53 protein-coding genes and 1 riboswitch (2 of these 54 only partly in view) are annotated in these 57,671 nt (G+C 50.2%); of the genes, 2 read left to right on the top strand and 51 right to left on the bottom strand.

What is annotated here, in order from left to right; genetic code table 11:
- From SLIP_RS04355 to SLIP_RS04165, 39 genes are all read right to left on the bottom strand, one after another.
- Positions 1 to 1,359 carry the 5' portion of a sigma 54-interacting transcriptional regulator gene (locus tag SLIP_RS04355; protein WP_013175065.1) on the bottom strand. The gene continues 834 nt to the left of window position 1, outside the view, so 1,359 of the gene's 2,193 nt are visible here — the first part of the coding sequence; it begins with the start codon at positions 1,357 to 1,359; the stop codon falls past the left edge of the window.
- 238 nt (positions 1,360 to 1,597) lie between these two features.
- Positions 1,598 to 2,956 carry a butyryl-CoA:acetate CoA-transferase gene (locus SLIP_RS04350; RefSeq protein WP_013175064.1) on the bottom strand — a complete coding sequence of 453 codons (1,359 nt, stop codon included), beginning with the start codon at positions 2,954 to 2,956 and terminating at the stop codon, positions 1,598 to 1,600.
- Between the two features lie 704 nt (positions 2,957 to 3,660).
- Positions 3,661 to 5,493 carry an acyl-CoA dehydrogenase family protein gene (locus SLIP_RS04345; protein ID WP_013175063.1) on the bottom strand — a complete coding sequence of 611 codons (1,833 nt, stop codon included), beginning with the start codon at positions 5,491 to 5,493 and terminating at the stop codon, positions 3,661 to 3,663.
- 96 nt (positions 5,494 to 5,589) lie between these two features.
- Positions 5,590 to 6,774 carry an acetyl-CoA C-acetyltransferase gene (locus tag SLIP_RS04340; protein ID WP_013175062.1) on the bottom strand — a complete coding sequence of 395 codons (1,185 nt, stop codon included), beginning with the start codon at positions 6,772 to 6,774 and terminating at the stop codon, positions 5,590 to 5,592.
- 1,139 nt (positions 6,775 to 7,913) lie between these two features.
- On the bottom strand, positions 7,914 to 10,007 hold the full coding sequence (locus SLIP_RS04335; RefSeq protein WP_013175061.1) for a sigma 54-interacting transcriptional regulator: 2,094 nt from the start codon (positions 10,005 to 10,007) through the stop codon (positions 7,914 to 7,916).
- 129 nt (positions 10,008 to 10,136) lie between these two features.
- Complete coding sequence (locus SLIP_RS04330) at positions 10,137 to 10,415, bottom strand: ferredoxin family protein (protein WP_148216511.1); 279 nt, start codon at positions 10,413 to 10,415, stop codon at positions 10,137 to 10,139.
- Entirely contained in the window at positions 10,412 to 11,707 is a 1,296-nt protein-coding gene (locus SLIP_RS04325) for an FAD-dependent oxidoreductase (RefSeq protein WP_013175059.1), read from the bottom strand. Before SLIP_RS04325 ends, SLIP_RS04330 begins: the two co-directional genes overlap by 4 nt.
- Positions 11,708 to 11,720: 13 nt before the next feature.
- Positions 11,721 to 12,680 carry an electron transfer flavoprotein subunit alpha/FixB family protein gene (locus SLIP_RS04320; protein ID WP_013175058.1) on the bottom strand — a complete coding sequence of 320 codons (960 nt, stop codon included), beginning with the start codon at positions 12,678 to 12,680 and terminating at the stop codon, positions 11,721 to 11,723.
- 14 nt (positions 12,681 to 12,694) lie between these two features.
- Positions 12,695 to 13,459, bottom strand: coding sequence for an electron transfer flavoprotein subunit beta/FixA family protein (locus SLIP_RS04315; RefSeq protein ID WP_041432717.1), 765 nt, complete (start codon positions 13,457 to 13,459; stop codon positions 12,695 to 12,697).
- Between the two features lie 296 nt (positions 13,460 to 13,755).
- Positions 13,756 to 14,895, bottom strand: a complete 1,140-nt coding sequence (locus SLIP_RS04310) for an acyl-CoA dehydrogenase (protein WP_013175056.1) — start codon at positions 14,893 to 14,895, stop codon at positions 13,756 to 13,758.
- A 128-nt stretch (positions 14,896 to 15,023) separates the two neighbouring features.
- Positions 15,024 to 15,449 carry a MarR family winged helix-turn-helix transcriptional regulator gene (locus SLIP_RS04305; protein ID WP_013175055.1) on the bottom strand — a complete coding sequence of 142 codons (426 nt, stop codon included), beginning with the start codon at positions 15,447 to 15,449 and terminating at the stop codon, positions 15,024 to 15,026.
- 45 nt (positions 15,450 to 15,494) lie between these two features.
- Positions 15,495 to 15,956 carry a 6,7-dimethyl-8-ribityllumazine synthase gene (gene ribH, locus SLIP_RS04300; RefSeq protein ID WP_013175054.1) on the bottom strand — a complete coding sequence of 154 codons (462 nt, stop codon included), beginning with the start codon at positions 15,954 to 15,956 and terminating at the stop codon, positions 15,495 to 15,497.
- Between the two features lie 43 nt (positions 15,957 to 15,999).
- A complete protein-coding gene (locus SLIP_RS04295; protein WP_013175053.1) occupies positions 16,000 to 17,196 on the bottom strand; it encodes a bifunctional 3,4-dihydroxy-2-butanone-4-phosphate synthase/GTP cyclohydrolase II in 1,197 nt (398 codons plus the stop codon).
- Between the two features lie 24 nt (positions 17,197 to 17,220).
- Entirely contained in the window at positions 17,221 to 17,874 is a 654-nt protein-coding gene (locus tag SLIP_RS04290; protein ID WP_041432714.1) for a riboflavin synthase, read from the bottom strand.
- Between the two features lie 47 nt (positions 17,875 to 17,921).
- Positions 17,922 to 19,016, bottom strand: coding sequence for a bifunctional diaminohydroxyphosphoribosylaminopyrimidine deaminase/5-amino-6-(5-phosphoribosylamino)uracil reductase RibD (gene ribD, locus SLIP_RS04285; RefSeq protein WP_013175051.1), 1,095 nt, complete (start codon positions 19,014 to 19,016; stop codon positions 17,922 to 17,924).
- Positions 19,017 to 19,137: 121 nt separating this feature from the next.
- Positions 19,138 to 19,268, bottom strand: a riboswitch (FMN riboswitch).
- Positions 19,269 to 19,540: 272 nt separating this feature from the next.
- Complete coding sequence (gene rpe, locus SLIP_RS04280; RefSeq protein WP_013175050.1) at positions 19,541 to 20,197, bottom strand: ribulose-phosphate 3-epimerase; 657 nt, start codon at positions 20,195 to 20,197, stop codon at positions 19,541 to 19,543.
- On the bottom strand, positions 20,194 to 21,075 hold the full coding sequence (gene rsgA / locus SLIP_RS04275) for a ribosome small subunit-dependent GTPase A (protein WP_013175049.1): 882 nt from the start codon (positions 21,073 to 21,075) through the stop codon (positions 20,194 to 20,196). Before rsgA ends, rpe begins: the two co-directional genes overlap by 4 nt.
- A gap of 106 nt (positions 21,076 to 21,181) precedes the next feature.
- Positions 21,182 to 23,023, bottom strand: a complete 1,842-nt coding sequence (locus SLIP_RS04270; RefSeq protein ID WP_013175048.1) for a protein kinase domain-containing protein — start codon at positions 23,021 to 23,023, stop codon at positions 21,182 to 21,184.
- Between the two features lie 21 nt (positions 23,024 to 23,044).
- On the bottom strand, positions 23,045 to 23,782 hold the full coding sequence (locus SLIP_RS04265; RefSeq protein ID WP_083761953.1) for a Stp1/IreP family PP2C-type Ser/Thr phosphatase: 738 nt from the start codon (positions 23,780 to 23,782) through the stop codon (positions 23,045 to 23,047).
- Complete coding sequence (rlmN, locus tag SLIP_RS04260) at positions 23,775 to 24,890, bottom strand: dual-specificity RNA methyltransferase RlmN (RefSeq protein WP_013175046.1); 1,116 nt, start codon at positions 24,888 to 24,890, stop codon at positions 23,775 to 23,777. The genes SLIP_RS04265 and rlmN overlap by 8 nt, the downstream gene beginning before the upstream one ends.
- Positions 24,887 to 26,269, bottom strand: coding sequence for a 16S rRNA (cytosine(967)-C(5))-methyltransferase RsmB (gene rsmB, locus SLIP_RS04255; protein WP_013175045.1), 1,383 nt, complete (start codon positions 26,267 to 26,269; stop codon positions 24,887 to 24,889). Before rsmB ends, rlmN begins: the two co-directional genes overlap by 4 nt.
- 4 nt (positions 26,270 to 26,273) lie before the next feature.
- A complete protein-coding gene (locus SLIP_RS04250) occupies positions 26,274 to 26,963 on the bottom strand; it encodes a zinc metallopeptidase (protein ID WP_013175044.1) in 690 nt (229 codons plus the stop codon).
- A gap of 16 nt (positions 26,964 to 26,979) precedes the next feature.
- Positions 26,980 to 27,729, bottom strand: a complete 750-nt coding sequence (locus tag SLIP_RS04245) for a DUF116 domain-containing protein (protein WP_013175043.1) — start codon at positions 27,727 to 27,729, stop codon at positions 26,980 to 26,982.
- Positions 27,730 to 27,761: 32 nt separating this feature from the next.
- Positions 27,762 to 28,709, bottom strand: a complete 948-nt coding sequence (gene fmt / locus SLIP_RS04240; protein ID WP_013175042.1) for a methionyl-tRNA formyltransferase — start codon at positions 28,707 to 28,709, stop codon at positions 27,762 to 27,764.
- 3 nt (positions 28,710 to 28,712) lie between these two features.
- Positions 28,713 to 29,174 (bottom strand): peptide deformylase, encoded by a 462-nt coding sequence (def, locus tag SLIP_RS04235; RefSeq protein WP_013175041.1) that lies wholly within the window; start codon positions 29,172 to 29,174, stop codon positions 28,713 to 28,715.
- Between the two features lie 34 nt (positions 29,175 to 29,208).
- Entirely contained in the window at positions 29,209 to 31,605 is a 2,397-nt protein-coding gene (priA, locus tag SLIP_RS04230) for a primosomal protein N' (protein WP_013175040.1), read from the bottom strand.
- Between the two features lie 129 nt (positions 31,606 to 31,734).
- Complete coding sequence (gene metK / locus SLIP_RS04225; protein WP_013175039.1) at positions 31,735 to 32,919, bottom strand: methionine adenosyltransferase; 1,185 nt, start codon at positions 32,917 to 32,919, stop codon at positions 31,735 to 31,737.
- A 49-nt stretch (positions 32,920 to 32,968) separates the two neighbouring features.
- Positions 32,969 to 34,159 carry a bifunctional phosphopantothenoylcysteine decarboxylase/phosphopantothenate--cysteine ligase CoaBC gene (gene coaBC / locus SLIP_RS04220; RefSeq protein ID WP_013175038.1) on the bottom strand — a complete coding sequence of 397 codons (1,191 nt, stop codon included), beginning with the start codon at positions 34,157 to 34,159 and terminating at the stop codon, positions 32,969 to 32,971.
- Positions 34,160 to 34,177: 18 nt separating this feature from the next.
- Positions 34,178 to 34,375 carry a DNA-directed RNA polymerase subunit omega gene (gene rpoZ, locus SLIP_RS04215; RefSeq protein WP_013175037.1) on the bottom strand — a complete coding sequence of 66 codons (198 nt, stop codon included), beginning with the start codon at positions 34,373 to 34,375 and terminating at the stop codon, positions 34,178 to 34,180.
- Entirely contained in the window at positions 34,353 to 34,985 is a 633-nt protein-coding gene (gmk, locus tag SLIP_RS04210; RefSeq protein ID WP_013175036.1) for a guanylate kinase, read from the bottom strand. Before gmk ends, rpoZ begins: the two co-directional genes overlap by 23 nt.
- Before the next feature lie 2 nt (positions 34,986 to 34,987).
- Positions 34,988 to 35,254, bottom strand: a complete 267-nt coding sequence (gene remA / locus SLIP_RS04205; protein WP_041432709.1) for an extracellular matrix/biofilm regulator RemA — start codon at positions 35,252 to 35,254, stop codon at positions 34,988 to 34,990.
- 35 nt (positions 35,255 to 35,289) lie between these two features.
- On the bottom strand, positions 35,290 to 36,171 hold the full coding sequence (locus SLIP_RS04200; protein WP_013175034.1) for a YicC/YloC family endoribonuclease: 882 nt from the start codon (positions 36,169 to 36,171) through the stop codon (positions 35,290 to 35,292).
- A 42-nt stretch (positions 36,172 to 36,213) separates the two neighbouring features.
- Positions 36,214 to 37,386 carry an LL-diaminopimelate aminotransferase gene (locus SLIP_RS04195; RefSeq protein WP_013175033.1) on the bottom strand — a complete coding sequence of 391 codons (1,173 nt, stop codon included), beginning with the start codon at positions 37,384 to 37,386 and terminating at the stop codon, positions 36,214 to 36,216.
- Between the two features lie 14 nt (positions 37,387 to 37,400).
- Entirely contained in the window at positions 37,401 to 38,249 is an 849-nt protein-coding gene (gene dapF / locus SLIP_RS04190; RefSeq protein WP_013175032.1) for a diaminopimelate epimerase, read from the bottom strand.
- A 32-nt stretch (positions 38,250 to 38,281) separates the two neighbouring features.
- On the bottom strand, positions 38,282 to 40,996 hold the full coding sequence (locus tag SLIP_RS04185) for a cation-translocating P-type ATPase (RefSeq protein WP_013175031.1): 2,715 nt from the start codon (positions 40,994 to 40,996) through the stop codon (positions 38,282 to 38,284).
- 396 nt (positions 40,997 to 41,392) lie between these two features.
- Complete coding sequence (locus SLIP_RS04180) at positions 41,393 to 41,791, bottom strand: hypothetical protein (RefSeq protein WP_013175030.1); 399 nt, start codon at positions 41,789 to 41,791, stop codon at positions 41,393 to 41,395.
- Positions 41,792 to 41,924: 133 nt separating this feature from the next.
- Positions 41,925 to 42,272, bottom strand: coding sequence for a TOBE domain-containing protein (locus SLIP_RS04175; protein ID WP_013175029.1), 348 nt, complete (start codon positions 42,270 to 42,272; stop codon positions 41,925 to 41,927).
- A gap of 193 nt (positions 42,273 to 42,465) precedes the next feature.
- On the bottom strand, positions 42,466 to 44,145 hold the full coding sequence (locus SLIP_RS04170; RefSeq protein ID WP_013175028.1) for an FAD-dependent oxidoreductase: 1,680 nt from the start codon (positions 44,143 to 44,145) through the stop codon (positions 42,466 to 42,468).
- Between the two features lie 14 nt (positions 44,146 to 44,159).
- Positions 44,160 to 44,591, bottom strand: coding sequence for a hypothetical protein (locus SLIP_RS04165; RefSeq protein ID WP_013175027.1), 432 nt, complete (start codon positions 44,589 to 44,591; stop codon positions 44,160 to 44,162).
- 256 nt (positions 44,592 to 44,847) lie between these two features.
- On the opposite strand from SLIP_RS04165, the gene SLIP_RS04160 reads away from it, so the two are divergent.
- On the top strand, positions 44,848 to 46,656 hold the full coding sequence (locus SLIP_RS04160) for an Rqc2 family fibronectin-binding protein (RefSeq protein WP_013175026.1): 1,809 nt from the start codon (positions 44,848 to 44,850) through the stop codon (positions 46,654 to 46,656).
- A 234-nt stretch (positions 46,657 to 46,890) separates the two neighbouring features.
- Here SLIP_RS04160 and pyrE read toward each other — a convergent pair whose 3' ends face one another.
- The 12 genes from pyrE to SLIP_RS04100 form a co-directional block, all read right to left on the bottom strand.
- Positions 46,891 to 47,466 (bottom strand): orotate phosphoribosyltransferase, encoded by a 576-nt coding sequence (pyrE, locus tag SLIP_RS04155; RefSeq protein ID WP_013175025.1) that lies wholly within the window; start codon positions 47,464 to 47,466, stop codon positions 46,891 to 46,893.
- A complete protein-coding gene (pyrF, locus tag SLIP_RS04150) occupies positions 47,463 to 48,185 on the bottom strand; it encodes an orotidine-5'-phosphate decarboxylase (protein WP_013175024.1) in 723 nt (240 codons plus the stop codon). Before pyrF ends, pyrE begins: the two co-directional genes overlap by 4 nt.
- Before the next feature lie 35 nt (positions 48,186 to 48,220).
- A complete protein-coding gene (locus tag SLIP_RS04145; protein WP_013175023.1) occupies positions 48,221 to 49,159 on the bottom strand; it encodes a dihydroorotate dehydrogenase in 939 nt (312 codons plus the stop codon).
- Positions 49,152 to 49,943: a dihydroorotate dehydrogenase electron transfer subunit gene (locus tag SLIP_RS04140; protein WP_013175022.1), complete on the bottom strand. Its 792-nt coding sequence runs from the start codon at positions 49,941 to 49,943 to the stop codon at positions 49,152 to 49,154. The genes SLIP_RS04145 and SLIP_RS04140 overlap by 8 nt, the downstream gene beginning before the upstream one ends.
- An 85-nt stretch (positions 49,944 to 50,028) precedes the next feature.
- Complete coding sequence (locus tag SLIP_RS04135; protein ID WP_013175021.1) at positions 50,029 to 51,318, bottom strand: dihydroorotase; 1,290 nt, start codon at positions 51,316 to 51,318, stop codon at positions 50,029 to 50,031.
- Complete coding sequence (locus tag SLIP_RS04130; protein WP_013175020.1) at positions 51,302 to 52,243, bottom strand: aspartate carbamoyltransferase catalytic subunit; 942 nt, start codon at positions 52,241 to 52,243, stop codon at positions 51,302 to 51,304. Before SLIP_RS04130 ends, SLIP_RS04135 begins: the two co-directional genes overlap by 17 nt.
- Positions 52,244 to 52,379: 136 nt before the next feature.
- The gene (pyrR, locus tag SLIP_RS04125) at positions 52,380 to 52,931 is read right to left on the bottom strand and encodes a bifunctional pyr operon transcriptional regulator/uracil phosphoribosyltransferase PyrR (RefSeq protein WP_013175019.1); all 552 of its coding nucleotides are present in this window, start codon (positions 52,929 to 52,931) and stop codon (positions 52,380 to 52,382) included.
- Between the two features lie 170 nt (positions 52,932 to 53,101).
- A complete protein-coding gene (locus SLIP_RS04120; RefSeq protein WP_013175018.1) occupies positions 53,102 to 54,019 on the bottom strand; it encodes an RluA family pseudouridine synthase in 918 nt (305 codons plus the stop codon).
- Between the two features lie 18 nt (positions 54,020 to 54,037).
- Positions 54,038 to 54,505, bottom strand: coding sequence for a signal peptidase II (gene lspA, locus SLIP_RS04115; RefSeq protein ID WP_273698969.1), 468 nt, complete (start codon positions 54,503 to 54,505; stop codon positions 54,038 to 54,040).
- Positions 54,506 to 54,550: 45 nt separating this feature from the next.
- Positions 54,551 to 55,759 (bottom strand): glycosyltransferase family 4 protein, encoded by a 1,209-nt coding sequence (locus tag SLIP_RS04110; protein WP_013175016.1) that lies wholly within the window; start codon positions 55,757 to 55,759, stop codon positions 54,551 to 54,553.
- A 37-nt stretch (positions 55,760 to 55,796) separates the two neighbouring features.
- A complete protein-coding gene (locus SLIP_RS04105; protein ID WP_013175015.1) occupies positions 55,797 to 56,264 on the bottom strand; it encodes a TraR/DksA C4-type zinc finger protein in 468 nt (155 codons plus the stop codon).
- Between the two features lie 17 nt (positions 56,265 to 56,281).
- Entirely contained in the window at positions 56,282 to 56,617 is a 336-nt protein-coding gene (locus SLIP_RS04100) for a DUF5665 domain-containing protein (RefSeq protein ID WP_013175014.1), read from the bottom strand.
- Positions 56,618 to 56,883: 266 nt separating this feature from the next.
- Between SLIP_RS04100 and SLIP_RS04095 the strand changes: the two genes are divergently transcribed.
- Positions 56,884 to 57,671, top strand: partial view of a DUF169 domain-containing protein gene (locus SLIP_RS04095; RefSeq protein ID WP_013175013.1) — the 5' portion only. 4 nt of this gene lie beyond the right edge of the window; the window shows 788 of its 792 coding nt (coding positions 1–788); its start codon is at positions 56,884 to 56,886; the stop codon falls past the right edge of the window.

The following is a 57,671-nucleotide window of genomic DNA, read 5'->3' as shown; positions in this document are numbered from 1 at the left end:
GTGAATAGTCTCCGCGATTAACTCTTTGCCGACCCCGGATTCCCCTTGTATCAGTATCGTGGAATCTACTTGAGCCAGCCGTACCACCAACTCCATGAGGTTCTCCATCTTCGCAGAACTGATAACCATGTGCTGCCACTCCGCATATTTCATACGCAGTTGCTGTAATTGGGTAGCATAGTGTTTCGACAACCCCTGCATCCGCTCCAGCTTATCCCGCAGTTCCGTAAGCTCAGTGATATCCCGGCAGTTGGTCAAAACCCGTACAACTTCTCCCTTTTGGTTGAATATTGGGTTACCTGTAACCAAGATTATTTTCCCAGCACCGGTTTTCTCCAGCAAGGTAACGGGTTCCCGTTTCTCAATAGCCAGCAAAGTGACTGAATCGGAAAAGTAACCCGTGTCCACCAGTTCCCTCATGTTTTTGCCCAGCATTTCTTCCCCTTTGAGGCCAGTAGTCCTTTCCAAAGCCTTGTTTAACCTAACCACAACCCCGTTCCCGTCGGTAACGAAAAGCCCGTCATAGGAAGACTCGAAGATGGCGTCTAGTTCCGCGTTTAACTCTTTGGTGTACTCCAATTCTCGTGATATCTCTTCCAGTTCCGTGATATCCTGAAAAACCGCAACCGCCCCTATGATTTCCCCGTCTTTGATAATCGGTGCGTGGTTCGAAATCAAGGTCTTGTTGTTGATGTTCACCCTCACCGCGTACCTGGCTTCACCGGTTTTCAGGGTTTCCAGTATCTTGGTGGTGGGAAAACAGGCTTTGGCGTTTTTGCCCAGAACCGCCTCTGCCGATTTCCCCAAGAGCCTTTCGGCAGCCCGGTTGAATACCCTGATGTCCCCACGGCGATCCACAGACAGTATCCCGTTGTGAACCGAATCGAGTATGGTCACCAACTCGCTGCCTACCTTTTGCAACTGCTCCAGGAACACCTTGGTGGTATCAGTCCGGGTAAACATACCTACGACTTTCTTACCTTCGACAATAGGCAGCCTTCCGAACTGGGCTTTTTGGATGGCAACCTCGCCCCCCATAAACCCGTGTAAGGGGTCGATGACCTTGGTCCCCGATATCTCTTCCGGTCCTTGATAGAAATCGTCGATGTCGTCCTCTGGCCCTGCGGTTATTATGTTGTCCTTAGTCATCAAGTCTCTTACCGGTGTATCGAGATCCCTTCCTTCGGCCACTACCCGCATTATATGGCTTTTGGTAAAAAGCCCGATGAGCTCACCCCACTCGTTTACTACTGGAGCACCGTCGATACGTCTTCCTAAGAAAATCGAGGCGACCTCTCTAACCGTCTGGTCAGGGCTCAAAGTCAGCGGATTAGGGGTCATAACTTCTTTAAACTTCATAGCTCTCCCTCACCCCATCCAGTTTCATCTTGTTTTCCCCATTAACTTATTCTATAACACAAGCAGCTCTAATTCGATAGCAACATCGCCCCTATCAGTTCACGAATCATAAACTTACAGCGGGGTTTCTCCAACCCCGCTGTTACGGAGATTCCTCAAATATCAGCACCTTCTCTAAAATGCAACCGGAACCTGTAAAACCACAAAACTTTCTCCAGCCTGTCCAGACCTTCGAATTCTAAGCCACAACCGTTTGCGAACCCCGCTTGTTGCTTCTCCTCCAGATCTTCATTTTTTCAGCTTCGGCAATCAGCTGGTCCCGGAAGTCAGGATGAGCGATGTTGATTATAGCTTCAGCTCTTTCCCAGGTACTCAATCCCTTTAGGTTAGCCATTCCATATTCGGTAACAATTATGTGCGTCGCCGTACGAGGGTCGGTAACAATGCTTCCCGGAGTCAAAGTAGGAACTATTCTGGATTTAAGTTCTCCTTTCTTACCATAGGTTGAGGATAAACAGATGAAACTCTTCCCTCCTCGGGAATCATACGCCCCCTGCACGAAATCAAGCTGTCCCCCGGTGCCGCTTATGTGTCGAATACCTGAAGACTCCGAACAAACCTGCCCGAATAAGTCTATCTCAATCGCGTTGTTTATGGAAATAAAGTTGTCCAGCTTGGCTACCTGAGAGGGATGATTGGTATAATCTACGGGATAGCTGGCTACTCCGGGATTATCGTTCACGAACTCGTACAGTTTATTCGTACCTGCTCCAAAAGCAAAAGCCTGCCGGAAGCGATCAATGGATTTTCTGGCTCCCGTTATTTTCCCAGCATTGTAAATATCAACGAACGCGTCGACGTACATCTCGGTGTGTACCCCGAGATCCTTCAAGTCGGACTCGGCTATCATCGTCCCGACCGCATTTGGCATCCAGCCTGTCCCCAGCTGCAGACAAGCTCCGTCGCCAATCTGGCTCACTATTAATTCTGCTACTCTTTTGTCCACTTCCGTAGGTGGAGCCGACGGAAGCTGAGCCAGAGGAGGATTGGGTCCTTCTACAATGTAGTCTACCTTAGATATGTGAATCTCGCTCTCGTACCCCCCCAAACACCTCGGCATGTTTTCGTTGACTTCAACGATGATGATCTTGGCTCGCTCGCAGACTGCCATCATGTGCGATGTTTGCGGTCCAAAATTGAAGTAACCGTGCCTGTCCATAGGGGCTACTTGGAACATCGCCACATCTACATCTTTAACGTGGTTACGATAGTACCGGGGTAGTTCATTGTACTTGATGGGGCCGTAATATCCACAACCCATCTCGTAGATTTTGCGATCAACTCCCATAAAATGCCAGCTCATCCACGTGAAATGGTCTCCCGGGTTTTCAATCTTGAATATTTCTGGCATCCACAGGGTTACTCCGCCTCTGACTTTTACGTCGGTAAGCTCCTCGGCCCGGGCGGCTAGGGCTTTGTCCAGTTCATATGCATGTCCGACGCACCAGCCGTAATCAACCCAGTCCCCCGATTTTACAACCTTGACTGCCTGCTCTGCTGTGACTAGCTTGCTTCTGTACTCATCCATCAACCCCACTACAAAACACCCTCCTTCTCTCATTTATCTTTTTATTTTGGTGCCTAATAAAAAAAGGCCGCCGCTCTATGATACAGGCAACTTGTACGGGTACTTGGTTATCATTCTTCCTATGACACCTGCTACTCTTACCTCTACTAGAGAATCCTATTGCCCCTTACACCCCTGCACCATAGAGCAGCATGGCGAGGGAGTCGATCTCTTTCTCTAGGTCGATGCGCTGTTATACTCGTATCCCAATGACTACATATAAGCAACTACCGTGCCATGTGACCCCTCCTTAATGATAAACGCCCGCCACACCGCGGTTTACCCGGACCTTTCTAGCTTCAATTCACCGCAAATCGTATCTCTTTAAGTCATAGAAAACACTTAACAGCTTGTTTGTGATGCACTTTATCATCATGTCATCCCCCACGTCTGATGCCATCGCGCATCTCGCAGACCTGCGCTCTCACCGTCAAAACAATATATTCCGCGCCGCGGGGCGATTGACGCCTATTTATGTCGCTCTTCAGTATCTTGCTGCCACCGACAAAGTAAATCGGTAGATGTCGCTCTGCATCTTATGATGCGCTGTTGCAACTGCTCTACACAAAAGAAGGCGAGGTCTATAGACCCCGCCGACGTTTCAGTAGTTATATTTTCCCTGGTCTAATCGTACCTTAAAACACGAGCTTGCTTCGACCCCCTGGCTATCACGTTTACATATATGCCTCTTCTGGCAGATCGATAGCGCTGGTGTCCGCTGCCTTCATGGCCTTGTCGATACCAAACACGTTAGGTACAACGTTCATAACATAGAACTTGGCGCTTGCGATCTTGCCCTTGTAGAAATTGGCATCGTAATGGTCTTCGCCTAGTTCAGCCAGTTTCTTGGCTGCTAACAAACCCTGGTCGAGCAGAAGCTGGCCGCACTTAACCATGGCAGTCGCGTGCAGTATGCGAGTTGCGAATAACGGTGTTAGTTCGGGACGGGTAGCTTTCCAGGACTCGTTAGTCGCTAAGATTTGTTTGTAGGTGGCAAACGCCTCTTCCATCATCGCGAATTCGTTAGCAAACTCCGGCGTCTTCTTCTGGGCTATGAATTCACCAATAGCGTCGACCCACTTCCTAAACGGTTCTCCCTTCTTCATGGAGAACTTGCGGCCGGTAAGGTCATTGGCCTGGATGAAGTTAGTTCCTTCCCATATAGCGTAGATCTTGCAGTCACGTGCCAGTGAAGCCGGAGCGTACTCTTCCATATAGCCGTAACCGCCGTGACACTGGATAGCTTCCGCAGTCAATAACCAAGCCATATCGGAGGAGTATGCTTTGCACAGCGGGTTCTGAATCATGAAGACGTCGTCAGCCCACTCCCGCTCTGCTGGGTCAGGGGAATCGTGAATCAGGTCGACATGGAAATAGGTCGAGTAGATGAGAGCTCTAATCGCTTCCATACAGGACTTCTGATACATGAGCATGCGCCTGACGTCCTCGTGCTCGATTATACGTACAGCCGGCCCTTTCGGGTTTTTGAAGGACGGGCTCTGCACGCGAATTTTGGTGTAGTCTAGAGCTGCATAGTATGCCGATGTGATGGTTCCAAGAGCGAACAACCCGGTGTTCAGGCGCTCTTCGTTCATCATCTGGAACATGTAGGACAGGCCTTTGCCGCGCCCTCCTACCGGCTCCTCGCCTACTAGATAGCCGTAGCAGTTATCGTTCTCGCCAAACGCCAGGGTACAGGTAGAGGATCCATGGAGCCCCATCTTGTGCTCGATGCCGACGGTGGTTACGTCGTTCCAGCCCCCCACGTTCCCGTTCTCATCTACCCAGAACTTAGGAACAATAAACAACGAAATACCGGCGGTGCCAGGCAGAGCATCCGGGGTCTTAGCCAAAACCATGTGAATTATATTCTTGCTCAGATCGTGGTCCCCCGAAGTAATGAAGCACTTCTGTCCCTTAATCTTGTAGATCCCTTTCTTGTCCGTAGGGAATGCGCGGGTAGCAACCGCGTTCAGGTCAGAACCAGCCTGGGGCTCGGTCAGACACATGGTTCCAGCCCATTCGCCCGTATACATTTTAGGCAGGAAAAGGTTCTTCAGAAACTCTGAACAGTTATATTGAATAATGGTGGTCGCCCCTTGGGTCAGGCACCAAAACATGACGATAGCCGGCGACGCAGCCGTCTGCATCTCCAGGATGGGGGCGTACCAGCTGAGCGGCATGCGCCCTTCCGCGGAACGGTCTCCAAACTGTGGGCCCAACCCGGCTTCCATCACCGTATTATAGACTTTCTTGAAGGACTCTGGACTCACAACCGCCTGCTCGTTGCCGCCGACAAACTTCATTCCAATCTCATCTGCGTCCTTGTTGGCCGGGCACATTACATCGCGGCAGACCTTGTAGTTGACGTCGAGGATAGAATCAAAATCGTCAACTCCGTAGTAGTCTTTGTAGGCATCCATGGACAGCAGCCTTTCCGTCTCCAGCCATTCTTTAATAACAAACTTAATATCGCGCGTCTGGAGCAAATAGTTATTATGAGGCACAACAATTCCCTCCTTACTATTTATGTCTGACTATGTCTTCCCGCCAATATCATTGGCTTTCAGACCGTCATCCAGTCTCTGTACAGGACTGACCCACTATAAACTCTCGACAATAAGCGTGGTCCCTTGTCCACCACCGATACACAAGGTTGCCAGTCCCCGCTTCGCGTTCCTCTTTTGCATTTCATAGAGCAGAGTTACGAGTATACGACAACCAGAAGCTCCGATCGGATGACCCAGGGCTATTGCCCCTCCGTTTACGTTAACCTTGTCCATCATCTTGTCCCAGCCCATATCGCGTGCCACCGCTATGGATTGGGCAGCAAATGCTTCGTTGGCTTCAATCAGATCTATATCGTCTAAGGTTAATCCGGCTTTGGCTAATGCTTTCTTAGTAGCAGGTACAGGTCCTACACCCATAATCTTGGGATCCACCCCGCCCGAGGCATAGCTTACTACTCTGGCCATCGGCTTGATTCCCAGTTCGTCCGCCTTTTCTTTCGACATGACTACTACCGCCGCTGCCCCGTCGTTTATCCCCGAAGCGTTACCTGCAGTTACACTGCCGTCTTTCTTAAACGCCGGTTTTAGCTTGGCCAAGGCCTCCATCGTAGTACGGCGGGGATGTTCATCTGTATCGAAAACTACCTCGCCCTTCTTGGTCTTGATGACTACCGGCACGATCTCGTCCTTAAATCTGCCAGATTCTATAGCTGCGAAAGCCCTCTCCTGGCTCCTTAATCCAAATTCGTCCTGTTCCTCCCTGGTTATCCCATACATTTCGTTTACATTCTCCGCGGTAATCCCCATGTGATACCCGTTGAAGATGTCGGTCAACCCGCCGAACACCATCTCGTCCACCAGCTTGCCGTCGCCCATGCGATATCCGTAACGGGCTTTAGGAACCAGATAAGGAGCGTTGGTCATGCTCTCGGTGCCGCCAGCCAATACAATGTCAGCGTCCCCTGCTTTGATGATCTGCGCCGCAAGGCTGACTGCTCTTAGACCAGAACCGCATACCTTGTTAATGGTGAACGACGTGACCGTTTCCGGTATCCCCGCATGAATAGCACACTGGCGGGCAACGTTCTGTCCCTGTCCTGCCTGCAACACACATCCGAATATTACCTCATCTACCTGGTCCCCTGAGATCCCGGCTCTCTTCAATGCTTCCTTCATGACGATTGTACCCAACTGTACCGCCGTCATGTCCTTAAGAGTCCCTCCAAAAGTCCCTATCGGAGTGCGACATGCCCCTACCAAAACGACCTCTCTGCTCATCCTCTTACCTCCTCAAAAGATAACTTAAAAAAACTGAACTTGATGTCTTCTTCTAAACCACCTAACTCCCCCGGGCAGGTTTCCGATCCCTCCCCCCAGACATTATGTGCAGATGTTTGCTTGTTATGTCTTGTTCACCTTTAAATATACGTTATCCCGTCCTACACACCCTCCCAACCCAGCCACTACGAGCCACAGCCCAAAACTCCTCCATTCTCATCACTTTATCTCTTTATTCATCTGTGATAATAAAGACAACATCCCCCAGCATCTCTATGGTCTGTTGGTAATGCAAGAAGGTGAAAGTAGTTACGTAGATGTCGCCTGCGCCGTACTCCTCCCTGCTTTCCGCACAAAACCCGTACTACCGACGACCATAGACCCACTTCCTTCACCCCGTCCCTCTAACCACCATGAACCTGGATTCAACGCTTTGAATCCTTCACTTACACATAGGCCGGGCCTCCGTTGCCGCCCTCGGAGGTAGTTCCGACTCCCGTTGATTACGAAGCTTGTAAGGCCCGTCGTCTCCACAAGGCACGTCATCTATGCCTTTTCTTGATCTCCCTATATTCCTAGTTATAATTGTCTCTTTTCCTTTCTTCTCTTAACCGTACTGTACTTGACCCTATCCCCCGCCATCATAAAATCATTACAACTAAGCCTTACGCAAACCACGACATTTATACGTTACAAATGATCATTATTATATTAGTCTTGTCCCTCTAATTGCTAACATCCCCCTGAATCCCCCTGACTGATCCCCGTCAATCCGGAATTCTAAGCCTTAGCTCACCTCCCCATCCCATATTTGCCCCGGCCCTCGTAAAAACAAGCCTTGGGCCCCCAGGGGCTTCGAAGGCCATCAACCTCCGCCTCTGTATAATTTGCAAAACTTATGCCTCCATGGTCCTTTTTGCAGTCTATGTATAAATATGCATTCCAAGCTTCTTTAACAGAATGCATTAAGAAGACTTGACAAAAATTTTGACAAAATAAAAATGCAGTGCATGTAAGCGGAAATTCGATGCAGAAACGCATCAGTAGGCAGGATACTAGCTTAGACGGATTATTCAAAAAGACGGGGCAATGGCAGGCATCGAATGATGCTCATTTGCATCGTTCGATGCGCCGTAGCATCACCTGTCCAAAATAGCTATATTATACTTGGCTGCTTTTCGAACCACGGTGGATTGATTGACTCCCAGTTCCTTCGCTACCCGGCGGGTGCTTTTAAACCTGGAAAAGGCTTTCTCTAGTATCTGTCTCTCCACACTCTCGATCGCATGCTTGAGAGGTACAACATCTGCAACCGATACCCGCACGCTGATGTCGGAAGGCTTACTGAGTAAATAGGGAGGCAATTCATCCGTCGTAATCACGTCTCCGGGGGTTATTACTACTAATCTCTCAATCAGATTCTCCAATTCTCTGACATTCCCAGGCCAATCGTAGCCCATGAACACGTCTACCACTGCCGGTGCTACGTTCTTGTTCAAATTATACTGCTCGTTAAACCTATTTAAAAAGTGAGCCACTAAAGCCGGTATCTCCTCTTTTCTCTCCCTCAGAGGCGGAACGTAAACCGGCACCACATTGAGGCGGTAATACAGGTCCTCTCTGAATTTTTTCGCCTTGACCATGGCAGCCAAGTCCCGGTTGCTACCGGCAATAATTCGTATATCCACCTTGATAGGGTGCGCCCCGCCCACTCGAGTGACCTCTTTTTCCTGAATTGTTCGCAACAGCTTGACTTGAAGATTCAGCGGCAATTCGCTGATCTCATCTAGGAATAGGGTACCCCCGGCTGCCAGTTCAAACAGGCCTATTTTCCCTTCCTTGCGTGCTCCGGTAAACGCGCCATCCTCATAACCAAAAAGCTCTGACTCCAGAAGATTTTCGGGAATGGCGCCGCAGTTAACCTTAATGAACGGCCCGTCTTTACGCGGGCTGTTGTTATGGATAGTCTCGGCTATCAGCTCTTTTCCGACTCCGGATTCCCCTTGAATCAATATGGTGGAATCAACCTGGGCCAAACGCATGACCAAATCTACAAGAGCCCGCATTTTATCCGAGTTAACAACGAGCTTTCCGCCAGAATACACTATACGCAACTGCTGCAGTTGATGCTCGTAATGCCTGGTCAAACCGCGGGCCTGTTCCAGTTCCTGTTTCAATGGGTTGAGCTCAGTTATATCCCTTACATTGGTTACCACCCGAAAAATCTCTCCGCTGTCGTCAAACACAGGGTTACCGGTTACCAGCGTTACTTTACCATTCCGGTTTTCCTGGATGATAGTCACCGGTTCTTTTTTCTCAAGAACCAACAAGGATGCAGAATTAGAAAACATGCCTTCTTCTATCATATCCTCCATGGTCTTGCCTAACAAGTCCTTCTCGTTCAAACCGGTTATGCGTTCGTATGCCCGGTTCACCCGAACCACTCGGCCTTCGCTGTCAGTAACAAATAACCCGTCAAATGAAGACTGGATTATCGCATCTAGTTCCGAATTCAGTTCTTTTACATTGCGCAGCTCTCTCGACACTTCCTCCAACTCGGTAATGTCTTGCATAATCGCGACCGCGCCCACGATCTTTCCGTCTCTGACTATTGGGGTGCGATTGGAAATAAAATACTTGTCGTTCAGTTTTATCTTTTGAGAAGTCTCGGTTTTGCCAGTCTTAAGGGTCTCTAATAACTTGGTAGTAAAGAAAACAGCCCTGACATTCTTCCCTATGACCCTATCTGACCCCTTGCCCAACAACTTTTCTGCAGACCGGTTTATGACCCTAACCGCTCCCCGATTGTCTATCGAGACTATCGGGTTGTGGATAGAGTTTATAATCGTGAACAGCTCGTCCCGAACATGCTGCAACTTTTCGATCACAGCTCTGGTCAGATTCGACCGGGTACAAACACCTACCAGCTTTTCTTTATACACTACAGGCAGACAACTGATTTCTGCCGAATCTTCTTCAACTGCATCTTCGGGGTGCGCTACTTTAACCTCATTCCCCGTCATGATTTCGCTAACAGGAGTATTCGGGTCTAGGCTCTTCGTAAAAGCTTTCAAAACATCGCTCTTGCTGACAAGCCCTAACAACCTTCCTGCCTCGTCTACTACCGGCAGGCTGTCGATGCTCGGTTCCGATAATACCCCTGCCACTTCCCGGATAGTCTGTTCAGGCCGTATTACCACCAGATCTGTAGTCATGACATCCTTTACCCTCACCTGGAATCCCTCCAACCATTCCCGGCCTTGATTATTATTTTAACAGTTTTTCAAAGTCCATAAAAACAAAAAATCCCCCATCACCGGGGGAAAACTCTTTAACCTCCTTGATTTGCGAGCGTTTTGTGTCTACCCATAACGATAAACGATACCAAACCCGCCCCTGGGGTATTCCCACTGCAGCGATTGAGGGCAAACAACCCGGCAGGTCCCACACTCCAAACAACCTGCACAATCGAAAGTAACTTCGCCGTCCTTAAGATTGTACAACCCAGCCGGGCAAGCGTAAATACACGGTCTACCGTGACATGACTTGCACTTGTCCCGATCCAAAACTATGTGTCGGTATTCGTCATCTACTAAAAACTTGTCTATAGCCAGCAACTGTTCTGGAGCTAAGCGTTTCAAAACACCCGCACCCCTTTCCATATATCACCTACAAGTCTTCCTAAGCCGATCCCGTTCATCTTCAACTGGCTCATAAACCGTCCCAAGAGATGAACCGGAGGAGACCCATTGACTGTAAACATTTCCGAAAAAGTTGCTGAAATCAGGGAAGGATAAGTTTTATAAAACCTCTTGTTTTCCAGAAAGTGAGGTGCTTCTTTGTAGAACTCCATTTCTGACAGCACCAGGTTCTGTTTCAGAAAATCTAAATAACCCTTAAGGCCCTCTTTGGTAAAATCGTTGTTAGACTTGGCTTTTAGCACAGCCTGAGCTGCCGCCTGCCCCGATGCGATGGCAAGATCCATTCCCCTGACCTGATACCCCAGGTTGAGTACAAACCCCGCGGCATCCCCGGTCACCAGGATGCCATCGGAGACAAGGGTAGGCATCATCGACATCCCGCCCTCCGGTACCAAATGGGCCGAATACTCCACCACTTCTCCTCCCTCGATTAAAGGTGCAATTGCCGGATGAACCTTGAAATCCTCAATGAGGTCGACTATCCTGTACTGATCGTCCTGGAGTTCCGATGCCTTAATCACCAAGCCTAGGGAAATACTCGATTTATTCGTATAAAGGAACCCGCCCCCCGTCATTCCTTTCGTGCAATCGCCGATATAGAGGCTGGCCTGACCACCGTCGCCAGCGAGGTTAAACCGCTCGTTTATGGCGCCCGGTGGTAGCTCGATAACCTGTTTAACCCCGGTAGCAACTTCCCGGGCCAATACTTTTTTCCTTAAACCTGTTTTTTCTGTAATGAGAGAATTAGCTCCATCAGCCGCAATCACTACGTCCGCAAGTATTTCGTCTTCTCCTGCTCGGACCCCTACCACTTTCCCGTCCTTCATCAGCACGTCGTCGACCCTTATCCCACATGCCAGCAAGGCACCAGCCTCTTCCGCTTTGCCAGCCAACCAAGCATCGAACTCTGCCCGAAAGAGGGTAAAAGAGTGATGAGGTTCTTTTAACCACTTCTCGTCCTGGCAGGTAAAGGTAACAACCCGCTCCCCGTCTACAATTACCATGGCTTCACGCACCACAGGTCTTTCTAAAGGCGCCTCTTCCCAAAACCCAGGAATGACCCGGTTCAGAGCGTAACTATACATGCGGCCACCGAACATGTTCTTGGCCCCGGGAGAATCAGCCCGGTCAATGAGAAGAACATCCAGGCCTTCTCTGGCCATCGTATAGGCAGCCGTACTTCCCGCAGGTCCTGCCCCTACTACAACTGCTGTAAACTTTTCCTCTGCCACAGCCCATCTCACCTCATCTCTTAATAGCTTCTCTCAATTGTTTAGTGAGCTCAGGCAGAACCTGGTAGAGGTCCCCGACGATACCCAGATCCGCCATGCTAAAAATCGGAGCATTCTCATCTTTGTTGATGGCACATATTATCTTGGCATCGCGGATTCCAGTAGTATGTTGAACCTGACCCGAAACGCCTACTCCGACATACAGATCCGGCTTCACTTTCTTGCCTGAAAGTCCGACATACGTCTCTTCGGGCAACCATTTCAACTCCTCAGCTAATGGACGGGTACAGGCAATCTCTCCGCCCACGACTTCGGCTAGGTCCCGAACCAGCTTTAAGTCTTCCTCTTTTTCCAAGCCGCGCCCGACGCAGATAACTACTCTCGCCTCTTCTATGTTCCCGGCCTGCTGGGCCCTCGGCTTCTTGTCGACAACGCGCACGGGGCAGGAGGGAGGAGCTGGCAAAACCCGTATCTCTCCTTGCCGCCCGGATTCAGGTAAGGCTTTGCTGAAACACCTTGGAGGAATTGTAGCCATCTGCGGGCGAGTAACACACGTCACCGTTTGTACAGCAGCTCCTCCGAAAACCATCCTCTCCATGTCAAAAGTCTTCCCATCTTCCCGCAGCCTGAAAGAAGTACATTCGCTGACAAGACCTGTCCCCAAAGCACTTGCCAGCCGAGCAGCCAACTCTTTGCCCCGAGCCGTCGCGGCGACCAATATCACGTCCGGATCATGGTTTCTAGCCTCTTCAGCTATTACAGGAACATATGCAATCAAAGGCTGGTCGCTGCCAGGGGGATCCATCAACATTACCTCGTCGGCACCGTGCTCAATATATCTCCGGCCATCGTCTTGCTGTCCCCATGCCAGGGCAAAAAGCTTGCAGCCCAGTTGCTTTGACAGCTCCTTCCCTAGTCCCAAAAGCTCAAACATACGCTCTTCTGTCTCCGCTAAAACCCAGACTCCTGCCATTTGCAGTCACTCCCCTAAGCTATTACTCCTTCTTTAAACAGAGCCCCTATGAACCGGCCGATCTCGCTCGGTTCAGCACCGAACTTTTCTCCCTGCCGTTCCATCTTGGCCCCCAGAACCTTCACCGTTTGCAGGCAAGGCTTGAATTGCCCTAAGTCAGCCCCTTTGATCTCCAGCACCGGCTTTTTGGCAGCTGCCAAAGTATCCTTCAACCCGGGGACCCTAGGGGTGTTTATCTCCGGCAAAACCGTCACCAGAGCTGGCAGTGGCATGGAAACCACCTCGATGCCTTCTTCTACCTTGCGTTCCGCTATAACGTGGCCGTCTTCTATGGTTATCTTGCTAACAAATGCCGCGCTAGGAATTCCCAGATTCTCGGCTAAACGCGGCCCCACCTGCTGGGCATAAAGGTCGCCTGAACCTTCCCCGCATATAATGAGATCATACTTCAGGTGAGAACTGATTACAGAAGCTAGGATAGCCGCCGTTTGCGAGGGTTCCAGTTCAGCAAAAGCAGGATCCCAGACGAAACAGGCCTTTTCCGGTCCGCGCGACAAAACGTCTTTGAGGCTTTTCTTGGCAGCAGGAGTTCCAGCCGTTACCGCCGTTACGGTTCCCCCATACCGTTCCTGCAAACGTACCGCTTCTTCGATTGCGTTGCGGTCATAATCGCTTATCCGGTAGTCAACCCGGTCCAGTATCAACTCACGTGAATCGGGAGCTATCTTGATGTCGGCTGAGTCGATAACCCATTTGTAACAAACTATAATATCTGGCATGCACATCGCCTCTCCTGTGTTTCAAAAATTGATTTAGACGCTGATTTACGCCACGTGCCAACCGAGGGGGTTTTTGCAGTGAACAGTAAAGCCTTTGACATGGAAAGCTTTCAACAGTGTGATTCCCGGGATCCCCGCAGTTGGCTTTTACTTTACGAACAGTCAGGAATTGATCCGGTCATAAGCTCCATATCAAAGGCATCCCATAAGCTCTTGGATATTCCTGTCACCAGGCAAAACCAGGTTCGTAGTGACCCGCAAAGGGGCCTTTGGTCCCGTATCTATCTTTTTTCACACTACCGCAATAAGTTCCCCGCAATAACCATGCGCTGGGCTTCAGAAGTCCCCTCGTAGATCTCCGTAATCTTCGCGTCGCGCATTAGGCGCTCTACCTTAAACCCTTTGCAGTAACCATATCCTCCGTGAATCTGAACTGCCTTGGAAGTATGTTTCGTAGCCGCCTCCGCAGCAAAAACTTTGGCCATGGCAGCTTCTTTGGAGTACGGTAATCCTTGCTCCTTTAACCAAGCTGCGTAATAGGTAAGGAACCTAGCCGCAGCCAAGTCGGTGGCCATGTCTGCTATCATCCACTGAATGGCCTGGTGTCTGGCTATGGGTTTCCCAAACTGAACCCTTTGCTTAGAATAACTGATGGATTCGTCTAAAGCTGCCTGCATGATCCCTACCGCCTGGGCCGCGATCCCGATCCTGCCATTGTCAAAACTGGCCATTGCGATCTTAAGTCCTTCGCCCTCTTTACCAAGCAGGTTCTCCTTCGGTACACGGCAATCTTTCAGGATTATTTCGGAAGTCTGCGAAGCCCGGATCCCCATCTTCAAGAAGTGTTGTCCCACTTTTAGCCCGGGCGCTTCCTTGGGTACGATAAAAGCGCTCATCCCTTTGGGTCCCTGGGACTTGTCAGTCCAGGCGAAAATAATGAAGGTGTCAGCGACAGGTCCATTAGAAGTGAAGGTCTTGGTGCCGTTTATTACGTATTCGTCACCATCCAAAACCGCAGTCGTGGTTGCAGCCCCAACGTCGGTTCCGGCCCCGGGTTCAGTTATGGCGAAAGCCCCTATCTTTTCACCTTTGGCCAATGGTTTCAAATACTTCTGCTTTTGCTCTTCCGTCCCGAAGAAATATATGGGACCGCTCGCCAGTGAAGTGTGGCAAGAAACCGTAAATCCTGTTGCCGCACATGAACGGGATATTTCTTCGATGACCATCGTGTAGGTGAGAAAATCGAGACCTGCTCCGCCGTACTCTGCCGGCCAAGGCATGCCCATCCACCCTCCCTCGGCCAGCTTGGCGATAACTTCTGCGGGATAACGGCTGTTTTCATCGATCTCTGCTGCGATCGGATCTAAATATTTTTGACAAAACTCCCTCATGTTGGCGCGGATAAGTTCCTGCTCTTCCGTCAACCTGAACTCCATTACCATCTCTCCTCTCGCCTGTTCTTGGCCCATGGCCAGACTAATATCGAAAGGCTGACAGCCTTTCCTCCCTAATCTCTATCTTATCTAAAAGCCACTATTTCGTCAACCATTTAATTGTGTGCCAACTATTTTGTGGTAGTGGTTTCGCTTATTTCATCTAAGAGTTTTTTCAAAAGTTGAGCCTGTTCTTGGCTGAAACTCCGCAGCGCCTTGCGGTTGGCTTCTTCGATAGCCTTGGTAAGCGGCTCCTTAAGCCGCAACCCGTGTTCGGTCAGCATTACTTTCAACGCCCGCCTATCTTTGGGGTCGGTATGCCTTTCTATCAAACCCCTTTGTTCCATGCGATCAAGGATACCCGTAATCGTAGATCCGTCTAAACTGAGACGATCAGCCAACTGTTTAGCCGTCATCCCGTTCTGGTCCCAGAGACATCGTAAAACCCCGTATTGCCCAGGTGTGACCCCATATGGAGCCAGCTCAGCCTTGAACAGCTGATGAACGGCATTTTGGGCCTTCGTGAGCACGAAATTCACGCACTGTTCTAATTCCATTCTCCATAACCCCTTCAAAACTAAAGTTAAGCCAGGTACCACTCTTTACAACTCTTTGAGAAGGTTGGCCATCTCGATGGCAGTAAGAGCGGCATCGAAACCCTTGTTGCCTGACTTTGTACCCGCACGCTCGATGGCCTGTTCAATCGTATCAGCGGTTATGACTCCGTAAACAACTGGAATACCTGCCCGCAGCCCCACCTGAGCAATACCTTTGGTTACCTCAGCCGCCACGTACTCGAAATGGGGAGTTGCTCCCCGGATGACTGCCCCTAGGCATATCACAGCGGCGTAGTCCTTGCTAGCCATCTTCTGGGCAACCACGGGCATCTCAAAAGCACCCGGTACCCAGGCTATCTCTATGTTTTCCATCGAAGCCCCATGCCGGGTAAGGCCGTCGATACACCCCGATAAGAGTTTCTGGGTAATGAACTCGTTGAATCTGGATACCACGATGCCAAAACGAAGCCCTTCAGCCAGCAGTTTTCCTTCGTACACTTTCGCCACTCTTAAACCCCCTAAGTCTTGATATCATGAATAAGCGAACAAATTAAATCGTAGCTAAAAGGTGCCCCATCTTCTCTTTCTTGGTCCTCATGTACCGTTCATTCTCTTTTTTCACCTGTATCTCAATCGGCACCCGTTCCACCATTGATAAACCGTAACCTTCCAATCCATGAATCTTCTTGGGATTGTTAGTCATCAAACGCATTTTGCGTACCCCTAAATCTACCAGTATCTGCGCACCGATTCCGTAGTCACGCAAATCCGCCGGAAAGCCTAAAGCCTCATTAGCCTCAACCGTGTCTTTCCCCTCTTCCTGAAGTTTGTAGGCCCGGATCTTGTTGAGCAGCCCTATGCCCCGTCCTTCCTGGCGCATATACAACAGAACTCCTTTCCCGGCTTCTTCTATCATCGAAAGAGCACGGGCCAATTGATCCCCACAGTCACAACGCTTGGAAGCAAACACGTCACCGGTAAGACACTCGGAATGCACTCTTACCAAGATCGGCTCGTCTTCTTTCCATTCACCTTTAACCAAAGCCAAGTGCCCTTTACCGTCCAGCAGGGACTCGTAAGCTACGGCCGTAAAATCCCCAAACTGGGTAGGCAAACGTATTGATTCCACTCTTCTTACTAAGACTTCCTTTCGGCGCCGGTACTGAATCAAATCGGCTATTGTAATTATCTTCAAACCGTGAACCCGCGCAAATTCCATTAATTCAGGAACTCGCGCCATCGTCCCGTCGTCATTCATTATCTCACAAATCGTCCCGGCCGGATACAAGCCTGCTAATACTGCCAGGTCCACAGCGGCCTCCGTGTGTCCAGCCCGCCGTAAAACCCCGCCTTCTTTGTACCGGAGAGGAAACACGTGGCCAGGGCGCCGGAAATCAGAAGGTTTGACCTGGGGTGAAATGAGAGCCTGGATAGTTTCTGCCCTCTCAAAAGCGGAAATTCCCGTTCTCGTAGTCTTGTAATCAACTGATACCGTAAAAGCGGTTTCGTGGTTATCGGTGTTATCAAAAACCATTTGTCTGATGTCTAGCTCATCCAACCGCTCTCCTTTCATCGGCACACAGATAAGACCCCGCCCATAGGTGGCCATGAAGTTAATAGCCTGAGGAGTAACTTTCTCTGCTGCCATTACTAGATCGCCTTCATTTTCACGGTCCTCGTCATCGACGACGATGAGCATTTTCCCGGCCTTGATATCCTCTATAGCCTCTTCGACTGAATTGAACATGATCTAAACCCCCTTTACTACCTCCTATGTAGCGAAGCCGTGTTCCCGCAGGAAATCAATATCTACCGAGCCATCCTTAGAGCTCCTGTCTCCCGAACATGACAGCCTTTCCACGTACCTCCCGATTATGTCTGCCTCAAGGTTCACATAGTCCCCCGGCTTCTTGAAGCCTAGCGTCGTCTTTTCGGCGGTATGAGGTATTAGAGAAACACTAAAACTATCAGGCCACACCTCCACCACCGTCAAGCTTATCCCGTCTACCGCAATCGAACCCCTTGGAATCACATAACGCAAGATATCGGGCGAAGCGCTAATCCTCGTAACAACCGAAATATCGACTTTGGTTTGTTCCTTTATCCTTCCAACTCCATCAACATGTCCCAGTACGATGTGGCCACCCAGTCGATCGGAAAGGCGCAAAGCTCTTTCCAGGTTGACTTTTTCCCCGCTCCTCAGGTAACCAAGGGTTGTCTTTTTCAAAGTCTCAAACATAACATCAGCCACGAACTGGTCACGGTCAAAATCGATTACGGTCAGGCAAACCCCGTTAACGGCTATGCTGTCTCCTAACTTTACATCTCCCAAGACCTGTTCGGCTTTGATGACAAGTTGACACGAAAAACTGCTTTTTCTCACTTCTCTTATTGTTCCCACTTCTTCAATGATACCGGTAAAAATAGCAGTTCACTCCTTTTGGTCCTTTAACCCACTACTGGGCCTGGTTTTTAGAAATACCCGGTAATTAAAACATCGTCATCAAAACGGCTTAGATCAAATTGCCTAAGTTTCCTGGCTTGGTCCATCATCTCGACTCCCGTACCCCTCACTGGAGTCGGAGCTGACTCGCCCCCGCAGATCTTAGGAGCAATAAACCAGTACACCTTGTCCACTAACCCTGCCTCTAAAAATGAAGCGTTTACTTGTCCCCCGCCCTCTACCAGTATACTGGTAACCCCGAGCCTAGCCAGTTCCTCTAAAACCGGCACCAAAGGAATGAAGTCAGGCTTATCACCTAGCTGGAGTACCTCAACCCCCGCGTCTTCCAAAACGGCGATCTTACCTATATCTGCCTTCCTGCTCGTGACTACCAGGGTACACTGCTGGTTCGAGGTTAAGACTATTTGACTGTCAAGAGGTATTTCCAACCTCCCATCCAAGATTACCCGCATCGGATCCCTTTTGCCCGCGACATCTAAACGGGTGTTCAACATAGGATTATCTTTGAGGACAGTACCGACTCCTACCAAAACGGCATCGTAGATATTTCTTAGCTCGTGTACGAAACGCCTGGCCTTCTCTCCTGTGACCCAACGCGAATCACCCGTCCTAGTGGCTATTTTCCCGTCCATAGTCATCGCCGTCTTTAAAGCGACAAACGGCATCCCGGTAGTGATAAATTTAAAAAAGAATTCGTTAGCCCGGCGCGCTTCCTCCTCCAATACCCCAACCTCAACCTCTATTCCAGCTGCTTTCAACCTGGCTATCCCCTGACCTGACACCTGCGGGTTAGGGTCTTGAATGGCTACTACCACCCGTTTTATGCCGGAGCCGATAATGGCATCTACACAAGGAGGAGTCTTGCCATAATGACAGCACGGTTCCAAAGTCACGTAAAGAGTAGCCCCTCGAGCGCGTTCTCCCGCTTGGTTTAACGCGTGTATCTCTGCATGCGGTGTTCCCGCCAGCTGGTGATACCCTTCTCCCACTACCTCGCCCTCAAGCACTACCACAGCACCGACAACCGGATTAGGACTGGTCCTGCCCAAGGCCTGAACAGCAAGCTCAACTGCCCTCCCCATGTACTTCTCATCGATGCTCACAACTGTCTGTACCCCCCTGAGTACACTAGATAGAAAACAAAAAACACCTCGAATCCCTCGGGGTGTTCTGGTCAAGCAAAAGTCCGGCGGGCTATGACCTGTTATGGGCATAAGCCACCGATCCTTCCTTCTCCCATCCAGACTTTCACTGTCGGCTCCGGACTCTCACCGGATCCTGCCCGAAGGCTCGCGGGCTACAGGCTCTTCGCCTACACCGCCGGTACGGAATTTCGCCGATCCCCGAAGGAAAGGTCATCCTTTTAATTAAATTTAAATCTTATTTAGACGCTGATTTACGCAGATACTATAAAAAGAATAATCACATGTGATTTCACTCGTCAACCGAAGGGGTTTAGGCAGTGAAATCAAATTTATGTTAAGATGATAACACTCGCACCCGAAATGGTCAACACTGCGGCCGGACGTTTTAAACCGTCTACAACCTCCTGAAATTCTACAGAACGGCTGGTACTCCTGTTACAATGCACCTTCCTTATCGAGAGTTTATCATGTATACAAACAAATTAGCTATTACCTGTCTCTTTTAAAGTTAGGATCGCCTTTTCCGGTTCAGGCGATTTGAAAATATATGATCCGGCCACCAGAACATCGGCCCCAGATTGGACACATAGGGCGGCGGTCGCGGCGTTGATACCTCCGTCTACCTGGATGTATGCCTTTAAGCCACGTTCGTTCAACATTTGACGCAGCATGGAGATCTTCCGGGTTGATTCTTGGATAAACTCTTGTCCTCCGAAGCCCGGATTCACGCTCATGATCAAAACCAAGTCAACCTCACCCAAAATGAAATCCAGCACGTTAAGTGGCGTGGCCGGGTTTAATGCTATCCCTGCCATTATTCCCAAGCTTTTTATATTGCTGACAGTCCGGTGTAAGTGAACACTAGCCTCGGCGTGGACGGTAATGATGTCAGCTCCAGCCTGGTAAAAGGCCTGAACATAATCATCGGGGTTGTCTATCATCAGATGAACATCAAACAAAAGGCCAGTTTCCTGGCGCAAATCTTTCACCACCTGTGGCCCAATGGTCAAATTAGGTACAAAGTGCCCGTCCATCACGTCAACGTGAAGCCAATCCGCTCCAGCTTTTTCGACAACCTTGACTTCCCTCGCGAGATGGGCAAAATTGGCGGATAATATGGAAGGAGCAATCAATATCATCGATAACACCTCTCGGCTTCAATAACCTCTCCTAAGAAAGAACAATAGTTTTGATAGCGGAACTGAGCGATCTCCCCTCGGGACACCGATTCCTTGACCGCACAGTTTTCCTCTTGATAGTGCAAACAATCGGCAAACCGGCAGTAGGCTGCCAGAGGCTCGAACTCGATGAAATGCCGGGCCAAATCCTCTCTTTTCATGCGAGGCAGGTCCATGACACTGAAGCCCGGCGTGTCCGCTATCCAGCCTCCGTTTTCTAAAGAAAAAAGTTCAACATGGCGCGTAGTATGCCGTCCCCGTCCCGTTTTTTCTGATATTTCTTGAGTAGGGAGATATCTGTCAGGGAAAACGGCGTTCAAGAGACTAGACTTGCCCACTCCCGAAGGCCCGGCTAAAACAGATATCGAACCTTCGACTTCTTTAACAACCTCGTCAATACCTTCGCCGTTTACGGCTGAGGTCAGGATCAATTTGTAACCTGCTCGAGGGTAGTAGTCTATAATGTCTACAGCCCGCGGTGCAGGATCCAGGTCGCATTTGTTCAATACTATGTAAGGATAAAGGCCATGACAGCTTGCCAAAACCAGCAACCTGTCCAGTAAAACCAAGCTCGGTTCCGGACAATTGCACGAAAACACGATGAATACCTTATCTACATTGGCAATACGAGGTCGTACCAACTCGGTGCGACGGGGTAGGACTTTTTCCACAACTCCTGTTCCCGTTCCCAGGACTGTGATTACCACGCGATCCCCGGTCACAACCTGATCCCTGATCTTTCCTCTAAGCTTACAGGCTAGAACAGCCTCGCCGGTGAACACGTAGTAAAAACCGCCGTATCTTCTTACGACCAGACCTTCCCGCTGGGTCTCCGACATACTCTCCCCCTTATTGAGACAGGTTTTTGACGCTGATGACGGCAGTGGCACCAAGAATTATCATGGAACCCCGCCCCAAAGGATAAATCAGCGCCCGCAAACCCCCTTATGCAGAGTACCTCTTGTAAAGCGTACCGTCCAGATACACTTCGATAATCGCTTTTCCATAGCAGGTCAAAGACAGGTTTACTTCATCCCCTCCAACGTACACGTTGCTCTCCGCCTCGCGCACTCCCTTGGCATCGTTCACTTTTACCACTACCTTGTAGAAATCTTGGTCTTCGGGCAGGCTAAAAGTCAGCGGCACCGTCCGGGGCAAAGGACCGGGGCCTTTGCTTGCTACCAAATCAACGCTTTGCCCTTCTGTTACCATGGTTCCAGCTCCCGGAGTCTGAGCTATGACTTGACCAGGGAAATAGTCCAAGCTCTCACGTTCGCTGATTGAGCCCAAAACCAGCTTATTCTCCGCCAAACGGCTCTTAGCTTCGTCGAGGGACAAACCTAATAAACTGGGCACTTGGACCTGATTAGGTTGCGGTCCTTTGCTTACAGCAACGTCGACCTTCTCGTTAACCTTTAGGCGCTGGTTAGCCCGGGGTTCCTGGGAAATAATGACACCTTCGGGAACTTCCTGGTCAAAAACATACTCGATATTTCCCATCCGCAGCCCCACATTTGTCAGCTCCAATCTGGCATCCGCTATAGCCAACCCTGTAAGGTCCGGTACTCGCACCATCTCCGGGCCTTTGCTTAATATGACCCTGACTTCCCGCCCCTCCTTAACTTTTTTTCCAGGAGCAGGGTCCTGGGTGACTACGCACCCGGCCTCAACCTCATCGTTATATTCCTCTCCTACTTTAGTCATTTTCAAACCAACTTCGGCTAACTTCTCATATGCTTCCTTGGTAGAATACCCCTCAACGCTTGGAACCACCACCTCCTTGCCAAAGAACTGGCCTCGTAACCCGTAGACCAAACCGGCTAAAAGCCCGATTAAGGCGACCAATACCACTAGTTTGCCGATAGGCTTCATTTTCCTTCTCTTGGCAGACATTATTTCACCATCCCCTTCGGTGCCAAAAGCTGGATCAGCTACTAGGTTGGCTCCAGCTTCCTGTTCTATTAGTTGACCCGAATATGACAGGCTCATCAAGGCCTGCTTCATCTCTGTAGCCGTTCGAAAGCGCAGATGAGGGTCCTTTGCCATGGCTTTGAGCACAATCCGCTCAAGCTTGGGTGGAATGGCACTGTTTATCGCTCTCAGGGGAACCGGTTCTTCATGAATGTGTTTCAGAGCGACCGTAATCGGACTCTCCGCGTCAAAAGGGACCTTTCCGGTCAGCATTTCGTACATCAGGCATCCTAGAGAATAGATATCAGTAGTAGCACCTACCGCGGTCCCTCGGGCCTGCTCGGGTGAGATATAATGAACAGACCCCATAATGTTTCCGCTATACGTTATGGTGCTGCTGTTTGAAGCCCGGGCTATCCCGAAATCTGCAACCTTAATAGAACCGTCACTTGTCATGAGTATATTGTGGGGTTTGATATCCCGGTGAACAATCCCTTTCTGGTGTGCTTGTTCCAGAGCACCGCAAATAAGAACGGCAATCCTCACTGCTTCTTGTGGCGTTAGAGGCCCATGCTCCTCTAAGTATTTTTTCAAAGAAACGCCTTCCACGTACTCCATTACGATAAAATGCAACCCGTTTTCTTCCCCCACATCGTATACGTTCACGATGTTAGGATGGCTGAGTTGAGCCGCCGCCTGGGCCTCACTCCTGAACTTGCGGACAAAGGCCTGGTCACGTGCCAGTTCTTCTTTCAGAATCTTCACCGCTACGATACGGTCCAGCAATGTGCAACGGGCTTTGTAGACTATGGCCGTCCCTCCATCGCCTATTTCCTCTAATAACTCGTATCGGTTATGCAGTAATCTTTTAGTCAAAACCGAGTACCCCCAATTCGCTTATACCTTAACTAATACCACGGTAATGTTGTCGTGGCCGCCCCTTTGCAGAGCTGTTTTTACCATGTGAATATGCGACTCTATTCCAAACCGGTTAATCAGTTCCTCTATTTCCCTATCCTCAACTAGATCAGTCAAACCATCGGTAGCCAGTAATATATAATCCCCTTTCTTCAGGGTCCTGCAAATATAGTCTGCCTCAACCGAAACCTCCATTCCCAAAGCCCGGGTTAGGATATGGCTGAACGGATGCTTCTTGCCTTCCGCCGGAGCCATCAAACCTTGATCCACCATCTTCTGGGCTAAGGTATGGTCGTGGGTTATCTTTTGGAGCCTTCCCCCCGATAAACAGTAAAGGCTGCTGTCCCCGATGTGGGCTACCCACAAACGATTATCACGAACGAGTACGGCTGTTAGGGTTGTACCCATACCCTGGTACTCGGGCACACGGTTACCAATGCTAAATATAAGCTGATTGGCCGTATCAACACAAGCTGCAAGAGACGAAACCGGGTCTTCGCTTTCACTGTACCCCATATCAATCACGTCCACAGCCAAGCTAGCTGCTACCTCTCCTCCCTTGTGCCCTCCCATGCCATCGCACACCGCAAAAAGCCCTTGCTTCGGCCTTGCCAAAAACCGGTCCTCGTTCTTGCCCCGTACTAAACCAGTATCACTTATCGCCGCCACTTGCATAACTACACCTCGAGCCCCGTTACCATGATTATTCCTATCCATTAATTTTTCTACCCTTACCGGTAATTCTCCTGCCCGGTTTAAAGCAAACCCGGGCGCGCAACTGCCCGCACGCCCCCTCGATGTCGCCGCCTCTCTCCTCGCGCACGACCGAGTTTACCCCCGCTTCCTTTAACCATTGCTGGAATCGAAGAACAGTCGAAGGAGAAGGGCGCCTGAATTCTGCTTTTTCTATCTGGTTATATGGAATCAAGTTGACATTGCAGAGCAAAGGCCTGGCAAAGTCGATAAGACTAGCAACGTCTTGTCTAGAAGTATTAACTCCCTCCAACAGAACATATTCCAGGGTAACTCTTCTTTTGGTAACGCCGCAGTAAAATCGGAGAGCCTCCTCTAACTCTGACAAGGGATATTTCCGATTCAAGGGCACCAACCAGTCTCTTACCTCATCTCGGGCAGAATGCAAAGAGACGGCCAAAGTAACCTGCAAACCTTCTTGGGCCAGCCTGCGAATACCTCGAACCTCTCCCGCCGTCGAAACAGTAATGTGTCTCTGGCCAATGTTCAAACCATCTGGGTCGTTCATCAGCCGAATGCACTTCATAACCGCGCTGTAGTTCAAGAAAGGTTCTCCCATTCCCATGAATACCACGTTGGTTAATCTTGTGGCCGAGCCTTGTGTTTCGAAGGTGTTCGAGTTTCTCAGCCTGAGTAATCCCAGGAGAACTTGCCCGGTGATCTCGTTAACCGCCAGGTTCCGGACAAATCCGCTCCGTCCCGTCGCACAAAACGGACAGCCGATAGGACATCCCACCTGTGAGGAGATACAAAGAGTATAGCGGTGACGTCCGGCCCTCGTTTGTGGAATCATAACCATTTCGACATGTTGCCCATCTTGCAGCCCCAACAGAACCTTAACGGTACCGTCTCTCGATATCCTCTCCCTTTCAACCACCGGTAGAGTAATAGATGCTACCTGCTTAACCCGGTCTCGGAGGTCCCGCGGCAGGTCGGTCATGTTTTCAAATTCGAAAACCAGGTTCTTATACAACCAACGGTACAATTGGCGACTTCGGAAAGCTTCTCCTCCCAGGCTCTTCACCATACTCTCCAGATCGGTTTTGGTCATACCTATTAGTTCCTTCTTCATCTGGTCCTTCTTAACCTGGCTATGAACATCCCATCTGTCCCGTAACGGGGGGGGAATAGAACCAGCATCCCTCGTGACGCTGCTTTCGCATCTTCCGGGCTAAAAGGAAAAAACCGTAACGGCTGTGACAGGTCATCCAATACGAAACCTGTCTCTTCTCCCAAGAACCAGTCTATAACCTCTTCGTTCTCTTCCGGTTCGAGCGTGCAGGTACTGTAAACCAATACACCTCCGGGTCTTACTAGTTGCGCCCCTCTCTTCAACAGCCTCTTTTGGAGCTCACTTAAGACAGTAATATCTTTTTCGCTTTTTCTCCAGCGCGCATCAGACCTTCTTCTCAAAACCCCCAAACCCGAACACGGGGCGTCGAGCAGTACCACATCACCCTCACCCCATCCTGGTGCTAGTGGCCCCAAAGCGTCTCCCGTCCAGATATCGACGATAGTGATCCCTAGTCGCCGGATATTTTCTTTTAATATTTCAACTTTCTTAGGAAGTATTTCCACTGCCCGGATTATTCCTTGGTTTCCCATAAGCTCGGCCAGATGACTGGTCTTTCCCCCTACCCCAGCTGCTAGGTCGTAAACCACCTGCCCTGCCTCGGGAGCACAAGCCGCAGAAACAAGCATAGACGCGTCGTCCTGTACATAAAACCAGCCTTCTCTATATGAATGGAGTTTCCGCAAAGGTTTACCGGTCTCCTCAACCCATACCCCCCAAGGCGTAAGGCAGCTCAAAGTGCACCGGCAACCCTCGTCTGTCAAGCTGCGGAAGAGCTCCTCTCTGTCTACCTTCAGTAAGTTGGTTCTAAGTGCGACCCGAGGCCTGACGTTGTTGTGTTCCAACAACTGGCAGGCACCTTTCAAACCGTACCTCTCTACCCACCGAGCCACCATCCATTCGGGGTGAGAATAATAGACAGATAGGTACTCTACGGGATTCTGGTACATATCCGGGTACGGAATCTCGCCTCGATTTCGTATGACGTTGCGGAGAACCCCGTTGACCACGGCTGACAAACCTCTATCTAACTTGCGTCCGGCCAACCCCACCGCTTCGTTCACAACAGCGTATTCCGGAACATTATCCATGAACAACAGTTGATAAACCGACATCCTTAAAATCTCTCGCAGCCACGGATTCTGTTTCTGTATCGGCTTGGACAAAAAGAGATTAAGCACCCAATCCAGGTGCTTTCTCATCCTCACAGTCCCGTTTACCAGTTCAGTCACTAAAGCGTGCTGACTCCCATTATCTTCATACCTGTCTAGCTCACGGTCCACGGCCAGGTTGGCGTAAGCACCCTTGTGCTCGACTCGGTACAGAAGATTAAGAGCCACCTCTCGCGGGTCCCGATGATACCTAGTCTTTGCCCCCAAACCCTCAATCCTCCCGGTTCAGTCCAGCTAGTATCAGAAACCGGGCCAGGTTAAGCAAGCTCATCAGGGCTGCCGCCACGTAAGTAAGAGCTGCCGCTCCCAGTACCTTCTTCACCATCGGTAGCTCCCGACTATCTAGGTAACCACCTCTAGCCAACAGATTTACTGCCCGGCGCGATGCATTCAACTCTACAGGCAAAGTTATGATTTGAAAAAGAACAACCCCGGTGAAAAGCAGGGCTCCCAACCAAATAAGGTTTGCCCACCTCAGGATCAACCCTAAAAAGAGTAAGGGAAAAGCCGCAGTAGAAGCCAGGTTGGCTACTGGTACTATGGAATTGCGCAGTATCAGAGGCAAATACCTTTCACCGTGCTGCAGGGCATGCCCCACTTCATGAGCGGCTACCCCTAAAGCCGCCACTGAACTGCTGGCATACACCGGTTCAGATAAACGCAGAACCTGTTGGCTGGGATCATAATGGTCGGTAAGAGTGCCGGGAACGTAGTCAACCCTGACCCCTCGCAATCCTCCTCCATACAGCAGCCGGGTTGCCAGCTCTGCGCCCGTTAGCCGACTGGATGAGGGTACATTTGAATACTTGGCAAAAGTACTCTGAATTTTAATCTGGGCGTACAAAGAAAGAATTATGGCTGGTATGAGCAAAATAAAAGTCGGATCCATCGGGAAAAACATCTCATCAGCCTCCTTCTCAAATCTTAATAATCGTCTTTATAGCATTTTCGACCTCTTCTATCGCCACTTTGGTATTAAAACAAGGGCCGTTGGGCCTGGAATTAAGAACGCCCAAAACCGGCAAAACCCCAGCATCTTGGATGCCCGAAGACAAATCGCGTTCGCAAGCCACCGCCACTACTGCCTGGGGCCGGAAATCAGATATATACTTGCGGGCCAGGGTTCCGCCAGTAGCTACTTTCAATACAGCATGGTACTTTTCTGCTAGCTCTATTAGATCTTTTATGCAGCATTTGCCGCATTTCTTACAGTTATTCACATCGGCCGTAATCTTGTGAGGACATTCCGAATCCTGAAGACAGTGCGGAACCAGGATCATCAAACGCGACGGAGATGCCAGACTACTCTTAGCCTTAACCAAAGTATTGTTGACGGCTATGAAAGACTGCCAGACCTTCTCTCTCCCGATCCCTACCAGGGTTCCCAGAAAAACAGCCAAAGGGAAGAGCAACTGATTGGCCGCCCTCATCATTCCATCAAAGGACGGAATTGACCGGCACCTGATGATAGTCAACACTATAGCAAGAATTCCGCATCCGATTATTATAAATCCGATTCCACCGGCGATTAAAGCAGCAGTCAATATTATCCTGCTTACAACTATACTCCTGTGCGTAACCAGGTACCATCCGCCGGTTGCCAACCCTGCTAGCAAGAAAAGACTAGCGACCAGAAGGCCGACATACACCCTCCGTTTTATCCTCACGTCCGTGGTCCCTCCGAGAATCGGATTTCCCCTCATCCCTGACGTGTACAACCTAGTATTAAACCAGGCGTAACCCGATAACCTTTAATAAACTCACTTGCCGGCAACCGCTTCTTTCCTTCCCTCTGAACTTCCAAAATCACCAGTTGCCCTTTTCCAGTCTGAACTATGAATCCTTCCTCGTCGATAACCTGAACTACCTGTCCCGGTAAGGCATCAGCTTCATCCTCCAGAACCCGGCTTCGGAAGAACTTTAACCTGACTCCATCCAATGTGGTTGAGGCGCCTGGTTGAGGATTTAGAGCCCGGATCTGATTAGATATCTCTCGGGCTTCTCGTCTCCAATCGATTACTTCGTCTTCTGCCCGGATGACCGGCGCGTAAGTGGCCCGCGAATCGTCTTGAGGTATTCTCGGTGCCGTCCCCCATCCTATTTGGTCCACGGTTTCTAATAGCAGGTCTCCGCCGATCTCGGATAGTTCCTGGTATACTTCTCCGAAGGTGGCATCGTCTGAAATCTCGACGGATTTCTGAAGGATGATATCGCCACCGTCCATTGACTCGTTCATGTACATCGTAGTAACCCCTACTACCCTTTCGCCTGCCATTATAGCGCGCTGGATAGGAGCCGCCCCTCGATAGCGCGGAAGCAGCGACCCGTGGAGGTTGACACAACCAAACGGGGGATGGTACAAAAGCTTTGATGGCAAAATCTGCCCGTAAGCTACTACCACGATGAGGTCCGGGTCACACGACTTGATGGTTTTTATGGATTCTTCGTCCTTAATGCGTTCAGGCTGAAAAAGTCTGACTCCAAACTCCTCGGCCAGCAGCTTCACAGGTGACGAGGCTACTCTCTTCCCCCGTCCCCGGGGACGATCCGGCTGAGTCACCACTAAGGCCACATCATGTCCGGCCATTATCAATCTATACAGGGAGGGAACGGCAAACTCAGCAGTTCCCATAAAAACTATACGCAACTCTTACTTCCTCCCGTTTCCTTCTACCCATTCTGCCCGGTCGGTGAATAAAATCCCATCAAGATGGTCGATCTCGTGTTGTATAACCCGAGCTACCAACCCTTCCCCCTCAATCCTGATGTTTTCTCCATAACGGTTTAACGCTTCAACCACTACCCGTTTGGCTCTCTTAACTAAGCCCCTGGTGTTGGGGATACTCAGGCACCCCTCGATGCCCGCTTCTTCCCCTTCCTCTTCCAAAATGCGGGGGTTAATAAGTTCGACTAACCCATCACCTGCATCGAAAACGACAACCCTGCGCAAAACCCCGATCTGGGGGGCAGCCAATCCCACCCCTTCAGCTTCGTATAAGCTATCTTTCATGTTCTCTAAAAGTCTGATTAGGCCTTGATTAAAACTGGTTACCGGCAGGGCTTTTTCCCTCAATACAGGATCCGGCACCACAACTATCTGATAAGCGGCCAATTTCGTTCCCCTTTCCCAAACTAAATTTCCGCGGTCACATCATGAACAGTGGATCAACGTCGACATCTATTCTAATATTGCTGGATCTGCTTTTCTCTATTATATACCTTCCTACGCTGGTCAATAAGTCCTGGTTTGACCCTTTCAGCAATATCTGAAACCGGTACCTATCCCGCAATTTAGCCAGGTAGCAAGGGCCCGGTCCAAGAATATCCACACTTTCATCGTGGCCAGACAACAGTTCTCTTATTAATCGGCCCAGTTCTGAAGCCGTCGCTTCAGCCCTTCTTTCCGTGGCTGAACTAACTATAATCCTTATCAGCCGGCTAAACGGTGGATATTTCATCGACTTTCTAAACCCGATCTCTTGATGATAAAATGAAGGATAATCGTGCTGAATAACGTATTTGATCGCGTGGCTATCAGGCTGGTAGGTCTGGATTATTACCTCGCCCGGATTAGACCCTCTGCCCGCCCGTCCTGCCGCCTGGAGCAACAGTTGAAAGCTACGCTCGCAAGCCCTGAAATCCGGCAGGTTCAGCATAGTGTCGGCGAGAACAACCCCTACTAAGGTAACACCGTGAAAATCAAACCCCTTGGCCACCATTTGGGTTCCCACCAGGACGTCGATTTCTCCCCTTGTCATAGCTTCGACGATTTGGCGAGGAGAGTTCTTCCTATGAGTCGTATCGGTGTCCAGCCTGGCAACCCTGGCTCGGGGGAAAGTCTTCATGACTTCCTCTTCCACCTTTTGCGTGCCCACTCCAAGCTTCCGCATATACACGCTCCCACAGCGCGGACATGTCTCCTGATGGTGTATTTGGGAAAAACAGTAATGACAGTGTAGCTTTCCCGTAACCCGGTGATAAGCCAAGGGCACCGAACAATGTGGACAGGTCAAAACCAACCCGCATTCACGACACATGACGAAGGTAAAAAAACCCCGCCTATTCAAGAAAAGTATCACCTGCTCGCCCTTATCCAACCGTTCTCCTATTTTTTGTCGTAATAAGTCCGAGAATATGCTGCGATTACCATTCTTAAACTCAGCTCTCATATCGACAACCTGCATCCTGGGCAACATATTACTGCCAATACGTTCTGGAAGTTCCAATAACTTGTAATCCCCAATCTGAGCCCTGTAGAAAGTCTCGACCGAGGGGGTAGCGCTGCCTAGCAACAGAACCGCATTTTGCAGCTGAGCCCGCCTCTGGGCTACCTCCCGCGCATGATACCGGGGAAAATTTTCCTGTTTGAACGTGTATTCCTGCTCTTCATCGATAATAATCAATCCCAGGTTGTTAAGAGGAGCAAATACAGCGGAACGAGCCCCCAACACCAGGTCCACTTCGCCGGTTAGAATGCGCCGGTATTCCTCGTATCTTTCGGCATCAGAAAGCCCGCTATGCAAGACTGCCATACGAGAGCCTACCCTGGCGGAGAAAACGCGTATCATCTGTTGGGCCAAGGCGATTTCCGGCACCAAAACCATCACTTGCTTGCGCAAAGCCAGAACCCGCTCTACCACCTGAAGGTAGACCTCGGTCTTGCCGCTTCCCGTAACCCCGAACAGCAGGCAACGGGCGAATTGTCCCGAGTTAACCAAAGATGAAATAACCTGTATGGCGTTCTGTTGGTGCGAAGTCGGCAGAAGCGGCTGTTCACTCGGGCTGTCAGTCACCCGTTTTTTGGTGATAATGCCTTTACCCAGAAGACTGGCTAAGCTTGACCGAGGGAACCTCTTCTCTAGCTCCTGGGCACCAACTTGCCCGCGTTCGTACAACCATCTAACAATTTCAAACTGACGCGGGGCTCTTCGTTCTAGATGCGGCAGTTCCGTTGAAGCAAACTTAGGTCCCAATTCATAAACTTGTTGGGTCGAAACAGTTCGATACAGTCCATATCTGCCAGTGCGCGCAACCAGTCCCTTATCTTCAAGGGTCTTTAGCAACACCTCGCCTTCTAGCATACGGTAAGCTTCTTTGACATCTACCTCTCCCTCCTCCCAAAGACGAACCATTAGATCAAGTACTTTATCATTACCAAAGGCTTGAACCACTGCCACGCCTTGGGCCTGGTCTACCAAAGGAACAAGACAGGCTTTCCTCTTCTTTCTTAGCGAATGCGGGATGACGCTATTAAGCACGGCACCGACTGAGCACAGGTAGTATTCGGCCATCCATTCTGCCAGTTTCAAGATGTCTTCCGTCAAAACCGGTTCATCATCCAGCAGTTTGATAATGCACTTCAATCTTGCCACTCCTGGCTTGTCTGTGAAACGCAGCACGTACCCTTCGCGGTGACTCTTTCCTAGAGGAACTAACACCCGCATTCCAACCTTTATCTTAGAAGCCAGTTCAAGCGGAACCTCGTAAACATAAACTCTATCTACGCTAGCCAAACCCAAATTTATCAAGACCTCGGCATACATCCTTAGCTCCCCCTAAACCAAGAAGCCGGGTACAAAACCCGGCCAAAGTAATTACCCAAAATAGCTACTGATTGACACTTGCATTAAAAGCACGTAGTTCTCATGCTACGAACCTTCACAACTCCTACCTCAGAGCCCTGCCAGTCTCCTTAATTCCTCCGCCTTGTCTGTCTTTTCCCAGGTAAAGTCCTCATCGTTTCGGCCAAAATGCCCGTATGCTGCGGTCTTCTTGTAAATAGGCCGGCGCAGGTTAAGATCCCTGATGATAGCCGCAGGACGAAGGTCGAAAACTTCGTTGATAATATCCACGATCTTCGACTCCGCTATCTTACCAGTGCTGAAAGTATCGACAGAAACGGAAATCGGCCTGGCTACCCCTATGGCGTAAGCCAACTGCAGCTCGCATCGATCCGCAATACCTGCAGCTACCAGGTTTTTGGCCACGTAACGAGCAGCGTATGTCGCCGACCGGTCCACTTTCGTAGGATCCTTGCCAGAAAAAGCTCCTCCTCCATGGCGAGCCATGCCTCCGTACGTATCGGCTATAATCTTCCTCCCGGTTAACCCGGTGTCCCCCTGGGGACCTCCGATGACAAACCTTCCGGTAGGATTAATGAGGTAACGGGTATTGCGGTCCAGCATATGAGGCGGAATCACGGTTTCGATTACGTTTTCTATAATGTCTTCTCTTATGGTCGCAAGCGAAATATCAGGATGGTGCTGAGTAGACACGACCACGGTCTCCACACGAACAGGGGTATCGCCGTCATATTCGACCGTAACCTGTGTTTTCCCATCAGGTCGTAGATAGGGAATTATACCGGACTTGCGAACTTCAGCCAAACGCATGGCCAGCTTATGAGCAAGCATTATAGGCAGAGGCATGAGTTCTTCTGTCTCATTAGTAGCGTAACCAAACATCATCCCCTGGTCACCAGCCCCTGTGGCCAGTTCTTCCTCGGTGATCTCCCCCATCTTAGCCTCTAATGCCCGGTCCACGCCCATAGCTATATCCGGGGACTGCTCGTCGATTGACGTTATTACCGCACAAGTGTCACAATCAAAACCGAATTTAGCCCGCGTATACCCTATCTCACGTATGGTTTCCCGAACCAGTCTCGGGATATCTACATAGCAGCTGGTAGTAATCTCCCCGGCTACCATGACCAAACCGGTAGTAACCAGGGTCTCACAAGCTACCCTTCCCATCGGGTCTTCAGTCAAGATGGCGTCCAAGACCGCATCTGAAATCTGATCCGCAATCTTGTCCGGGTGCCCCTCGGTAACCGATTCCGAAGTGAACAACCGCTTCATGCAACTTCAGCTCCTTTAATAAAATACAGGACGACGCCTGAAAACCGCCTCAGAACAATTCCGATATGCGGTCCAAAATAACATTTGCTAGGTCAGATTTTGCCATACCAGGCAACGGGGTAGTATCACCTTGTCTAGAGATTATGGTAACGATGTTGGTGTCTGTCCCGAATCCTGCTCCCTCCAAGGTAACATCATTGGCTACGAGCAGATCAAGATTCTTCTTGTGCATCTTGTCCACAGCGTTGGCGATCAAATCCTGGGTTTCTGCGGCAAAGCCGACTAGTATCCGGTTACCTTTGTCTTTGCCTAATTCGGCCAAAATGTCCGGGTTCCGGGTAAGTTCGATGACCAGGTCGCTATCGCCTTTCTTCAACTTTTGCTGGCTGAATTGGCGGGGCCGGTAATCGGCTACTGCCGCCGCCCCTATCACCACATCACAATCCCTATAGTAGTCTCGCACCCTACGATACATCTCTTCAGCACTGGTAACCGGAACATATTCTACACCTAGCGGAACCGGCAAATCAGTCGGCCCACTCACCAGAATTACCTTGGCCCCCCGTGCTAAAGCAGCTCTGGCTAGAGCGTGCCCCATTTTCCCGGTGCTGCGATTGCTGATGAACCTGACAGGATCAATAGCCTCTCGGGTTGGGCCCGAGGTTACGAGCACGGTTTTGCCGGCGAAATCCAACCGTGGGTTCAACAAGCTCATTATTTTATGATAGATTCCTTCGATATCGGGAAGCCTCCCTTTCCCCTTCGCTCCACAGGCCAACTCCCCTTCCTCCGGTTCCAAAACATGAAACCCGTATTCCCGCAATCTCTGGAGGTTATCCTGTACGATCCGGTTGGCGTACATATTGGTGTTCATAGCCGGCACCACAAGTATGGGCGCTCGGGTTGCTAAAACCACGGTAGATAACAAATCATCGGCCAGCCCGTGAGCCATTTTGCCAATTATATTGGCCGTGGCTGGACAGATGACCAAAACATCTATCTCTTCGGCAACACCGATATGCTGGACTTTCCACCTGTTATTTTCCTCAAAAGAATCAACCAACACCGGGTTGCCCGATAAGGTCCTGAAAGTTAAAGGGGTAACAAACCTGGTGGCATTCCGAGTCATTATCACATGTACATCGGCTCCGGCTTTCGCCAACCGGCTAACCAGGTCTGCCGTCTTGTACGCGGCAATACCACCGCTTACACCTATGCCCACCGTTTTGTTAAATTCCATAAAGGCAGCCCCCACCCGTTACGGTTTCTTATACTTGATCCTGACCTTGCCTCCGCTAACCTCATCTAACGCTAAGGAAACCATACTGGATAGTCTCCAGTTTTCATCTTTCTTGTGGAGTTCAGATAATGCCCTCGCTCGTTTGGCTACAGCCACGACTATGGCGTACTTACTGTCACTGACCTTCATCAACTTATTTATCGAAGGCGGTCTCATTATCTTCCCCCCTTATCAATCTTGTTACCCTGCATCGTTCTGCCACCATAATCGCCACCAACTTCTCCGCCGCCGCTTCCACGCGATCGTTAACCACGAGATAATCATAATGCTGGAGCTGGGCCATTTCCTCAGCGTAACTGGACAACCTCTTTTCAATCGCCTCAATTGAGTCCTTTCCCCGCTTACGTAAACGGCGGGCGAGTTCTTGAACATCAGGAGGGGCTATAAAGATGAAAACTCCTTCAGGGAACTGGTGTCTGATCTGCCTTGCCCCTTGAATGTCGATCTCCAGCAGCACGTCTTGTCCTTTTTGCAAGTTTTCTAAAACAAAGCTACGAGGCGTCCCGTAATAATGATCATAAACGAGAGCCCATTCCAGGAATTCGCCCTGCTCTACCAACTGGCAAAAAGTATCTTTCGATAGAAAAAAGTAATGCTCTCCGTGCACTTCGCCAGGACGTGGAGGTCGGGTGGTAGCTGACACCGAATACTGTATATCGATCTGCTGTTTGAGTAAAGTGTCCTTTAGAGTGCCTTTGCCTACACCCGAAGGCCCAGAAATCACAAACAGTATACCTTTTCGTTTCGGTAATACCCCATCATGCACGCCTATTCCTCTTCCGCACTGGTAGTTTCCTTGACCGAGAGACGGTTGGCCACGGTTTCTGGTTGTACCGCGGAAAGAACCACATGCCCGCTGTCTACGATTATAACTGCCCGCGTACGACGACCGTAGGTAGCATCGATTAATACCCCTTTTTCCCGGGCCTCTTGAATTATACGCTTGATCGGAGCTGATTCGGGGCTCACTATGGCCACGATCCGGTTGGCTGCTACTATGTTCCCAAAACCAATGTTAACTAGCCTTATCTCCATAACGCCCCCGCTATGCGGGGTTCCACCTCCTGTAATCATTCTATGTTCTGAAATTGTTCTCGCATCTTCTCCAATTCGGCTTTAACCCCAACCACCAACTGGCTGACCAGCAGGTTATTGGCCTTGGAACCGATAGTGTTTATCTCCCGAAACATCTCCTGCAACAAAAAATCACCTGTCCTGCCTACGGCGCCTCCCGCAGCCAATAGACCCGTCAGTTGTTCTATATGGCTCCTTAACCTTACAATCTCTTCTGTGATGTTAACCCTGTCGGCAAAGAGTGCGATTTCCTGGTATATCCTGTTCTCGTCAAGCCTCATGTCAGGCAAAAGTTCTTGTACCCTTATTCTCAACCTATCAGCGTACTCCTTAGGAATAACGGCTGCCTGCTCTTCTATTTTGTCTACCATTGTCTTTATCTGTTGGTTACGTGAAAGGATATCCTGCCTAAGATTCTCGCCCTCCCTCTCCCTCATTCCCAACAAGAGCAAAAGGGCCTCATCGACAGCCCTGGTTATAGTCCGCCACACAGCGTCCATGTCCTCGGTTTCGTCTTCCAAGTTGAAGACTTCTGGAAGTTTGAAGACGTCGATTACCGAGAAATCGGATGAAATCCCTAGATATTCTGCCAATTCTATCAAGGATTTATGATAAGCCATCGCCAAACCTTTGTCAACTTTCAGGCTCCGTTCGGCCTCGCCAATCCGCTCGACGTTAAGGCTCATCTCGATTCGACCTCTGATTACGTGCCTCTTGACCTGCTCCCGAATCCGGTCTTCTAAACCCGCATATCTCCGGGAGAGTCTGATATGTAGGTCAAAAAAACGATGGTTAACGCCTTTAACTTCGCAGGTCACCCGGTAAAAGTCGTCGGATACATCAGCCCGACCAAATCCCGTCATACTTCTAATCGTCACTATAGTCAGCTCCTAGGTATAGTACTTGTAGTTACGGCCTGATTAAAACTCGACCTTCCCCAATGCATCATGCATCCTCTGTAGAGCTTCTCTGAGCCGGTCCTCCTCTACGGTAAGAGCGATCCTGAAGTAACCCTCTCCGTAATCCCCGTATCCGGTCCCAGGAGTGATGATAACCCCCGCCTTTTCTAATACCAGTTCAGCGAAGCTAGCAGAAGTATACCCTTTGGGCACCGGAGCCCACACGTAAATACTCCCTTTAGGAGGCTCCAGCCTCCACCCCATCTCGTTTAACCCCTCGATCACCACATCGCGTCTTCTTTGATACAGGTTCCGCATAGCCTCGACACAGTCTTGTGGCCCTTCCAACGCGGCTATCCCTGCTTCCTGAACAGCCTGGAACACCCCGGAATCCACGTTAGACTTGAACCTGGTTAAAACCTCAACCGCGTCCCTGTTTCCACACGCCCAGCCTATTCTCCATCCGGTCATATTAAAAGTCTTCGACAACGAGTGGAACTCGATGCCGACGCTCCTCGCCCCTTCCACTTCCAGAAAACTGATGGGCTTGAACCCGTCAAAAGCGATCTCGGAATAGGCGTGGTCGTGACATACCAGGATATCGTAATACCGAGCAAATTCAACCACTTTTTTGAAGAACTCAGCATCGGCCACGGCACCGGTCGGGTTGTTCGGATAATTTAAGAACATCAACTTCGCTCTTTTGGCTTTTTCTTGCGGTATATCTTCAAGGGCAGGCAAAAACCGATTCTCGGCTGTAAGCGGCATCTGATAAGGTTCTGCTCCAGCCAAGATTGCACCTATATTATAGACCGGATAACCAGGGTCGGGTACCAGGCTCACATCTCCCGGATCGACAAAACAAAAAGATATGTGGGCTATGCCTTCTTTTGAACCTAACAAGGATACTATTTCCGATTTCGGGTCCAGTTCAACCCCGAAACGATCAAGAAACCAGGATGCCACGGCCTCTCGGAACCTAAGCATTCCTACAGAACTCGGGTACTGGTGATTGGCCGGATCCTTAATAGCTTGTTCCATCCGTTCTATTATGTGAGGCGGAGTAGGTCGGTCCGGGTCTCCTATGCCTAAGCTGATGACGTCTACTCCCTGCTCACGAGCCTCTTCGATCTTCTTTTCGATCCTGGCAAAGAGATACGGTGGCAGTTTTTGCATTGCCTGGTTCTCTTTCACTTCCTATACCCCTCCTAAAGCTTTCTTAAATCGACCTCACCGGTAAAAACCTCCTTGGCTTCCCCGGTCATGTAAACATGGTTGTTGTCCGGGTCCCATTCGATTATCAGCTCTCCGCCTTTCAGCCGCACGGTAGCCCGGCGCCCGGTAAGGTCGTTCAGGTAAGAAGCTACCAAAGTTGCGCAAGCCCCGGTACCGCAGGCCAAGGTCTCGCCTGCACCGCGCTCCCATACCCGCATGCTCACCGTGTTTTCGTCCTCGATCTTAGCGAACTCCACATTTGTCCTGCTTGGGAAAACCGGGTGGTTTTCGAGCACTGGCCCCCATTCACTGACAGGGACAGAGGAGAACTCATCCACAAACACCACACAGTGGGGATTGCCCATAGACACCGCCGTAATCCGAAACCGCCCGGCCGTGGTGTCCAACTCCTCGCCGACTACCTTACCCGGGCTTCCTAGCATCGGAATCAAGCTTCTTTCCAGAATCGGTTCCCCCATATCCACCCTGACCTTTTCTACCTCTCCGTTCTTTAGTATGACCTCAGGATAACGCGGGCCGGCCAGAGTATTCACCGATATCCTGGTCGTGGAAACGAGTCCTCTTTCCCAAACGAACTTGGATACACAGCGAATGGCATTCCCGCACATCTCCGGTTCTGAACCATCGGGGTTAAATATCCTCATAAAAACGTCTAACTCCCGGTCTTTCCCCACTATGACCAAACCGTCGCCCCCGATCCCGAAGTGGCGATCGCATAGCTTGATCGCTGTTCTGGAATAATCCTCAGGCGAGAGCTCGCTTTTTTCGGCTTCGATTACGATAAAGTCATTACCCAATCCGTGCATCTTCGTAAATCTCACAGGCTCCATCCTCCGCTCAGCTTGTGCTGTTCTTAAGCTCTAATTTTAGCATAATTCTCATAAAGTAAAAGCTTTCTTGAAAAGACCGTTTTTACAGCTTGGTAGCACATCTTGCTTCCCGCCAGTCCCAGTATCATCAGCCATTGCCAAGGACAAAGCGGTACTGTGTCAAATACCGGCTGCAACCGGTGAGAATAAACCGCCAATCCCTGAAGCATGGCAGAGGAGAGAATCGCTGCTATGAGAAATTTGTTACCGAAAAATCCGATTTCAAAGGGAGTGAACTGTTCCGAACGACACTCGAGCACGTAAAACAACTGAGCCGCAACCAGGTAAGTAAAGGCCATGGTTCGGGCCAAGGCCAGGTCGACCTGTCCCGCCAATTTCCCGCAGACTATACCGACGGTAAAAATGACCAGAGTCGTCAAACTGATAAACAACCCGCGCCCCAGAATTCCCAAACCTAAACCGCGGGCAAATAAACTCTCATTCTTAGGACGAGGCTTCCTCTTCATAACCCCTGGTTCAGGTGGCTCAACCCCCAGAGCCATTGCCGGTAGCCCGTCCGTAACCAAGTTTACCCAAAGAATCTGGATGGGAAGCAAGGGCAACGGCATCCCCAACACAGCGGCCAAAAACATGGTTAGGACTTCCCCGACGTTGCATCCCAACAGATAACGCACAAACTTGCGGATGTTGTCATAAATAGCCCGCCCCTCATGAACAGCAGCTTCAATCGTTGAAAAATCATCGTCAGCCAATACCATACACGAAGCTTCTTTGGTAATCTCGGTACCGTTAATTCCCATGGCAATCCCTATATCGGCTTCCTTAACAGCCGGCGCGTCATTCACCCCGTCACCGGTCATAGCTACCACGTGTCCCGCTTTCTTCAACGCCTTAACTATACGAAACTTGTGCTGCGGCGAAACCCGCGCGAATACCCTAACGGTTTCGGCACAATTGACCAGCTCCTTGTCGGTTAACTGGTCAATTTCGGATCCGGCTATCACCTGTTCTTTCGTAGTAATACCTACGCTTTTGGCGACAGCTAAAGCGGTGGCCGGATAATCCCCAGTTATCATTACCGGAATAATACCAGCTCGCAAACACCTGGATACCGACGTGCGTGCTTGCGGCCTCGGAGGATCCACCATACCTCCAACTCCTAGTAGAATCAGGTCATTTTCCAGGGCGGCATCATCGGAAACTTCCAGTTCAGCTTCACTTAGGTCCTTGTAAGCAAAAGCTAGAACCCTATAAGCTTCCTGGGCCCACTCTTGCTGCAAGCCAAGAAACCGTTTTCTGACTTCATCTGTCAACACTGCGGTACCAGCTTGGCGAGCGATTCTGGAACACCGATCCAAGAGAACGTCTAAGGCTCCTTTAACGTAAACCCTAAAACCGTTGTCTCCTGCCACTACCACGGTCATAAGCTTACGCTCGGAATCGAAGGGAACTTCTCTTACTACATCCCTCGATCCCTTGTAGCCCGCCTTTAAGGCCATAACTAGTAACGCCCCTTCGGTAGGATCTCCATAAAGCACCTGTTCACGGTTCTCCAGGTCTATTTCGGCATGATTACAGTGGTAGGCACACTTTATCAACAAAGACACGGCATTGTTCGCTAAAGCATCTAATACCCTTTGGCCAGCCATGAACCGTCCTTCTAAACTATACCCTTCGCCGGTAATTGTAGCTTCTTGCTCCCAGGTAGCAATCCTTTTTACGGTCATCTGGTTTTGGGTTAAGGTACCGGTTTTGTCAGAACAGATTATGGTGGTACAGCCCAAAGTTTCTACTGCCGACAGTTTTCTTACCACGGCGTTGCGCCTGGCCATACGCTGAACCCCCAAAGCCAAAACCACGGTAACCACTGCTGGCAGCCCTTCTGGTATGGCCGCTACCGCCAGGCTGACCCCGGCCATGAACATCGACAACGGTGGCTCCCCTCGGACTATTCCCAGTATCGATACGAATATACAAACGCCAATACAGAGCACTATGAGGGTATTACCTAATTGGTCCAGCTTCGCTTGCAAGGGAGTTGGCTCTGGACGCGACACCTTCATCATGAAGGCTATCTCTCCCATAACCGTCTTCATTCCGGTGGCCACAACCACCCCTTTCCCTCTCCCCCTGGTTACTACCGTCCCCATAAAAGCCCGGTTGGCCATCTCTGCCAAGGGTATGTTTACAGGTAGAATAACATCCGCCGTTTTGTTCACCGGAACCGATTCCCCGGTCAAGGCTGATTCTTCGATCTCGAGACTGTAGGTTTCAATCAATCTAAGGTCAGCCGGAACTCGATCTCCGGTTTCTAAGACCACTACATCTCCGGGAACCAGTTTTTCAGCCATAATCTTTTGCTTGCGTCCGTCCCGAATCACTGTAGCAACGGGAGAAGACATCTTTTTTATCACTTCTAACGATCTCTCAGCCCGGTACTCCTGAATAAAACCCAAAACGGCGTTGACTATTACTATAGCAAGAATGGTGACCGCGTCCACCATTTCTCCCAGCAGCCCTGACACCACTGTGGCCGCGAGCAAGACCAGGACCATCGTGTCGGTGAACTGCCCGATGAACTTTTTCAAAGGACTGCCCCGTTTTTCCTGATCTATTTTGTTAAGTCCGTCCCTCAACCTCTTCTCGGCTTCTCTGGACGACAGCCCCTTCTTGAAGTCGGTTCTCAATCGACGGACTACTTCAGGCCACGGTTGTTCATGCCATGCAACCTCGAACATATTTCCCCACCCCTCTTCCTCGCTCTGACAAAATATTATTCGTCGCGGGGCAGGAAAAGAATCGACAGCGGAGCACTCGAAGCTTCTGCTGAAAAAACAAGAAGCTGATGGGCCTTGATAAAAGAGACACGCACAACGTTCCCGGTAAACAAGCTTGGCCAGCTTGCGTATCGCCTGTCGTCTTCTCGCTGGCCAAGCAACACTGGTTTCTTTCAACCCTCCAGCTTCAGTAAACATGCCGGGATCATTCACAGTGAAGCAGATACCGGTTGTCCAGTGGGAAAAGAACTGTGGTAACGGAAGATTTTGTGCCGGACCGCGGCGATATTGTTTGGCTATTGAGGAAACAAAAAAGCCGCCTTCGCGAGGAAAAGGCGGCTTCCAAAGCGAGACACATCAATCGCGCTTGCGCAAATACTGCCGGGTCCGTTGATTAATGCCCCATGTAGCATCGGTCAGCTTGCTCGAAATATAAGAACGGATGTTGTCATCTAGCTCGGGGTTGGTGTAGTCTACAAACATGTACAACACCCGGAGCACCGCAGCCATGTTGAGGAGTAGCCTTTCGGGCGGAGCCTTCTTTAGAACGCTGTCTTTGGACCCGTAATAAAACAACATCCTCTTTACCACCCAGAGTATTTCTACGTTACTCCACACTCTCTTGTCGAGTATCTCTTCCAGCAGAGCTTCAGGTCCGATAGAGTTTTCCCGGTTACAGATCTCTCGCCATTCCGTGCTATCAAAAAGTGTTAGCTTAACGTCTTCAAGACCGGTGAAGATCTCGTGCTCATCCATTTCATAAGTTCCCCCTTTCCTAAAATATTGCCGGGAATCCCTCGAGGCTAAGCAAGCCGAAGACTGGATAACCAACAGATCAAAAAAAACGTTCCTGTCGGCGGGAAAAGCAGGAACGGTTTCTAAATCAGAGCTACTTCGTTACAACTATGTCGATAGCTTTCACCACGACAGTTGCGACATCGCCTTCTCTGATTTTCATCCTGTCCATCTCCTGTACTGGTATTACCCCAGTAATATGTTGGTTCTCTCCGAATCTTACAGTAACTTGAGCCATGAAGTCGCCGTGGATGACCCTGATTACCTCTCCTGTGAAGCGGTTAATCCACCCAGTGTTTTCGTAGGTCTTCCAATATCTAGCATCAGAAGTGGATGTTTGGGTTTCCCATCCATAATAATGGTGATAAACATCACACTCATCCTGGGTCTTACGGCAAAAGCTTTCAACCTCACAGAAGCGACACTGTGGATACAGTTCCATGATGCTTTTTGCCCTCCCCTATCGTCAGCACTCGCCATGTTTTTCTAATGGTTGCCGTTCAAAACTTCTCTAATCTTCTACGCCTAAAAGCCTTGCCATTTGTTCCCGCCTGTGAAATCACACACCACACGTTCCATTTTACTACACCGGCGCGCTGAACGACCATGGTGGGGATTGGCAAGAAAAGATACTACTACGCGTTACCACTCTCGAAGCAGGCCTTGTCCTTGCCGACCATATGGTATGTGCGGTAGCCCCCGCTGATGCTTTTAGCTGTGAATCCATGTTGTCGCAAAATGCGATAAGCGATATAGCTCCTCAAGCCAACTTGGCAATAAACCAAAATCTCTTTGTCTTTTGGTAATTCACTGAGCCTTTCGCGCAGGTTGTCAACGGGGATGTTAAGGGCCCCTGGCACTGCCCCGTCTTCTACTTCCCTCTTGGTTCGAACATCCAAAAGCAGCGCCCCCTGGGCCAGTCTTTTGTCAACTTCATGCCAGTGAGCTATCTCTACATTACCCTGTACCATATTACCAGCAACGTACCCGATCATATTCACCGGATCCTTAGCGGAAGAAAATGGGGGAGCATACGCCAACTGCAAATCCTGCAGGTCGAAAACCGTCATTCCTGCTCTTATCGCAGTTGCCAGGACATCGATACGTTTATCAACCCCTTCATAGCCCACGATCTGCGCTCCCAGCACCTTCCCGTCACCCGGTGAGAATATAAGTTTCATGGCCATCGGGGTCCCGCCCGGGTAATAAGTGGCGTGGGGAGCGGGATGAGTATGACAGGCCAGGTGTTCACGTCCCAATCGGTTCAGGGTTTTCTCGTTGCTCCCGGTCACCGCCACTACCATGTCCATTATTTTTACGATAGCAGTTCCCTGGCTACCTTTATATGGCGTGGGCTGCCCGGCTATGGTGTCAGCAACCAGCCTCCCTTGTCTGTTGGCAGGTCCGGCGAGAGGAATCAGGACATCTTGACCAGTAACGTAATCCTTGACCTGAATCGCATCTCCTATCGCGTAAATAAAAGGATCCGAGGTACGCAGGTACTCGTCTACTAGGATACCGCCAGTAGGGCCGATTTCTAGCCCCGCTTCCTTTGCCAGCCAGACCTCAGGCCGAACCCCTATCCCCAAAATGACAAGTTCTGCTGGCAAGGTCTTTCCGCTGGCAAGCTCTACCTCTTCCACTCCAGAAGAACCTTTTATAGACACTAACTTGTCGCCGAGGCGCAAGTCTACCCCGTTGTCACGTAAATAGCAATGGACTATCGCCGCCATTTCAGGATCTAGAGCCCGCATTACCTGAGTATCGGCTTCCACCAACGTTACTTTGGTACCACAGGCCATTAAGACCTCTGCCATTTCCAAGCCAATGAAACCACCACCGACAACAACCGCCGTTGAAGGCTTTCGAGTCTCGATGTGGGCCTTAATAGCATCACTGTCCGGCACGTTACGGATGGTAAAGACATTCTCCAGGTTGGCCCCCGGTATATCCGGAACTACCGGACTGGCTCCGGGGGATAGAACAAGGTAATCATAGCTCTCCCTGTACGCCTCTCCAGTGGCCAGGTTTTTGACCTCCACCTCTTTCTCCCCAGGCAATATGCGCACGACTTCACTCAAAGTGCGCACATCGATGTTGAACCTCCGGCGCATCGCTTCGGGGGTTTGTACCAAGAGCTTTTTCCTGTCCCGTATGACACCGCCTACATAGTAGGGCAGGCCGCAGTTAGCATAAGAGATGTACTCGCCTCGCTCAAACATCACGATGTGGGCCTCTTCATCGAGCCTTCTCAGGCGCGCAGCCGCACTGGCTCCTCCGGCAACCCCGCCCACAATAACCACTTTCTTACTCATTTCTTTCCCCTCCTTTAAAGTCTAACCTTGACGTATTCCCTGGCCTGCAAAGTAACGTACTTGTTCACCTCTTGGATGAGACGGCGTTCAAAAAAACTACTACTTTTAGGATATTTTATCTCATTCACGATCGGCAAAAGAAGCCTTTCCGTATGTCGTATTTCTTCTCGTATGCGGTCAGGCAACAAGTCGTACTCCTCTACCCCGTAGAGCTTGCGCAAATGATCCAATATATCGAACGCCTGATTTCGAAATCCGACTACAGCCGCCTGCTGGAGCAAAGTGTGTTTGTCCAGGTCCAAGCTGAGGAATTCCCTGATGATCCTGAGCCGTAACCTATCAGACTTGGTCAGCAACAGGCGCTCCGAGACCTGCCTTTTTCTCGATTCAATCGATAACACCTGTAACAGAATATCGCGGTAAAAGGCTTTTACCATGTCCGACATGCGACACTCCTCCCAGACTTCCCCCACGGTGTATCTTCGTCACCACTTCTTCATTCTCCTCTATCCGTCGACAAAAAGGGGGTAGATTCTGCCCATAAGATTCAAAAGCACGCGGGGCTTTTTCCATTTTAGAATTCAAGGCTGGTTCTTATAGTCTTTGCTCATCTCCAAGTGCCGTTCCGGCTGACACCTTCATTCCAGGGCGAGTTGAGCAAGTATACCCTAAGTGTTATACTTTCCTAGGGGGTGTATCCGTATGCCTTTCGACGGGCTTACCATCGCTGCACTGTGTGAGGAACTGAATCCTTTTCTCCAAGGCTGCCGAATTGATAAGATTCTGCAGCCCGAAAAAGATGAGATTGTACTATCTTTGCGCAAACCCAAGGGAAGCAAGAGATTGGTGATTTCCGCCAATCCCGGTTGGTCCCGGTTACACCTCACCGATGAACGAAAAGAAAATCCGGCTACTCCCTTCGCCTTTTGCATGCTGTTGCGCAAACATCTGGATGGAGCCAGAGTGAAGGAGATTGTTCAGGTCGACAGCGAACGGGTAGTCAATATCCGGTGTGAGGCTTTGAACGACTTTTTGGAATGGAAAGAAAAAGTCCTGGTTTGTGAGTTCACCGGTAAACATACTAATATCATATTGATGGACCCTGAAACCAATCTGATCACAGACGCCCTCAAGCGATTTGGCCCTGATAGCAACTCGTATCGCGAGATCTTGCCTGGACACCCTTATGTGCCGCCCCCCGCACAGGGCAAATTAGAGGCCGAAAACGCTACCTACGAAGAGTTTGCGGCCCGGCTCTGGGAAACAGGCGACAGCAGCCTAAATAGAGGAATGTTTCGGGTATGTGCAGGCATCAGCCAGTTTACTGCTAGATATATATGCCATCGGTCAGGCTTGGATCCAGATCTGCCAACAGACGAATGTGGTGAGTTGGAATTATCTAAGCTCTTTCTCACCTGGCGTTCTCTTTGGGAACAGGCCAAGAACAGCCGGGTAAACCCGACGGTCCTAACCGGCCCCCGAGGAGTCTTGGAGTTTTCCCCTTTTTCTTTGTTACCGATGGCTTCTCAAGAAGCCGGCGAAGAAGTCTTGACTTTCGCTTCCGTTAATCAAGCTGTTGACTATTATTTCTATCATAAGCTCAGTCAGCTCAGGGCCTACTCGTATAAAACTAACCTGTTGCGAACCCTCAAAGCCCATCTGGAAAAGGCTTACCGCAAAGCCCTTTTACAGGAAGGCGACCTCGTTCAAGCCGAGAAGACCTTTCCTTACCGCACTTGGGGAGAACTGCTGACTGCCTACGGGCACCAGATTGAGAAAGGTCAAACCGAAGTCGAGCTCATAGACTTTTATACGGGAGAATCGGTAACAGTTGGGCTGCTTCCGCACCTCACTCCGATCGAAAACGCCCAGCGCTACTTCAAACTGTATGCTAAAGGTAAAGCCGCAGCCCTTCACGCCGAAAAACGTTTACGGGAAACCCGACAAGAAATTGCCTACCTTGAATCAGTACAATTTGCCCTTGAACAAGCAGAAACTATGGACGAAATAGAAGAAATAGCAGAAGAACTGGATAGAGAAGGGTATATAAACAAAGATAAAAAAAGAAAAGCGCGCGTCAAGGAGGAACGGCTGCAACCCCGTATGTTCCTGTCTTCAGACGGCTACAAAATACTGGTTGGAAGAAACAACCTGCAAAACGAACAACTGACTCTGAAAGCCTCGGGGCACAACGACCTCTGGCTGCACGCCAAGGACGTACCCGGGAGTCACGTTATCGTCCGGTTGAGCAAAAACATCCAGAGTATTCACGAAGTTCCAGACCACACCCTGGAAGAGGCAGCCCTGTTAGCTGCCTATTTCAGCAAAAGCCGGGAATCTGACAAGGTTGCTGTAGATTACACTTTCAGAAACAACGTCAAAAAGCCCAAGGGCTCAAAGCCGGGCATGGTAGTCTACGACAACTACTGGACCCTTTACGTCAATCTGAAAGACCCGCGGTTAGAATCCCTGCTACGAAAAGAGTTTAAGCCGGAAATTGACGCGGATTGACGCAGCTTTTAAGATTTGCATTTGCAATGACTCTTCCCAATAAGTATGGGACTTCTGAAGCTTTAAGATGACTAAAGACAATTTGCAGGGTCTAAAGAATAATCGTTCGCAATCATAACTTGTTTACTTATTATCATTTATTGTCATTCAGTTGCCAATCCGCTACTAATCTGGGTCAATCGGCGTCTAAACCACATCAGTGCTCATCTGTGCCCATTTGTGTTTATCTGTGGCTCAGTATCGGCTACCTGGTTTCACTAAAGGGATCTTACCTGCCTTGCATAACGGGCAATTATCAGGCTCGAAGGTTTCGATATCGACTACCAGCACCGACTCCGTTCTAACCCCGAAATCCACCTTCCCGCCGCTGCGGTCTACTAGCGCTGCTACTCCAATCACGGCGCCTCCTTCTTCTCGTACCACCTGTATTACTTCTCGCACTGATCCTCCGGTAGTAATGACATCCTCGACCACCAGTACACGCTGTCCCGGAACTACGGTAAACCCGCGGCGCAGCTTCATCTCCCCGTTTTCCCTCTCGCAAAACATGCCCTTGACCCCCAGCTTCCGGGCCACTTCATACGCCACAATGATACCTCCCATAGCTGGTCCAATCACCACTTCTACGTTGTCGTTTCGAAAACGGGAAGCCAATTCCTCGGCCAGTTCCTCTGTGTAACACGGGTATTGCAGCACCGAAGCACACTGAATATAACGATTGCTGTGCCTGCCTGAACTCAATAGAAAATGTCCTTCTAGAAGCGCGCCCGTGGTCGCAAAAATCTGTTCTGCCCTCTCTTTGCTCATCATATTGAAGCCTCCAATTCTTCAATGATTCTCATTGCCGCTTCTCTTCGATTCTTTCCCCTCAGAATCGGACGGCCTATCACGATGTAGTCTGCCCCCAACTGGATAGCCTGGGCGGGAGTAGTAATCCTCTGTTGATCATCTTTGTCAGCCCAGACAGGCCTTACCCCAGGTGTGACTATGAGAAATCCTGGCCCGCACGCCTCGCGAATGGCGGCGATTTCGTGCGGTGAAGCCACCACTCCCGAAAGGCCACATTCCCTGGCCATCAAAGCCCATTCCACTACGAGCTCTTCCATTCCCAATTGAATCTTGAGGTCCTCTCTTAACTGCTGCTCCGAAATGCTGGTAAGAACCGTCACCCCTAGTACCCGGGGCGGAGAAATCCCCAGGCATCCGGCTTCCTCCAGGGTAGCCTTTGCGGTCTGCCTCATCATTTCGCGGCCACCGGCTACGTGAACGTTAAACATGTATGCTCCTAGCCGGGTTATTATCCTCGCTGCAGCACTGACCGTATTGGGGATATCATGAAACTTCAGATCAACAAATACTCTGCCGCCTGCCCGGGTAATTTTTCTGACAATGTCCGGGCCGGCGCTGTCGAAAAGCTGCATCCCTATCTTGAAAACCCCCACTACATCTCGCAGTTCGTCAACTAAAGACAGGGCCTCCTCTTCTGTATCTACATCGAGGGCCACAATGAGTCTCTCCGGCGGTTTCATGCCTCATGCCTCCTACTGCCTCGGTTAATGCTCTGCTAGCGGATAATGGCTGCCCCGATTAGCTCCTGGATATCGTATATTCCGTTTTTCTCTAAATATTGTTCAAGGTCCCCTATGATTCGTCGAGATATACCCGGGTCTACAAAGTTGCCGGTGCCGATTGATACCGCCGTCGCTCCGGCCAAGATAAACTCCAAGGCATCGGAGTAATTCATGATGCCTCCCATTCCTAGAATAGGCACGTCCACTTCCTTTGCCACCTGGTAAACCATTCTGACCGCTATCGGCTTGATCGCCGGTCCGGATAACCCGCCAAAGATGTTACCTAGAGCTGGACGTCTCTTTTCCACATCAATCGCCATCCCCAAAAGCGTGTTGATAAGAGAAATGGCGTTTGCTCCCGCGTTGACCGCTGCTTTAGCCATAGCGACTATATCGGTCACGTTGGGCGATAGCTTGACTATAAGAGGTAATCTAGTGCTTTCTCGTACAGCCCTTACTACTTCGTCGATCATAATCGGGTCGGTTCCGAATTGAAGACCCCCTTGTTTTACGTTGGGGCAAGAAATGTTAACCTCGAGGCCGGCTATTCCTGGCTGTCGGTCCAAGATAGCTGCCAAACGCGCGTAATCCTCGACTTGATTACCGGCAATGTTTACGATCACGGTGGCCTTCTTTTCCCGCAGATGGGGAAGGTGGACGTTTATCAACACTTCCACTCCAGGATTTTCAAGCCCAATAGCGTTAAGCATCCCCGCAGGGGTTTCTACGATCCGGGGAGGAGGGTTCCCGTCCCTGGGCTCCAAGGTAGTGCCTTTTACGATCACCGCGCCTAATTCCGACAGATCTATAAACTCTTCATATTCCGCTCCATAGCCGAAAGTCCCCGAAGCGACCGTAACCGGGTTTTTCAATGTAATTCCACCCAAGTCTACCGATAGATTGATGGCCGGTTTTTCCTTTTTCTTAGGCATCAAACACCACCTCGCCTATCTTGAAAACAGGACCATCGGTGCATACCTTGGCATAGGCTGCGGTTCCATTTCTGATAACCTTTTTGGCACAACCCAAACATGCCCCTATGCCGCAGGCCATGTGCTCTTCCAGTGACAACTCTCCGTTGATCCCCCTTGCCTGGGCAATCTCGGTTACCTTGGCCATCATCGGTTCCGGGCCGCACGAATAAATGTAGTCGAACTGTTTCTTATCGATAACCCTCTCCAATAAATCGGTGACCCTGCCCTTCATCCCCTCACTGCCATCATCCGTCGACACCATAAAATCTATGCCCATACGTTTGAGAATATCCTTGCCGACCAGGTACCCAGAGGTAGACGCCCCTAGAAGAACAGTCACTTCGACCTTGTGTTCGCACAAGACACGGGCCAGATAAACCAGTGGAGCAATCCCGACTCCCCCGCCTATCAGAAGTGCCCGCCGCATATACCTGGGTAAAGAAAAGGGCCTGCCCAAAGGCCCCAAAACGTCGAGTTGTTCGGCTGTGTGCACATCGGACAACATTCTAGTGCCCCTACCTACCACCCGGTAGAATACGGTTATGCTACCGATTTTCTTTTCCACATTGTAGATACCGAACGGTCTTCTTAGTAGCGGGTCAAGACTTTGAGTTACCCTTATGTGGACAAACTGACCGGGAAGGGCTTCGCGTGCAATCTCAGGAGCTATAAACTCTAACTCGAAGTACCCGGGAACTATCTCCCGATGCCTGATAACAAGGGCTTGTTGAACTTTCCGCATAGAACACCCCCGATGACTGTTATGCAAGGAATTCTACATCAGGACAAATATTCCTCCAGGCATCTTATCTTAAATTGGCACCATTTTAGACAACAAGCTTACCGTTGTAAGCCACCAGCCGGCCTCGAACAATTGTAGCCCAAGGCCATCCCTTTAAGACTCGGCCTTTAAAAGGATTGTTCTTGCCCTTGGACAAGAACCGACTTGGTTCCACCCGGCGTTCTAGCTCTAAGTCTAATATTGTTATGTCCGCTACCTTTCCAGGAGCTAGATTGCCCCGGTCCAGTTTCAAGATATTGGCCGGGTTAACCGACATTAAGCGAACCACGTCAGATATGTCCACTATCCCACTATTGACCAAGTCGTTTAATATCACAGCCACGGCAGTCTCCAGCCCAGAAATTCCACATGAAGCTAGGTTGTACTCGCAGTCCTTGGCTTCTACCTCATGCGGGGCATGGTCGGTGACAATGCAATCGATCACGCCTTCGATCAGTCCCTGCCGCAAAGCTTCAACGTCCTCGCGGCTGCGCAGAGGGGGGTTGACCTTGGTATCGGGATCATAATCCCGCACCATTTCATCGGTAAGGGTTAAATGGTGGGGCGTGACTTCACAGGTTACAGCCAGACCTTTCCTTTTAGCCATTTTGATGAGCTCCACTGATCCTCGGGTGCTGATGTGAGCGAAATGAACCCTGCTTTTCGTAGTTTCCGCAAGCAGGATGTCTCTGGCCACCATTACCTCTTCCGCAGCAGCCGGAATCCCTTTAAGTCCGTACAAAGTGGAGTAAAACCCTTCGTGCATTTGTCCATCTTCGGAAAGATCTAGATCCTCGCAGTGGGAAATGACCGGGATATCGAACATCCGAGAATATTCCAAAGCCCGCCTCATAATCTCGGCATTCATCACCGGGCGCCCGTCGTCGGAGACAGCAACACAACCGGCTTGCACGAGATCAGCCATTTCTGATATCTCGGTCCCCTGCTGCTTCTTGGTAATGCTGCCGATGGGAAAGACGTTAACTACCCCTACTTGCCGGGCCCGGGAACACACAAATGCGGCCACCGCACCGTTGTCTATCACCGGGTTGGTATTAGGCATGCAGCATACAGTGGTGAACCCTCCCACCGCTGCCGCCCTGGTACCCGAGGCAATATCCTCCTTGTATTCGAATCCCGGCTCTCTCAGGTGGACGTGCATGTCGATGAATCCCGGGCAAACAATTTTACCATTAGCATCCAGTACCTCGGCTTTCTTCGTTCTTATCGCAGGTGAAATCTCTTGGACGAGACCGTCTTCGACAAGGATATCTCCTACCAGGTCGATCGAGTTCACAGGATCGATGATCCGGCCGCCTTTAATCATTAACCTCATCAGTCGTCCCTCCCATCATCAGGTACAATAAAGCCATTCTGACCGCAACCCCGTTGGTGACCTGTTCTTCGATGACTGAAAAGGGGCTATCGGCTACGTCCCCCGCTATTTCCACTCCCCGGTTCATGGGGCCGGGATGCAAGACCAGCACGTCAGGCTTGGCCAATGCCACCCGCTCCCGGGTTAGACAGTAAAGATTGCTGTACTCTTCCAAAGTCGGAAACAAACCTTCCTTTTGCCTTTCCCTTTGAATTCGTAAGACGTTGATAACGTCTACTCCTTCTAGTCCTTCTTCAATGTCGTAGTACTTTTTGACTCCCAGGTTCTCTATGTCAGCCGGCATCAGAGTAGATGGACCTATAATTCTGATCTCACACCCGAACTTTTGAAGACCAAAAATGTTGGAACGAGCTACCCGACTGTGTAATATATCCCCCAGAATAGCCACCTTTAATCCTTCTAAAGTCCCCTTTTTCTCCCGAATAGAGTACATGTCGAGCAGAGCTTGGGTAGGGTGTTCGTGAGTTCCATCCCCTGCATTGATGACCCGCATGCTGGTGTTGCGGGCAACGTAGTGCGGTACACCGCTCATGGAATGCCTTATGATAATGACGTCAGCGCCCATCGCCTCAATAGTCCTTATCGTATCCTTAAGACTTTCGCCTTTCTGTACGCTGCTGGTGGTAACCGCCAAGTTGACCGTGTCCGCCGATAAGTATTTGCCTGCCAACTCGAACGATGTTCTTGTCCGCGTACTCGGTTCGTAAAACAAGGTTACGATCACCTTTCCCCGTAAGGTTGGCACCTTCTTTATGTCCCGAAAAATTATGTCTTTCATCGGTTGGGCTACATCCAGAATCGAAGTTATCTCCTCCCGAGAAAGATCCTCAATACCGAGCAAATCCTTGCGCCGCTTAAACACCATTCATCTTTACCTCCTCGCGCGGTGTATCCAATAAAAATGCCTTCCCCGCTAGCAAGGAAGGCTTGAAACACACCTCCATTATCCGGCACCAGCCGGTTCCCTTGCTAGCCTCTCCGGACTATTTTAAAGGGATGCTTCACGTCTCAACGATTTCTTCGATTACCACCTCGTCTTTGCCGTCGATCTCTTTCATCCTTACCGTAATTATTTCTTTCCTAGAAGTGGGGACATTTTTCCCAACGTAATCCGCTTTTATGGGCAACTCTCGGTGCCCGCGGTCGATGAGCACCGCTAATTGGATACACTTCGGACGCCCTAGATCTATTAAAGCGTCTAGAGCCGCTCTAACCGTACGTCCAGTATAGAGAACATCATCGGTCAACACTATGACCTTGCCGGTAACATCGAAAGGAACCTCGGTCCGGTGAACCATCGGTTGCGAAGCCAATGTCGTCAGGTCATCCCTGTAAAGAGTTATGTCTAGAACCCCGACCGGTATCTCTACTCCTTCGATCTCTTTGATCTTCTGAGCAATCCTTTCCGCCAAGGGCCCCCCTCGTCTCCTAATCCCAACCATAGCTAAGTCAGATACCCCTTTGTTTCTTTCAATAATTTCGTGACTGATACGGGTCAATGCCCTCCTTATCCCGGCCTCGTCCATTATCCGATTCTTCTCAATTATTTTCACCAGGCGCCCCCCTTCCTTTTTCGGTTCCGGTCGAATACCAAAGGCACAAATAAAGCCTACCTCCCGTAAAGAAGGAAGGTAGGCTTCAATCTTTCCACATCTCCCTTGCCAGCCTCACGGGGCTAACTTAAAGGCTTCTGTCGTCATTCTAAGTCAAGGCCCTAGTCGTGTCAAGCACCCGATTTTTCGAGTTGCCGCAGAAGCTCCTGAACATACGGGGGAAAGGGTGAATCAAATTCAAGCAGTTCTTTAGTAGTAGGGTGATAAAAAGCCAGGTAGCAGGCATGCAAAGCCTGGCCTTTGAGCTCAAACCTCGATCTGCTCGGACCATACACCTGGTCGCCGACCACGGGGTGTCTGATATATGCAAAGTGCACCCGAATCTGGTGGGTTCGACCGGTCTCAAGCCTCGCTCTAACTAAAGTGTAGTCTCGGTATCGCCTAAGAACAGTATAGTGGGTGACGGCCGGGCGTCCCTCCCTTACTACCGCCATCTTTTTGCGGTCTGACGGGCTCCTTCCTATAGGAGCATCTATAGTCCCGGAATTCTCTCTGATCACCCCATGCACCACCGCTACATACTCCCGCCGTATTTTCCGGGCCTTTATCTGATCAGCCAGGTCGCGGTGAGCCTGATCGTTTTTAGCTACCACCATGAGGCCAGAGGTGTCTTTATCCAGGCGGTGAACTATTCCCGGTCGCAACTCCCCGTTTATTCCAGACAAGTCTTTTACCCGATACAAAAGAGCGTTAACCAGGGTCCCTTCCCAATGCCCGTGTGCAGGATGAACCACCAAGCCTTGCGGTTTGTCTATTACCACCAGATCCCGGTCTTCGTAGACTATGTTCAAAGGCATCTCTTGAGCAACCAATCCCGTCTCTCGAGCCGCTGGGATACGAACCTGTATGATATCGCCCTTTCTTATACGGTACCCGGGTTTTTGAGGCCTACCCCCGACCAAGACTAAGCCTTCGTCGATCAGGTTCTTGACTTGGCTGCGTGAAACGTCACATAACGTCTCGGCCAAGAACCGGTCCAGTCGTTCGCCTTCGTGGGACCCTTCTATCACCACGTCTCGCGTTTCCATACGTACCAACCTTCTCCCCTAGCCCCTTGACTTGAGCAACAGTAAAGCCAGCCAAGCTGTTCCAACCACGATAGCCGAATCGGCTAGGTTAAACACGGGCCAAAATCCCAAATCGATAAAGTCCACGACTCCCCCATGCCAAAGCCGGTCCACAAGGTTACCCAAAGCTCCCCCGCTCACCAAACCTAGCCCAAACTGTAAGGCCTTATTTGGTTTGTAATAAACGGCATAATAACTGGCCACGAAAATTAAGCCGATAGCTGTAGCTAAAAACAAAAAATATCTCCCTGACAATAACCCGAAAGCCCCGCCTTGGTTCAATACCCGCGTAACGTGCAAAACATTACCGATAACCGGTACACTCTGTCCCAAACCCATATACTCCTGTATCCACAGCTTGGTCAGTTGATCTAACCCAGCGACCGTCAGCATTATTATCCAATAGTGCAGTTTTTTTCCCCCTCTCCGCAGCCATCCTGCACCCAACCCGAGAATTATAACTTTTCCTACAACAACACCATTACATCATCACTAAAACCGCGTAATATATAAACCGTGCCACTGTCGTTTATTGGCCCTCTTTCTGGGCTTTTCGAGTAACTGCAGGTATTCGTACTCCAGTTTTTTAGCCATCGCCCTTGATGACAGCCGCTTGGCTTTGGCTACTGCCCGAACCGAAAAACCGCGTCTGGTCTCCTCGTCTGTCAGCAAGCGAACCACCTTTTGTGCGAACTGCCGTGCGTCCAGCTCAACCAGGTAACCGTTCATCCCGTCATCCACGGTATCCTGCACCCCGAAAGCATTAACTGCCACTACTGGAAGGCCGGTAGCCATGGCCTCAGCCAGCACCAGCCCCTGGGTTTCGGTAACCGAAGGAAAAGTAAAAACCGTGGAGTCAAAGTATACGTCTACCAGTTCATCGAAAGGCAGACGGCCGGTAAACACCACGTCCCGTTCTAGTTCTAGTCCCAAGCTGGTAGCCAGGCGTTTCAGCTCGCTTTCCATAGGCCCCCCCGCTACCAGAACCAAAACAGCGGGCGGTACTTGCCGTTTCACCATGCTAAAAGCCTCTAACAAAAACTCCAAGTTCTTCTCCTTTGTCAACCGTCCAACGAATAGACATATTGGAGCGTCATCAGGCAAATGATAATGTTCCCTTATCCAGCCGGGCTTCCGTCTTCTGAACTTATCCAGCTGTACCCCGGTAGGAATAACCCGGACCGGAGTATGGATACCATAACCCCTTACCAGCCGCTCCACTTCTCGGGACGGTGCTATCACCAGATCGCATCGGTTGCAGAAGTGACGGCTGTAAACGATAACCAGTTCCCGTGCCAATTCCTGGGGAATGGGGACGTAGTGTACATACTGGTCATAAAGAGTATGGTACGTGAACACCAACGGCAAATCGAAACGCTCGGCGCACTTGGCTCCCCATCTTCCCAACAAGAAAGGGGAATGCACATGAACTATGTCAAGGTTGAGCTTTTCAACCACCGAGTTCATCCGCGGAGCAATCGGAACAGCTAAGGTATAGTCTGGATTGGTTGGAGCAGGTACGGAGAAAAACCGAAAGACGTTCCGTTCGTATTCTTTGTACTGAGGATAACTGGGAGCAAAAACATAAACGTCATGTCCCATACGGGTCAGTTCATCAGAAAAAGTAGTTATGGAAGTTACTACGCCGCTGGTGTATGGCTTGTAGCTGTCGGTAAAGATGCCTATCCGCAGCTCAACCACCTCCTCGCATCATCAATCGGTCAGCTTCCCTGACGAATCATTCCGGGAACTTCTTGTGCCATTCCTCAAAAAAATCATATTCCGCGACTTTAAACCATTCGCCTTTTTCCGTTATCTCGCCCATGTCTGTCTGTCGCTCTTCCTCTGGTCTGGTGAATTTGTCCTGTTGCGCTCTAGCGCATTTGATACAGAGGTCGGTTTCAGGCAAAACCTCAAGTCTCTTGGGTTCGATCGCACCGCCGCAGGCTTCGCATTGCCCGTATGTTCCGCTGTCTAACCGTTCCAAAGCCCTCTTCACTCGTTGTAACTCCAGTTCTAGATTCTCTTGAATCCCCGCGTCCTTTTCTCTCTCGTACAGTTCAGAAGCGATGTCACCCGGGTGCTGGTCATACATCGAAAGCTCGTCCAGCATCTCGACCATACCCGCTTCCCTCGCCTTCCTCTTATCGTTCAAAGCCTTTTCCAATCTCTCTTTTTTTGCGAGCAATTTTGCACTGGCATCCACTTCGCATCACCCCTTTTTCAGCGACCTGTCCCTGGAAAACCTCCGGGCGCATTCAGCTGCACCTGCACTATTCGCACTAATTGAGCAATAAGATCTCCTATCACTGGCAGGTTTAAGATCAGGGCCTTCTGGAGGAAATAAAGAATTATAGCTACCAGCACTGTAGCACCGACGACGCCACCAAACCCTCGAGCCACCCCAATCAGAAAATTAATATAAAGAAGCCGTTTCGGATTCTGCAGGACATCAACGTACTCGGCCAGCCTCATCCGTTCCATGTTCACCGAAAGCTCTTCTATTCTTTTCAGTAGGTGCTGCCAGAACTCGGGATCCGTTTTCCCGTCTGGTGCCATTTCACACCGACCCTTTCTAGTATGTCAATTAGTTACACACTCTATCCTCAAGACAGGATTGGGAGGCCCACATACCTCCCTCCCTTTCTTTCTATAATCTCGATTATATTATATCAATACTTCCAGCCGTAACCAAGCCGTTCCAATCGGTCGCCAGATTCCCTACCACTTTGTGGACGAGTTGCTATATAATTGACATAAGCCAGGTTTTGGAAGCCGCTTTCGACTTCTAATAGGAAAACCGGCGATTAAAAGGAGGGATCGATATGGAATTGGTCCAAAAACTGGGTAAATCTCTGGATGAGATGGTCAGGCCGTCGACTTACCCTGTCGCTGTGAAGGTACTTGAGAATGGAGATCTCCCGCAAAAAGCAGTTTTCCCCGTCAAGAACTTCGGTAACCGCTTGGCTCTGTGCCAGGGACTCAGCATCGCCCGGCGCTTTGGCATGACTGTGGCCTTCGGACCAGATGACCACCAGTGCCCGCCTGTGCTTATGGCTTTGGGGCTCAAAGACATCAGCAAAAATTTCCAGGAGGGACTCATGGCTTATCCCTTCTATGCCGAGACTCCGGAAATAGGTGCTTCCTTAAACGCGAATCACCTGCCTCGCATGGAACAATCCGAAAATCGACACGTCCTCCTTTCGCCCTTGAGCCGTGCCAGCTTTGAACCTGACGTCGTGCTCGTCTACGGAAATTCCGCTCAAATCCACCGGTTAGTTATGGCAGTTTGTTACAAGACCGGACGCCCTGTAAACGCGGTTTTTTCAGAGCGCATGGGGTGTCTACGAGCTATCATAGTCAGTATCCAATCGGGGGAATACCAAATCACAATTCCCGGCAGCGGCGAAAGAGCCTTTGGTTTCTGTGGGGAAGATGAAATCGTTTTTGCCATTCCCCGCAACCGTTTTGAGGAGTTACTGAGTGGGCTTGAGGGTTCGCAAAAAGCTGGCGGTATGCGCTATCCCACCATATACCCAGCTCTTCTCAAGAGTCCACTGTTCCCACCCCAGTTTGACCCGGTCATGGAAGACCTGGGCATCAAGCAAAACAG

Origin of the sequence: Syntrophothermus lipocalidus DSM 12680 (assembly GCF_000092405.1) — a bacterium.
GTDB lineage: Bacteria > Bacillota > Syntrophomonadia > Syntrophomonadales > Syntrophothermaceae > Syntrophothermus > Syntrophothermus lipocalidus.
The sequence above is the reverse complement of the archived record's forward strand: the minus strand, read 5'-3'. Positions and strand labels throughout refer to the sequence as shown.

Excerpts from the sequence above, each read along its gene's own strand:
- remA (WP_041432709.1), bottom strand. The coding sequence starts at position 35,254 with ATGGAGATAAGGCTAGTTAACATTGGTTTTGGGAACATAGTAGCAGCC.
- SLIP_RS04180 (WP_013175030.1), bottom strand. The coding sequence starts at position 41,791 with ATGGATGAGCACGAGATCTTCACCGGTCTTGAAGACGTTAAGCTAACA.
- SLIP_RS04295 (WP_013175053.1), bottom strand. The coding sequence starts at position 17,196 with ATGTTCAATTCAGTCGAAGAGGCTATAGAGGATATCAAGGCCGGGAAA.
- rlmN (WP_013175046.1), bottom strand. The coding sequence starts at position 24,890 with ATGAAGAAGGAACTAATAGGTATGACCAAAACCGATCTGGAGAGTATG.
- SLIP_RS04305 (WP_013175055.1), bottom strand. The coding sequence starts at position 15,449 with ATGGAATTAGAACAGTGCGTGAATTTCGTGCTCACGAAGGCCCAAAAT.
- pyrF (WP_013175024.1), bottom strand. The coding sequence starts at position 48,185 with ATGAAACCGCCGGAGAGACTCATTGTGGCCCTCGATGTAGATACAGAA.
- SLIP_RS04100 (WP_013175014.1), bottom strand. The coding sequence starts at position 56,617 with ATGGCACCAGACGGGAAAACGGATCCCGAGTTCTGGCAGCACCTACTG.
- rpoZ (WP_013175037.1), bottom strand. The coding sequence starts at position 34,375 with ATGAGACCGCCTTCGATAAATAAGTTGATGAAGGTCAGTGACAGTAAG.
- priA (WP_013175040.1), bottom strand. The coding sequence starts at position 31,605 with ATGTATGCCGAGGTCTTGATAAATTTGGGTTTGGCTAGCGTAGATAGA.
- rpe (WP_013175050.1), bottom strand. The coding sequence starts at position 20,197 with ATGATATTGATTGCTCCTTCCATATTATCCGCCAATTTTGCCCATCTC.
- SLIP_RS04165 (WP_013175027.1), bottom strand. The coding sequence starts at position 44,591 with ATGTCGGACATGGTAAAAGCCTTTTACCGCGATATTCTGTTACAGGTG.
- SLIP_RS04320 (WP_013175058.1), bottom strand. The coding sequence starts at position 12,680 with ATGGCAGGAGTCTGGGTTTTAGCGGAGACAGAAGAGCGTATGTTTGAG.
- rsgA (WP_013175049.1), bottom strand. The coding sequence starts at position 21,075 with ATGTCGGAGACCCAGCGGGAAGGTCTGGTCGTAAGAAGATACGGCGGT.
- pyrE (WP_013175025.1), bottom strand. The coding sequence starts at position 47,466 with ATGATGAGCAAAGAGAGGGCAGAACAGATTTTTGCGACCACGGGCGCG.
- metK (WP_013175039.1), bottom strand. The coding sequence starts at position 32,919 with ATGAAGCGGTTGTTCACTTCGGAATCGGTTACCGAGGGGCACCCGGAC.
- SLIP_RS04185 (WP_013175031.1), bottom strand. The coding sequence starts at position 40,996 with ATGTTCGAGGTTGCATGGCATGAACAACCGTGGCCTGAAGTAGTCCGT.
- SLIP_RS04175 (WP_013175029.1), bottom strand. The coding sequence starts at position 42,272 with ATGGAACTGTATCCACAGTGTCGCTTCTGTGAGGTTGAAAGCTTTTGC.
- SLIP_RS04250 (WP_013175044.1), bottom strand. The coding sequence starts at position 26,963 with ATGTTTTTCCCGATGGATCCGACTTTTATTTTGCTCATACCAGCCATA.
- coaBC (WP_013175038.1), bottom strand. The coding sequence starts at position 34,159 with ATGGAATTTAACAAAACGGTGGGCATAGGTGTAAGCGGTGGTATTGCC.
- SLIP_RS04340 (WP_013175062.1), bottom strand. The coding sequence starts at position 6,774 with ATGAGCAGAGAGGTCGTTTTGGTAGGGGCATGTCGCACTCCGATAGGG.
- SLIP_RS04170 (WP_013175028.1), bottom strand. The coding sequence starts at position 44,145 with ATGAGTAAGAAAGTGGTTATTGTGGGCGGGGTTGCCGGAGGAGCCAGT.
- SLIP_RS04140 (WP_013175022.1), bottom strand. The coding sequence starts at position 49,943 with ATGCGGAAAGTTCAACAAGCCCTTGTTATCAGGCATCGGGAGATAGTT.
- SLIP_RS04135 (WP_013175021.1), bottom strand. The coding sequence starts at position 51,318 with ATGAGGTTAATGATTAAAGGCGGCCGGATCATCGATCCTGTGAACTCG.
- SLIP_RS04265 (WP_083761953.1), bottom strand. The coding sequence starts at position 23,782 with ATGGATAGGAATAATCATGGTAACGGGGCTCGAGGTGTAGTTATGCAA.
- SLIP_RS04130 (WP_013175020.1), bottom strand. The coding sequence starts at position 52,243 with ATGGTGTTTAAGCGGCGCAAGGATTTGCTCGGTATTGAGGATCTTTCT.
- SLIP_RS04160 (WP_013175026.1), top strand. The coding sequence starts at position 44,848 with ATGCCTTTCGACGGGCTTACCATCGCTGCACTGTGTGAGGAACTGAAT.
- SLIP_RS04315 (WP_041432717.1), bottom strand. The coding sequence starts at position 13,459 with ATGCCAGATATTATAGTTTGTTACAAATGGGTTATCGACTCAGCCGAC.
- SLIP_RS04120 (WP_013175018.1), bottom strand. The coding sequence starts at position 54,019 with ATGGAAACGCGAGACGTGGTGATAGAAGGGTCCCACGAAGGCGAACGA.
- SLIP_RS04145 (WP_013175023.1), bottom strand. The coding sequence starts at position 49,159 with ATGCCTAAGAAAAAGGAAAAACCGGCCATCAATCTATCGGTAGACTTG.
- SLIP_RS04310 (WP_013175056.1), bottom strand. The coding sequence starts at position 14,895 with ATGGAGTTCAGGTTGACGGAAGAGCAGGAACTTATCCGCGCCAACATG.